The organism is Shewanella sp. ANA-3 (assembly GCF_000203935.1).
Taxonomy (GTDB): domain Bacteria; phylum Pseudomonadota; class Gammaproteobacteria; order Enterobacterales; family Shewanellaceae; genus Shewanella.
In genome coordinates this window covers 1,324,125-1,381,795 of record NC_008577.1, presented here as the reverse complement: position 1 = coordinate 1,381,795, position 57,671 = coordinate 1,324,125, and the positions used below count along the sequence as shown (strand labels likewise).

Below are 57,671 nucleotides of genomic sequence, written 5' to 3'. Positions count from 1 at the left end.
GCCAGACTGTCAGGCAATTTTGCCGTAATAACAGAAGATTGCGATGCAGTGTTTTCCATTTTATTTCTCCACTTGGGCTGGATGTGGCACAAAAGGTACGCGCTTAAAGAACAGCTTTAACGCCTGCCAATAAATCCCGCCGAAAATTTTCAGCGTCATAAATGGAAAGCGAAACAACAAGGCGCGAAGGGATTGAGCATTGATAGCTTGGCGAGTCATCGACAGGCTGGCATTGAACAAACGCTTACCCGACTGGTTCGGTAGATTCTCGATGCCAATGTTTAAACGTTCAGCGGGCGGTTCAACATGCCATTGGTAGCGCATATCGAGGTTCATAAAAGGCGAAACGTGAAACACTTTATCCGTAGTTTTAGGGACGGATAAATCCACTAAATAACAGTGACGTTGGTCCCACGGGGTGTTACTCACTTCGGCAAGCATATATAGAGGCTGTTGTGCTTGATAACAAAAGTAAAAATTCACAGGGCTGAAATACACGCCAAAGTGGCGAATCTGCCCAACAAACAACACTCTGTCGCATGGTTGGTGACCGCCTAACTCAGCAACTTGCTCAAGCACCCGCTGCTTAAGGGCATAGCTGCTTGGCTCGTTTATCTCAAGCTGTCGGCTCTGGTTATCCCTTGTCGTAAAAGTGCAAAGGTAATCCTTGGGATTAAATCTGAGCAGAGCGCGCCGCTGACTGGCGAAACTGCGCCCCATGGCACTGATGCTATCGACCTCGTCTAAATCAATCGCCAGCAACGCCATTTGGTAGCTAAAGTGATGTTTTACTGGCGTATAGCGACTATGGGTCACGCTGCCGTAGTAAATCCCGCTATTGAGCTCACTACTCATAGCGTAACCCCAAAGTGAACGCACACATCTAAGGCGCTGCGGACACCGTCTTCATGGAAACCATTGTGCCAATAGGCACCCGCAAAATGGGTATGGTTTTGTCCCGAGATTTCTTCCCGGCGCGCCTGCGCCTGCAAACTCTGCTCATTAAACACAGGGTGCGCATAGTTAAAACGGCGCAGAATTTTGGCTTCGTCAATCAGCTCAGTCTGGTTAAGCGTTACGCAAAAGGTTGGCGCATCGCTTGGTAGGCGCTGCAGAATATTCATATTGTAAGTCACAGAGGCGGGGCGATTTTGATTGCCATCCAAACGATAATTCCAGCTGGCCCACGCCGCCTTACGCTTAGGTAAAAGGTTGGTATCTGTATGTAAAACCACCTCATTATTTTGATACTGCAAGTCACCCAGAATCGCTTTTTCAGCCGAGCTGGCATCGGTTAACATCTTAAGCGCTTGGTCGCTATGACAAGCGAGGATCACCTCATCGAATTCCTGCCACTCACCATTCACATAGAGTTTAACGCCGTCAGCATGGCGTTCGATGGCACTCACTGGGCTGTTTAAATGCAGATTGTCTTTAAAAGGGGCAATTAAATCCGGAATATAACTGCGTGAGCCGCCCTTGAGCACATACCATTGCGGTCTGTTACTGACGTTTAATAAGCCATGGTGCTCAAAGAAACGGATAAAGAAGCGCAGCGAAAAGGCGCGCATATCCTCGATGCTTGATGACCAAATTGCCGCGCCCATCGGCAAAATATAATGTTCGGCAAAAAAAGGAGAAAACTGCTCGCGGTCGAGAAACTCACCCAAGTTGCCAGCGGGGTAATTATCCTGCTGATAAATCGCCTTGCAGCTTTTATTAAACCGCACAATTTCATTTAAAAAGGCCCAAAAGCGCGGATTCAGGAGGTTACGCTTTTGGGCAAACAAACTGGCAACGTTATGGCCATTGTACTCAAGCCCCGTCAGGGCGTTGTGCACACTAAAACTCATTTCGGTCGGTAAAATACTGACATTTAAACGGGCTAACAGCCGCTCAAAACGGGGATAGGTTCGGTCGTTAAACACGATAAAACCAGTGTCTATCGCATAGTGTTTACCAAGATGCTCCACATCCACGGTCGCGGTATGGCCGCCTATATAGTCATTGGCCTCAAACACAGTAACCTTGTGGGATTGGCTGAGTAGATAGCCACAGGTCAGCCCTGAAATTCCCGTCCCTACAATGGCAATATTTTTCATCGTCCTGCATCCTTAAGTGCCTTCGGCTGGTTATCCCGTTGGATCATTTTTTGCCAAACCAAGGCTGGTAGAAATGACATCAATTTCAATAAATAAGTAAATCGTTTAGGGAAATAGATCTCGGTTACGCCGCGCGAGAGCCCACGGCGAATTGCCGTTGACGCCGCCTTTACATCAACTTGCATCGGCATGGCAAAATCATTCTTGGCCGTTAGAGGCGTTGCCACAAATCCTGGACAAATCACACTCACAGATATCCCGTGTTGAGCAAGGTCAAGCCTTAGGCTAGCGGCCAAGTACTGCACGCCCGCCTTAGAAGCGCCATAGGCCTCCGCGCGGGGAAAGGCTAAATACGTCGCGCTCGAACTCATCAGTGCCAAGCGCGCGCCTCTTGGCATTAAGGGTAAAAACGCACCGAGGCAGAAGCCCATGGCTATCAGATTGGTGTGCACGACACGCTCAAACAATCTGTCGTCGAAGTGTTTAGCGTCATCGATATACTCGCAGCCACCCGCATTGAGGATTACTAAATCCAGCTGACAGGCGCACTGAGTCAGTAAATCTTTGATACGGAGAGCATTCTCTTGGACTTGGCTGCGCTCATTAATATCAAAGCTGATACAAGTCGCCCCAATCAGCACGGTTTCGGCAAGGGCATCGAGTTTGGCTTTGTCTCGCCCGCAGGCAATCACATGCCAGCCTGCGGCGAGATAATCCTTGGCTAATTGCAGCCCAATTCCCGAGCTTGCCCCTGTGATCAGCACAGTGTTGATTTTGTGGTTCTGCACAGAGGTCATCACTTTGCCGCCCTGTCTTTAAGCAGGCGAATCAGACCGCCCATGCAGGGCAAATGCTCATACAACATTTGCCCTAAGTCGAAATAATCCCGATGAAAGTAAATCCGCTGATGAAACTTAAGCTGACTCATACCATCGACCCGGATGAGTTCGCCCTTGTTTAACTTAGGATGGCGATATTGCATCTGCCAGAATAGCGAAGCTTGGGAGTCATCTTGCAATACTTCTTTGATTTCAAAGTGAATATAGCCAACGTTTTTGTAGAGTTTGGCAAAATACTCAGTCAAAGCAGTTAAACCATTCACTTGATGCATAGGATCGATAAAACAAATATTGTCATCATAGACCTGAGCCAACAGATGCAGATTGTCCTTGTTTAATGCTTGATAGAGCGCGATAAACTCATCAACCACACCGCTCTGTTCAATCTTCGCTTGGTTTATCATCCAGATAACTCCCTAAGGGATAAGTTGTAAGGTTGAGCCTATGGCCTAGGCCTTTTTCAGCACCCCAAGTACCGCCAGCGCCCTCGCCCTTGCCGCATTGTGCTCCACAATCGCACAGGGATAAGCTGAGTCAGACTCCAGCATTGGCGCCTCAAATAACGAAGGCGTTTTTTGCATATTGGGTTGGTGCAAACGCTTGATTCCCCAAGATGCCAGCTCTGGTAAGTACTTACGGATAAAGCTGCCATCTGGATCAAACTTTTCGCTCTGGCTGATGGGATTAAAAATGCGGAAATAAGGCTGAGCATCACAGCCACAGCCCGCCGACCATTGCCAGCCACCGTTATTGGCCGCCAGATCGCCGTCGATAAGGTGCTGGCGGAAATAGCGTTCACCCCAGCGCCAATCGATAAGCAAGTGTTTGGTTAAAAAGCTCGCCACCACCATGCGCAGCCGATTGTGCATCCAGCCGGTTTGATTGAGCTGGCGCATCGCCGCATCCACAATCGGATAACCGGTTTTGCCCTCGCACCACGCTAAAAACTCAGCTTGGTTGTTACGCCACTGCACATGATCGGCCTGACGATTAAAGTTGTGCCCCTTGGATAAATCAGGAAAAGCCACCAACAAATGACGATAAAACTCCCGCCAGATAAGCTCATTCAACCAGGTTCGCCCAGGGCTAGTATCATCGACAATCACATCGGGAAAACGCCCAAGCAGCGCCGCAATACATTGCCTTGGGCTGAGCACGCCTAGCGCCAAATAAGGGGAGATAACACTGGTGCCATCGAGAGCAGGAAAGTCCCTATCCTGCTTATAGTCTTGGACTTTCTGCTTAATAAATGCGGTAAGAATACGTTTTGCCTGCCCCTCTCCCGCCGCCCATTGCTCGCTCGAGGTTAGCTTGCTTGTCGATTGAAAACGCTCTTTAAAACTGATTGGCTTTGGTTCAGGTAACATAGGGCCAAGCGGCGCGGGCACAGCAAGCGGAAAAATGGCGCGTTTGGCGGCAATTTCTCGCCACTTGCGGCTAAAGGGCGTAAACACCTTATACATATCACCGCTTAAGTTAAGCACAGTACCTGGCGGCAATAGGCAATGCTCGTCGCTGAGCACTAAGGGGATACCCGTATCGAGACAGGCTTGGTCGCGCTTTTGCTCGTTGATTTCGGGTTCTCGCCCCGCAAATACCCGCTCAACCCCAAGTTTTTCGCAGTAACTTGCTAAAAAAGCGGGCACCTCTTTAAAGCTATCGAGCTGAATAAGCTCAAATTCAATCCCTAGGCTTGCCAGTCCTTGGGCAAGTAAATTCACATGCCGCTGGATAAAATCAATCTGGATCGGCGCCATATCGTGGCTGAGCCACTGGTTCGGAGTCGCAATATAAATCGCCCTGAGTTTTGCGCCAGGCGCTTGCCGCACCCAATCACAGGCGGCCGTCAGCGCTTGGTTATCCGTTAGACGCAGATCCTGACGAAACCACATCAACGCGTGCTTTGCCGCTGGGGTTTGATTATCGCTCATCGGCTTGCTCTCCTTGCTGCGCTTCAGCCGCGTTTTTCTGCTTGCGCAGCTGTTTCTTATGTTGCTCTTTTGCCGCCGAAACTTGGCTAACCCATTCAGCCAAGTCTGGCGCCATAAACGCCGATAAGGCCGTTAGGGTCGGTGCAAAGGGTCCGATGAGATAACTGGGCTGAGCCATTTGTTCGAGCAAGCTTTGCAGCTCAAAGATTTTCGATGGCGGATGATTCGCCTCAGGCAGTAGCAAGACAGCATCTACCTTGAGCCGATTGTTGATAAGCCCAAGGCTTGTGGTGTCGAGCACGCCAAGGTTAATGACTGACACTCTTAACTCGGCAAGTTCTAAGCGTAAAACCAGGCAATACAAGCGATTAGTGATACTCGAATTCATTATATTAGAATGAGTCATGTTCGACTGACCGCTAAGCTGCTCGGCCGTTTTTTGCCCTTGGACAGATGGCAAACACACTAGACCGATTTGCGCCAAACTGGCCTGCCCGGCAAAACTGGCGCGCCCTCCAATGCGGCTGGCTAACTCGCTCTCTAACCATGTAAGCAACAGCTCGGCATCTAAACGAGGCTCAAGCAACGCAGGTAACTGTGCCATCCAAGCCTGCAGCAATTTTTGCTTAACCAATTGAAAGGGATATAAACCTAGGGCTTCATCAAGGATTTGGTGCAGCTTTTGTTGATCCAGTTCAAACAGCGCACTATTTAAAGCTGTGATCTGCTCCTGCCACAAATCCCCTTCTTGCAGTGCAGTGCTGTCGGCATTGGTCGCAAGTGCCGAACTCATCAATAAAGGTTTGACCTTACTGATGGCGACCCCCTTGGCTAACCAGGCATTGATCTCATGGATTTGTTGAATATTTTCAGGTGTGTATAACCTATGGCCCTTAGGCGTGCGCGCAGGAATGACCAGCCCAAAGCGGCGCTGCCATGCTCTTAGCGTTACCGCATTTACCCCTGTGAGTAGCGACACTTCGCCGATTGGAAGTAGCTCGCGACTCTCGAGGTTTTCGGCCTCAACCTTTGAATCATCTCGTTTCATATCATCACTTAACTTGTTAATTTTGATGCATTATCTAATCGCTCAAGCGCAGGTCTAGGCTAGTACCTGTGATTAATAGGCATAGCGCAGCTTTAATTCCTCAGGGTGAGGATTTAAGTACACTTGATCCTCAATATAGGGGGTAGGAAATTGACGCAAATAGTGGTTAATCAAGGTGATTGGCACCAGCAAAGGGAGAAGCCCTTGGCGATATTTCATTATCATTTCAGACAGTTCCAACTTCTGTTCCTTATTCAAATGCTTTTTAAAATAGCCCTGAATATGCTGTAAGGTGCTGGTATGGTTTCGACGGGTGGCATTGATTTTTAAGGCGGTCATAAAGCCCGCAAAATAGCGCTCAGCGGTTTGAGCTAAGTCTTCAATATTGGCCACTATCGGCCCAAGCTCGCGGTACCATTTGGGGCTATGGGCCATCAACAGATACTTATAGCGGGAGTGAAACTTGACTAGCTTGTGCTTAGTTAAGCCTTCATGACACATTCTGTGCCAGTCATGATAGGCATAGACTCGGGTAAAAAAGTTCTCCCGCAGCACCATATCGTGCAGACGACCTTCTTCTTCAACCGGTAGATAGGGGTAACGCTCCATCAACTTACGGGCAAACACTCCAATCCCTGATTTAGTGCCATTATTGGTGCCAATTTTGTACTCGGTCACCCGCTCCATACCGCAGGTCGGCGATTTAGCGCAGAGTAAGTAACCGCCTAAAAAGCCTAATTCCTCAACCTTTTGCTCGCTAAAGCGATTGAGTTTGTCGGTGACATCTAAGCTGCCATCACCACTCTGCACGCGGATCAGCTCACCATCGCGCACTAATCGAATGCTTTTTCGCGGTGCACCTAGGCCAATCGCCATTTCTGGACACAAGGGAACATAATTAAAAAATGGGGCAATCTCTTGATTACAATAGGAAGAATTTTTATGCCCACCGTCAAAGCGCACCTTCTCCCCTAATAAGCAGGCACTGATCCCGATTTGAATTCGCTGCGGATTAAACTTGTACATAATGCTATTCCTTGTATCACTTTGAATAATATTACGGACCATTCTTGTACAAGGATCAAGTTTTTGTACAAATTTTTATAAAAATTTCCTGACGCTAAAAATCCAACGAAAGTCGCTAGGGCTTGGCCCTGATATTGCTTAGTTTATTCGCCCGATTGGCGCGGCATCAGGAAGTAAACATCGACGAGGGAGAATAGGGAAATGACGGCCATCAATCCCAATAGCTATGCAGCCATTGCACTAAGCCAGCTAAAATCGGCTCAGACTCAACAAACGCAGGGCGTACCAAGCACTTCGGAAAGTTCGAGACCTCAAATGACAGCTCCGCAAGATACTGTCACCCTATCGGGCGGCGTGACTCGAAGCTCTGAAACCAGTGATACCTATAGCCAGCTTGCGCCCAATGCCAAACAACATTACACCAGCAATGTGCAAAATATTGCCGATACAGAAGAGAGCGCAAAACCCGAAGACAGATTAGCGGAGGCCATGCAGGCAATCCTCGATAAACGCACCGGAGTCGACAGGGAAAAACTGAAGCAACTAGAAGAAGAAATGGCGAAAATTGCCGCCAATGACAGCTTATCCGAGGAAGAAAAGGCCAAGCAGATAGCGCTACTCGAAGCCCAAAAAACTGAGCTAATTAAAGAAGCGACTGAAAAAAATGAAGAGCGGCAACGTAATAACCAAGCTGAAGTCTATTTTAGTTAATGCTTAACATTTTTCGCTAAGAACCTGAAAAATAAGACCTTTACAAGCAAGTTACTAGACACACAATGAGCGAGATGCGACCCCAAATGCCATCGGCAGCGTGAGAGCCGTGAAAGATTAGTAAACTGCCACGCAAGAGAACCGCAGAATCGTCAACGGTTGAAAAACAAAAATCCGCCCCATCTCTGGGGCGGATAAGTATCTAAATCAGGACTTTTGATAACGCTTTAAACCCACAAGCTTAGCCATACGCGATAGCAAACTAGCGTTACCGTTTCTTGCCGCCTAGGGCGCGCTTCTTAGCTCGCTGTTTTTGAGCCGCTTTACTATTGCGTCTTGGCTCGGGCTCCATTTTATTAAAATCAGGTTCAAAGCCGGGATACCATTGCTGCGGCAGGCGTTTATCGAGCAATGCTTCTACCTCTTCAAGCAGCAGTGCATCCTCTTGGCTAAAGAGCGTAATCGCTAAACCAGCGCTACCCGCACGCCCAGTGCGACCGATACGGTGGATATAATCTTCGGCAATAAAGGGCAGTTCGAAATTAATTACATACTGCAAGTCAGCAATATCGAGGCCACGAGCGGCGACATCGGTCGCGACTAAAACCTGCACTAGTCCTTGTTTAAAATCCTTTAAAACCTTCTCCCTTGCGCCTTGGGATAAGTCACCGTGAAATGCCTGCGTTGCCACCCCGAGTTGATTGAGCTGAGTGGTCAGCTTATCGACACCCTGCTTAGTGCGGCTAAAGATCAGCACTTGCTGCCAATTTTTACTGCGCACTAAATGGCTGACAAACTCGGTTTTACGGTCACTGTCGATGGCATAGACCCGCTGCTCCACCTGTGCGGCCGTGGTATTGCGTTTCGCGACTTCGATAAGCTTAGGATCACGGAGCAGATTTTTACTAAAACCGAAAATCGAATCGTCTAAGGTGGCCGAGAACAGCAGTGTCTGTCGCTGCGCGGGCACTTGCTTGAGCACCGCTTTGATTTCATCCATAAATCCCATATCGAGCATACGGTCGGCTTCATCAAATACCAGCACACTCAAACGCTTAAGGTTAAGTGCACCTTGACGCAGGTGATCGAGCAGGCGCCCAGGCGTCGCGATAAGCACATCGATGCCAGCCTTAAATTCGGCTTGCTGAGCCTCGATACTCACGCCGCCGTAGGCAATCCCAACACGAATATCCGTGCCTTTGGCATATTTCACAAAACTCTGCTGCACTTGCACCGCCAACTCACGAGTCGGCACTAGCACTAGGGCTCGAACATCTTTAGGGGCATCTTGGCTTTCGTTATCGATGAGTAATTGTTGCAAAATTGGGAGAGCAAAGGCTGCGGTTTTTCCCGTTCCCGTTTGTGCGCCCGCCATCACATCCTGTTTTGCCAAAATAGCGGGAATGGCTTCAATTTGGATGGGCGTGGGCTGCTGATAGCCAAGTTCGGCTAAGGTATTCACTAACTGAGAATGTAAGGAAAGCGCGCTAAAAGACATGGAAGATCACCAAAAACAATAATGGCGCCATGTTAACAGACAGCCGCTAGAGCGACCAGTTGCATTGCATCTGTCAGTTGCTCACGGCGTTAATCGTGCCTAATCAGCCTTATGGTCGATAGGCACGCTTAGGCTTTCACTAGACGCGCTTAAGCTTTCGCTAAAAACGCCTCAACATCCGCGGGTAATAGCGGACGGCTGAAGAGATACCCCTGCGCCTGATCGCACAGGTTTTGGGTTAAAAACTCAGCCTGTGCTTGAGTCTCAACCCCTTCTGCCACTATCTCTAACTTGAGCGCATGCCCTAGGGCAATTACGGCTTTAGCGATAGCGGTATTGTTGGTGTCGAAGGGGATATCCCGCACAAAGGATTGGTCAATTTTAAGCTTATGAATCGGCAGTTTTTTCAGATAGTTAAGAGAGGAATAACCGGTTCCAAAATCGTCGACCGAAAGCTCAATGCCAAGATCCCCTAGCAGCTTTAAGTCGCGAATCGCCACATCGGGATTGTGCATCATCACGCTTTCAGTCACTTCAAGCTCAAGGCAAGTGGCGGGCAATCCTGTTTGCGTCAGGATGCGTTTCACATCCTCGACAAAGGAGCTACGTTGTAGCTGTTGTCCGGCAACGTTAACGGCAATTCGGCCAAAAGGTTTCCCCTCGGTAAGCCAACGCACGCCTTGAAGGCAAGCGGTTTCGAGCACCCACAAACCAATATCGTAAATCAGCCCGATTTTCTCGGCGACGGGAATAAACACCCCAGGGGAAATTTGCCCTAATATGGGGTCATTCCAACGCAGTAACGCCTCAACCCCTATGGTTTTACGACTGACTAAATCCAATTTAGGCTGATACATCAAATACAAAGCGTTCTGCTCAAGGGCGCCATAAAGCGCACTCTGCAGTTTTAGATGCTCAAATGATTGCTTAGTGAGCGACTCAGTGTAAAAGGCAAAGTTATTGCGGCCCTCACTCTTAGCGCGGTACATGGCGGCATCGGCGTTACGCAGTAAGGTATCGGCATTACTGCCATCATCGGGATAGATGGACACTCCCATACTGGCTGTCAGACGCAGATGATCCCCAGTGCTCACCACAAAGGGCTGTTCAAAAACTTGGCGTAATTGGTTAATGGCCGCGGCGGCATCCTCATGGCTTTGAATTCCCGAGATCAGTGCTACAAACTCATCGCCGCCAATTCGCGACAACACATCTTGCTCTTGCAGCTGACTGCGTAACCGCTTAGCCAGCTCCACCAGCATTTCGTCACCAATACTGTGGCCGAAACTGTCGTTAATGTGTTTAAACAAATCCACATCAATAAACACTGTGGCTAGTTGGGCATTGAGCCTTTTTGCATGTCTGAGTTCCTGTTTGAGCTGCATCATCAGCTTCATGCGGTTTGGCAGATGGGTCAAAGGATCGAAATAAGCTAAATGGGCTAGCTGGGCCTCGCTCTGCTTTTGAGCGGAAATATCGGAAAATACCGCCACAAAATAGCGCACATCACCTAACTCATCATAAATGGTGCTGATGGTGATATTTTGCGGGAAGATAGTGCCATCCTTGCGGCGATTCCAAATTTCGCCATTCCACTTACCCGTCTCGAGTAAGTGATTCCACATGGCATCGAAAAAGGCTTTCTCGTGGCGACCCGAGTTAAATAATCGTGGATTTTGACCGAGCAACTCTTCCCGAGAGTAGCCAGTGATTTCATAGAAGGCACCATTCACATCGGTGATATTGCCATGCCTGTCGGTGATCACCACACCTTCGAGGGTATGTTTAAACACATTGGTCGCCAGCGTGAGCTGCTCTTCAACCTCTTTATGCTTGGAGATATTGCGGGTCATGCCTATGACACCGGCAAGTGCGCCCTCAGAGGTCATTGCTGGAATTTTAAGGGTTTCTAACCATAAGTGTTTATTCTGTTTTTCACCGTCTAAACACTCGGCGACGATAATCGGTGTCCCCGCTTCAATGGCAAGCCTATCACCATTGAGAAAAATCTCGGCGATTTCTTTACCAAAAAGGTCTTCATCCGTCTTGCCAACAATTTCACTGCGGGGCAACTCCCAGGCTTTCTCCACACTGTGGTTGCAGATGGTGTAAACACCTTGGGAATTTTTGACCCAAATATGCTCTTCAAAACTATCGATAAAGGTTTGTAAGTCAATCACATCGGGCGCATAAACTTGCCCACGCTGCATATCCAACGCCTGTTTTTGCTGCTTTAACCACTCGCTCAAATTAAGTTGCAGGCTATTGACCGTTAGAGACGCAAGTTGCAACGCCCTATCCCCTAAATGTAGAGGATCGCTGTGATATACACATAAGACGCCAAAATGTGCCCCCGAGGTCCAGAGGATCGGCAGGTAAATTAAGCTCCCGAGCCCAGTGTCGCACCATTGCTGATTCGCGCTGATATCTTGGATAAGGGCGTGCTGATAGGCACTGCCGCTGCGGATATCCTCAGGCAGATTTACCTGATGGTGGCTAAAAGTACGTGATTCATTAAAGGGGTTATCAGCAGCGTCTACAGAGGAAGCGACTTTGACCTTAGGGGTGGCATTTTGATGTAAGGTTAAATGCGCTTGGAGATTAAAATGCCTAATAAGGGCTTCAATATCAGCCAATTTGCATTGTGCTGACTGTACAAGTACGCGATAGTCACCCGCCGCGCTGGCTTGTAAAATCACCGCATGCGACTGCGTTATATCGGCAATCAACTGCAAGTCGTTTGCCCAATCCGTCAACTGTTTTTGTGAAATTGCAACATCAATCATAAGCTTGCTTACTGTAGCCTCTACAATTCCATTTTATTGAGGACATCACTCGCCCTCACCTTCACACGCCGCAATCCAGCCTTGATAGCCACCAGCTTAGATTCATCGCTTTAAGCGTTTCTACGCGCTAACCCGCACAGCATCTGGGTAGATATTACCGCAGACACTCAATCATCGTCATTCACTAATACATAAATATTTGACTCAATCGCCGATTACTTTGTTTCAAATAACGCTCCGAGGAAACCAGCAAATCTAACACAATGAAAAGCAATGCTTTTTCATCTTGTCGTTCTGCAAAAAACCATGTATCAGCCACAACACTGATTTAAAGACAAATTACCGCCTTTTGATTGACAACAACATTATCCTATTGTCTACAATGGAAATAATCAGGATGAAAAACAAGGATCTCTATGCCTACCGTGCCCACAGCAACACCCGCCATCCCGTTAACGAGTCAACAGCTTTATCGTAAATCCGAACTTAAACAGCTTAACCCTGAGTGTCAGTCTACCGCTCAGCTCACGCCACTCGATGATATTGTCGGTCAAGAACGTGCCCAACAGGCGGTGGAATTCGCCATGGGGATCAAGGAAAAGGGCTATAACATTTATGCGATTGGCCAAAACGGCTTAGGTAAACGTACTATGATGCTGCGTTACCTAAATCGCCATGATCCCATTGAACCGTCACTGTTTGACTGGTGCTATGTGGTTAACTTTGACGATACCCGCAGTCCTAAAGTGCTCAAGCTGACCGCAGGAACGGGGCAAGAGTTTAAAAAGTCCATCGAAAAACTCATGCTAAAACTGGTCAAAGCGCTGCCCTTAGCCTTCGATAACGAAATGTATTATGCCCGAGCTGAAAAGCTCAAAAGCCAACTAGCACAAAAACAAGAAGCCGCGCTGACAGAGCTGAGTGAAGAAGCCAAACAGAAAAACATTAGCCTCAGTTTAACCCTGCAGGGCGATTATCAAATGGTTGCCCTCAATGGCGAAGAGCCCCATGACGAGGTCTCCTTTGGCGCCTTAACCGAAGCCGAGCGCGCCCAGTTTGAAAGCAATATCAATGGGCTCGAAGTTAAACTTCGCGGCATCATTCGACAAAATACCGAATGGGAAGAAGAGTTTAGCGATACCCAACAGGAACACGACGAACAAGTCGCTAAAGATGTGCTGGTGCACTTTTTCAAACCCTTGAAAGACAAATACAAACATCAGCCCGAAGTCAGAGCCTTCTTAACGGGGATGCAGTCGGATATCTTAAGTAATTTAGATATTTTCCTTGAGGAGAGTGAAGAGCAACTCGCCCTCGCCTACGCCTCCCTTGAAAAGAAAATGCCACGCCGCTATCAGGTCAACGTCATCGTATGCCAAGGGGAGCAAAAATTCCCGATTGTGGTCGAAGAAAGCCCAAGCTACCACAGCCTGTTTGGCTATGTTGAGAACGCTACCTTTAGGGGCACAGTGTTTACCGACTTCTCACTCATCCGCCCAGGAAGCTTACACAAGGCCAACGGTGGCGTGCTGTTGATGGATGCCATCAAAGTGCTGGAGCGCCCCTATGTGTGGGACGGCTTGAAACGCGCACTGCGCTCACGCAAGTTAGATTTAAGTTCCTTAGAGCGGGAAGTCTCACTGTCGGGCACTATCTCATTGGCGCCGGAACCTATTCCCTTAGATGTGAAGATCATTCTGTTTGGGGATCACGAAACCTATCAGCTTTTACAGCATTATGATCCTGATTTTAGTGAGTTATTTAGGATCACGGCCGATTTTGAAGATGTGATGGACAGAACCGATATCTCAGAGGCGCAATATGCACGATTTATTTCCAGCATAGTCCACGATAACAATATGTTGCACTGTGACCGCAGTGCCATCGCACGCATCATCGAATACAGTTCCCGTGAGGCGCAGGACCAACAAAAGCTGTCGCTGCATTCGGCAAACATCGCCAATCTGCTGAGGGAATCAAACTTCTGCGCTAAGGCCGCCGCAAGTCAATGTATTGAAAAACAGCACGTTGAGCAGGCACTGAAAAACCAAGAGCAACGGGTCTCACGCCTGCACGACAATATTATGGAGAGCTTTATCAACGGCACGACATTAATCAATACCCACGATAAAGTTGTCGGCCAAATCAATGCGTTATCAGTGATATCAACCTCAGATCATCAATTTGGTCTCCCGAATCGTATTACCGCAACCACCGCCTTCGGTAAGGGTGAAGTGCTGGATATTGAGCATAGGGTTAAGCTCGGTGGGCGCATTCACTCTAAAGGAGTGTTAATCCTGACGGCTTATTTGGCTTCGGTCCTTGGTAAAACCGCGCAAATCCCCCTCACCACCTATCTCACCTTCGAGCAATCCTACAGCGGTGTCGATGGTGATAGCGCCTCGATGGCCGAATGCTGCGCCATCATCTCCGCCATCAGTGAGTTGCCCTTAAGGCAGGATATTGCCATTACCGGATCGATGAATCAGTTTGGTGAGGCGCAACCCATCGGCGGCGTAAATGAAAAAATCGAAGGCTTTTTCGATGTGTGTAAGATTAAGGGCCGCTCATCGAGCCAAGGGGTAATTATTCCCGAGTCGAATATCGCCAACCTCATGTTACGCCAAGACATTGTGGAAGCGGTTGAGCGTGGAGAATTCCATATTTGGGCGATTAGCCATGTTACCCAAGCGATGGCACTACTCCTAGGTAAAACGGCGGCGACCTTAGGAGGCGATGATGGGAAACACGCAGGCCATTATGCCCCAGAGTGCGTATTTGGGATTGCCCAGCAGAAACTCAATGCCCTGAGGGCGCTCCCTAAAGCCAATTGATCGTTGAACCAAAAGCAAAAGGGTTAGCTAAGCTAACCCTTTCTTATCGGTAATTGCTGCTCTGAGTTACACCAAGCTTGCCAGCATTTCATCGCTATAGGTCACCAATTCATGACCTTGGCGCACTCTTGCCACATAATCAGGGTTGGCAATAAAGGGGCGACCAATCGCAATTAAATCAAACTTATCGGCGGCAATCGCTTCACTTGCCGATTGGGCGCTGTAGCCACCTACACCCACTAAGGTTTTGCCATAGTTAGCACGCACATAGCTTGAAACACGGCCATCTAAGTAATCAAACTCCATGCTGTCGTCGAAGATACCGATATGCACAAAGGCCAGTTCACGTTTTTCAAGCTCAGGTAATAGGTAGTCAAACACGGCGCGGTCACGGTTATCGACAGCCATATTGAAATAGGCGCCGGGAGAAATACGAAGACCGGTTCTGTCTTTACCAATACGCGCCGCAATCGCATCAACCACTTCTAAGGCAAAGCGTGACATATTGGCAGGTGTGCCGCCATATTCATCGGTACGACGGTTGCTGTCATGGTGTAAGAATGCATCGATTAGATATCCGTTTGCACCGTGGATCTCAACCCCATCGAATCCGGCTTCAATCGCGTTTTCAGCCGCTTTCGCATAATCGCGGACTAAGCCCTGAATATCTTCAAGAGTTGCCGCTTTTGGAGTGACATAGATCAGCTCACGCATTCTGGGCACACTGCCCTCTACTTTTTCTGCCGAAGGCGCCAGTACATCGCCGCCACCGAAGAAATGTGGGTGCGCGACACGGCCGGTATGCCATAACTGCACAAAAATCTTGCCGCCATTGGCATGCACACCATCCGTTACTTTACGCCAACCGGCGATCTGCGCTTGATTAAAAATGCCGGGCGTATTTGGGTAACCTTGACCATCAGGGCGAATGATCGTCGCTTCGGAGATAATCAATCCCGCTTCGGCGCGGCGAGCATAGTAAGCCACCATGTCATCGGTCGGCACTAAATCCGCATCGGCCATACAGCGCGTTAATGGCGCCATTAAGATACGGTTTTTTAAGGTAATAGTGTCATTAAGTTTGTAGGTATCGAATAAATTACCCACGGAATTCGCTGCATGTTCAATCGTCATTGGTGTTGCCCCATTCTTGAATGTGCATTCAAGATATTCTTATTTGAACGATCATTCAAGAACATTTTTGAATGTTTGTTCAAAATTAGTTAGAATCAGCACAAGTATCGGTGAGAGGTGACATTGCAATGCGAAACGCAGAGTTTGATAGGGCGCAGGTGCTCAGGGGAGCGATGGCCGCCTTTATGCACAAGGGATACACCAAAACCAGCATGCAGGATCTGACCCAAGCAACGGGATTACATCCCGGCTCCATTTATTGCGCTTTTAGTAATAAGCGTGGGTTGCTCATCGCCGCTATCGAGCAATATCAGCAGGATAGAGACGAGCAGTTCAAGCTTATCTTCTCCAATGGCCGTCCCGTGCTGGGTAATTTAAAGACCTACTTAGACAATATCGTGGTCGAATGTTTAAGCTGCGATAGCCAGCAAGCTTGTTTGCTCACTAAAGCCTTAAATGAAATTGCAGAGCAAGATGATGAAATCCAAAACATTATCAGTCAAAACCTCATGCTTTGGCAGTATGCGTTGACGGCACAATTTGAATTAGCGGACTCCCAAGGGATGTTGCATGGCGAGCTTAACAGTGAGCAGCGGGCGCAATACTTGATGATGGGCATTTATGGGTTAAGAACCTTTGCCCATACCCATCCGCAGGCGGAAATCCTACAGCAATTGGCCGATAAGTTGTTTGATGATGTCTGCAGATAAAAGCGGCGTGCTTAGTTAAGCCGCCCCAAAAACGCAAAAGGACGATAAATCCACTTATCGTCCTTTAAGTTTCAAGTGTTGCCAGTGCTATTTTTCGTTTTTATTAACCTATATTAGCCTGCGCAAATACCCGCTCACCGAGTGAGTTCAATATTTTACACTCACCTTCAAGCACGGCGATGATGGATTTTCCCTTACGAAAACTCGCAGGTATCATCACACGACCGGAATCGCTCACAGGTAAACCTTCTAACACCGCGTTGTGCATAATTAACCCGACTGGCGCGTCATAATACAAAACGGTAACTGTCGCTTGTGTTGCTTGCATAACTTTTAACTCACATTAAGCAGAATCTACTGCTATCGATCAAAGTGGCAAGAGTCTCCCTTCATCTCTTATAACAACAAAACTCCAAGATGCATTTTACCTTTTAAAATCAAAAAACTATAAAAACATCATGCGACAAGCCTAAATACAACCCTTAGGAAAATCTTAGCGCCATGAATATCCAGTTATTTAAGCACTTCGACAAATAGATGCCAAACTATTTCTATTCTGTTAAGCAAATACGCGCCAAAGATCACAACTAGTCAACATTTTATTCTGCGTCGTTATGCAACAAATTTAGAATAAACACACTAATTAAGATTTCGCCTTAAATCCAACCCTAAAACCGCCCCAATGTTTGCCATTGACATAAATCGGGACGGACAAATCATGCATCACTTCCCCGGTATCTCGCTTATAGGTTTGCAGCAGCACAGGCTCAGTATGGGCGCCGCAGCGTATTCCGGTCGGGTCGTTAAACAAACGCTTAGTGCGATTATGCACCATATCAATTTCCACCTTACCGGTTAAGGCTTGGCTAAAGCGCTTATTGTGGGTTGGGAAATAACCTTTTCTATCCACGGCGCCGGCATACACTATCTCACTGTGCTTGGCGAGGATTGGCTCTTGTATGGCAGGAAAATGTTGATCGGTATAGCGGTCAAAGGCCGTGCTGTATTTTTGTGGCTGAGTATTCGCAATTGGTTGATATTGTGGATTAAACAATTCAGTCTCGGTAAAACTACGATTAGCTAATCCCTGGGAGAGCTTTTCGCCACAGGCTTTAGCCGCTTCATTGGCGAGTAATAACACTTGCTGGTCAAAGGTGTGGGTATCCCAATTCGCTAGGGCTCTGAAAATACCCTCAGTGGTTAAAGACAGGGTAAACGCCTGCTCCGAGAGTTTGTGGCTTTGCTTGCCTGTGACGTTAAGGGAGTCGCGGATCTGGCTCACCGAACCGCTTATCTCATTGGTGGTGTGGTTATATTGTTTGAGTGAGTCTTCCATATCACCCAGAGCCCGCGCCGAATGGGTAACGGATGTAGAAATGTCGGTAAAGTGGCCATCGAGTGTACCCATTGCCATCACCACATCGGCGGTTTGCGAGACAACCCGCTCCATCAGTCCCGAGGTTTTATCGGTTTCGGCGCGGATCTCGAGCAACATCTTGCCAATATCTTTGGTTGCGCCCGCCGTTTTGCCCGCAAGGCTGCGGACCTCATCGGCGACCACGGCAAAGCCACGCCCCTGCTCTCCCGCCCGAGCGGCCTCAATGGCGGCATTGAGAGCCAGTAAATTCGTTTGCTCGGCAACAGAGTTAATCACCTCGGTAATTTTTTGAATTTGTTCGGCTTTAGATTTTAGTGCTTGCACCTGCTGTGCGGCGGTATTGATGTCGCCACTGAGGGATTCTATCGCCGATACGCCCTTTTGTGCTTGGGTACGCCCCTGCACACTTAAACGCTCCGCCTCTTGAGTTTGCCCTAAAATATGCGTGGCATTGTCGCCTAACAGCGCCGTGGTATGGCTTAACTGTGACGCCGCCACCGCAATGGCACTGGCATGTTCGCCATTGGACTCGATGGATTTATTCAATAGGTCAATAAAATGCGACACCTCGGCCGAGCCAATCGCAATCTTACTGGTTTGCACGCTGATCTCATGCTCTGGCGAGTTAACTGATTTGAATGCCTTCGTCACTTGCTCAGATTTTGGCGTGGAATGGCTTACTAAGCGCTGCACTATCCACAGCACCCAAGCACAGACAATTCCCCCCAAGATCAGCGCCTGCGTGAAACCAGACAGTGCTATCGCGTTGAGAAGGAGGCTACTGAGTACGACTAAAACAAAGCTGAGCGCAATGGCGACTTTATGTTGTAATTCCATAATGTTTCTCACTGAATACACGCACTAGGGGAGTGAGAGAAGCGGACATTCACTGGCTATCCTTTGCCATTCGATTCGCAAAGCTTTGCGAAATAGGCAAGATTGAGAACGATAAAGTGAGTCTATCCCTCTGACTAAATTGAACTATTCGCCCATAGGAAATATAAACTATCTTGCTATCATCAGCACTCTATCGCGCTTATGGCATTAGACCTTAGTATAGATATAACCGAATTGCCTATTTCCCCAAGCCAAAAGTGTCAGCAATAAATGCCATCTTAAAATGTGGTATCCATCGCTTTATCCGCAATAATTCCCGCGAGAGTGACTGCACAATCAGACTTAAAACTGCTAATATCGGCGCAATTTTTTTGAGCTAACGAGATCAAGATGGGCAGAGCATATCAAAACCGTAAAGAATCCATGGCGAAAACAGCTGGCCAGAAAACCCGCCTATATTCGCGCTACGGTAAAGAAATTTACGTAGTCGCCAAACAAGGTGGTGTTGAGCCAGACGGCAACTTATCACTTCGCCGTTTAATCGAACGCGCTAAGAAAGACCAAGTGCCAGCACACGTTATTGAACGTGCTATCGATAAAGCCAAAGGTGGTGGCGGTGAAGATTATGATACTGCGCGTTACGAAGGTTTCGGCCCAGGTAACTGCATGGTTATCGTGGACTGCTTAACCGACAACGTAAAACGTACCTTCACCGAAGTGCGTCAAGCCTTCGTGAAGAACGATGCCAAACTCGGCACCCCAGGCACTGTGGGCCATATGTTTGATCAATCTGCTGTTTTCGTATTCCCTGGTGAAGACGAAGATGCCATCCTCGAGATCCTGATGATGGCCGATGCCGATGTAAACGACGTCGAAGTGGAAAACGGCATGATCAGTGTTATCGCGCCGCACACTGAGTTCTTCAAAGTGAAAACTGCACTGACCGATGCGATGCCAGACATCAACTTCGAAGTGGAAAACATCACCTTCGTACCACAAAACATGACCCCAGTGTCAGGCGAAGATGTTGCAACATTCGATAAGTTTATTGCCGCATTAGAAGACTGTGACGACGTACAAAACGTGTATCACAACGCAGACATTCAAGAATAAGTTGATTCTGATATCAAAAAACGCAGCCTAAGGGCTGCGTTTTTGTTTGTTGGCATCAACGAAATACGATATCCGCACTCTTAGCTAAACGCACAAAGGCGCCTTGGAGCGTGGCATTGTGGTGAGCAATAATCGCCTCAGCCGAGAGCTGCGCCGTATCCATACAAGTGTGCGCATCGTCGGCTAACACCACCTGCCAGCCAAGTTCAGCCGCAATCCGGCAATTGGTATCGATACAATACTGGGTTTTCATCCCCACTATCACCAGCTCGCTGATCCCCTCATGGGTTAACGCCTCTGCAAATCCGGTTTGATAAAAACAACTTGGCTTAGTTTTATCAAAGATATTATCCAGCTGCGGATTAATCGCTAAGGATTCTATCAATTGCCAATTTGCCGTTCCGGCAGCAATGGGTGAACCTTCCGGCCCGGTATGGCGAACCGCCCAAATCGGTGCCCCTGCCTCGCGGGCGTTGGCAATTAACAGATTGATATTATTTAGCACCTGTTCCCGATTAAAGGGCGGCGCATCGGCGTAAAACAGTCCCTGCTGCATATCAATAATTAACAGCGCAGTTTTAGGCAAGCTCATGTTATCCATCACATTCTCCAGCGTTATTGCCCAAAAGACGGAAAAAACAACCCCGCCACTTTGGGCGGGGTTGAGTAATCGATTTTTTGAAGCACAAATCGCTACGCACGCACCGCCGAAGCAGTTGTGGTCGTAGTGTGGGTGAAGTAAACGGCAAATTTGTGCATAAAGCCAAATTATGCCAGCAGCTTAAGAAGATCAAGCCAAGTTTGATGACAATTTAATGAAATAAATCAAATTGCTTATGAAGCCACTGACACTGTGCCACCTTTGCCACAGTGACACTTAGTTAGTTTAGTGACTGAGTGACTTAGTGACTTAGTGACTTAGTGACTTATTGCATTCTTGCCTTAGAATGGGTGCAACATGAATAAAAGGAAACCAATCAGTGCAGGGAAATCGATTAATCAGAGCAGAAACTATGCTGATTGGCGCAGGCAGCCTCACCTGGGCGCTCGTTGCTTGGCTAGGGCTCAATCAGGATATGCAAGCAAAGCTCCCCACGCTCGCGACCTTTAGCCATATCACCCTGTATTCCTTGTTTATCTTGCTCTTCTTGTTATTAACGACACAGGACTTTCCCCGAAAAAACCTCAATCTGAGCAGGCTGTTAAGTACCGCACTCATCGGCAGCGTCTTCGGATTGATGCTGTTGAGTCAACATCCATTGCTCCCCATTCTGCTGGTAATTTGGGCCTCGCTCTTGCCAGAATTTTTTAATCGCCGCGTCGCAATAGCACAGATCTTATTGGCCAATCTTGGTTATTACCTGATCCTGCACACCCAAACCTCAAACAATGTGATGATTAATGTGCTTATTTATATGGGGTTTCAACTGTTTGCCTACAGCAGTAGCCAAGCGAGATTATCCGAGCGCGAGTCTCGCCGGATACAGGAACATCTTAATCAACAACTTATCGCCACCAGAGCCTTGCTGAGCCAAACGAGCGAGCAGCAAGAAAGGTTGAGGATCTCACGGGATCTGCACGATATTCTCGGCCACCAGCTCACGGCGTTATCGTTGCAACTTGAGCTCTTAAGTCATCAAGCGCCTTCGGAGCTCAAACCCACAGTCAATCAGAGTAAATCGCTTGCCAAGGAATTATTAGAGAGCATCCGCGCCGTAGTTCGGGCGCAGCGGGTGAATATTGGTCTCGATTTAACGCCGCCGCTCGATGCCATTGCAAGCCGTTTGCCCAATGTTAGCCTGCGGTACGAATCGTTAATGCCGCTCCAGTCGACTGAACTGGCACAAGCCTTATTGCTCGTGCTGCAGGAGGGGATCAGTAATGCAGTGCGCCATGGCCATGCCAATCAACTCACGCTGTCGATGCAAGAGGAGCAGGCGGAGCTTATCATTTGCCTTAAAGATAATGGCCAAGGAATTAGCCAAAGCCCCTCTCAGGGCGTTGGGCTAAGTAGCATGCAAGAAAGGTTATCCCCCTTTCACGGCAGTGCGCGTTTGCAAGCTAATCACGCAGGCGTAGATAGTTCGCGTACTCAAGGCTGCTCGCTAATGATTCGTCTGCCGCGCTGCAACGCATTGTAATGCGCCATGTAAACCGACACGCTTAATCAAGGAATGAATCCCCCATGGAATCTCAGCATAAAGTCACAACCTATGGTCAGCCCACGGCGCGCACTATCAGAGTAGGATTAGTGGAAGATCAACAGCTTGTACGTCAGGGTATCGCCAGCTTGATTGCCATCTCACAGCATATCGAGGTGAGCTGGCAGGCAGAGAATGGTCAAGAGGCGCTAAAACGACTGCAAACCGATGCCGTAGATGTGCTTTTAAGCGATATACGCATGCCTGTGCTCGATGGTATCAGTCTGCTAAAACAGCTTCGCGCTGCACAAAATTCCATACCAGTCATTATGTTAACCACCTTTGATGACAGCGAATTGTTTTTAAATAGCCTGCAGGCGGGCGCGAATGGCTTCTTATTGAAAGATGTCTCTCTGGATAAATTACTTGAGGCCATCGAAACCGTGGCTCAGGGCGGACACTTGATTGAACCATCAGTGTTAGAACAGATGCAGCAATCCTCTGCAACAGCGCAAAGCGGCCCGACTCACGACTTATTATCCGAACGCGAGCGGGAGATCTTAGGTTTTATGGCGGGGGGATTTTCCAATAAAGAAATTGCCAATGCAGTGTTTTTGGCCGAAGGCACGGTCAAAAACCATGTCTCCACCATACTGGCTAAACTCGATTGCCGTGACCGCACCCAAGCCGTGCTTAAGGGGTTGCAGCTCTCTTTGATTTAAGAAATCCGGCAAGTTTAAGGATTGGCTTATAAATGCCAGGCTCTAAATATTCTGCCTTTAACCATTTGATTTAAGACAAATCGCAACCAATAAAAAAGGGCCAGTTGGCCCTTTTTTATTGCATCCTAAGGCTTAATCCTAGCGCAAATCCATCTCTTGGATAATTTCGTGGGCGATAGGTGCTGTGGTGCAGGTTGGCTTTTCATGTAAGTCTGCCTTTAACTGACCTTTACGGTGTTTTAATGCTGCATCCAGTTTTTTGGCTGCGGCGGCAATCGCGGGATACATGATTTCATCCGTACCCGATGCTGAGATGCGACTACCTTCGTAATTTGTTCGAATTTCAACCTGAAACTCGCCATGCTCCTTAGCAATAATGATATCGAGGCCGATGAGTGTGGGGAAATGAGTGGCGATTTTAGAAAACTTTTCGTTAACGTGTTCTTTTACAGAATCAGTAACATCGACATGGTGACCAGAAAGATTAATTTTCATAGGGTGTCCCTTTTAGTGTCTTTACTTTTTTTCGCTTCACTATTAGAGCTTGGGGCATGGCAAATAAAACACAAGCCCCCTAGACAAATATTTCGAGCTAAACGGGTATTAGCAGTCGCTAAATGTGAGACTTATCAAAGAAATGACACGCGAAGGGAACTTAAAAAACAGCTAACTGGTTGATTTATAATCAGCAACAAAAAATATAAACCAACCAATCAAATAACAATGGTTAATACTTACGTTGTACGCTCTGCTGCCAAAATTGCTGCGACAGATGGTGGGTTTTAGTGGATAAGCGCGAAACCTGATCGCCCCTCGCCGCCGCATCCTGTGTCTGCTCTAAACTCTGCTGCGCCAAATCGCTGATCACATGGATGGCTCGACTGATTTCCGCCGCCACCGATGCCTGCTGCGTCATGGCTGCGGCATTGTCATCACTTAAGGAATTGATGCGAGCGATAGAAGATAACAACTCGCCAAAGGCAATGCTGGCATCCTGCGCCAAGGACACAGAGCGCTTAACCTGTTCCTGTCCGGCCGTCATGGTTGAGGTTGCTTTTTGTGTGCTGTCTTTAAAGCGGCTTACAATCAGCTCAATTTGTGAGGTCGACTGACTGGTTCGGCTAGATAACTGCCGGACTTCATCGGCAACGACCGCAAAACCGCGACCGCTTTCCCCTGCCCGCGCCGCTTCAATCGCGGCATTCAGCGCTAACAGATTGGTTTGATCGGCAATCGCGCGGATCACTTCTAGCACTTGATGAATCGCTTGGCTGTCCTGCTCAATCGTTTGCACCACATCGGAGAAATGGCTCACCTGCACACTCAGTTGATGTATCGCCTCGATAACGGTTTCAAGCCGTGAATGACCGCGCTGCGCCGCCTCATGGCTAGAAACCATCTCGGATGCGGTGCGATGGATATTATCCGTTACCTCGGCAAAGCTGGCGCTCATTTGCTCCATCGCCGTTGCCGCCTGCGTGGTTTGCGCGCTCTGGCTATCGGCATGCTCCCATGTATTGGTGATAGTTTGTTTAAGATTCACGCTCTGCTCTTGGATCTCACTGGCAGAGTCCGCCATTCGGCCCACTACGCCGCCAATTTCGGTGATCAAAAAACGCAGCGCCAGATCTAGCTTACCGATTTCATCCTGCCTGCCGGTGTAAACCCCCATAGCAACGGGATCATCGATAATATTGCTGGCCACCTGCACTAATGCCTGAAAGGGTTGCATGAGCATGTACCACAGACCCAAGGCAAGCAGTCCACCAGCAAGGGCGGCTAAAATGGGCGAATACGTTGCCAAGTAAGCGGTTAGAGCGATGGTAAACAACATCGCCATGAGTATTTTTCCGCGAAATCCTAAGCGGTCTTTTTTCAGCGCCTTGGGCTGTTGTCCTTGATTGATCCCTTGGTAGATTTCCTCGGCCGCCTTGATTTGTTCTGGCGTTGCTTGGCGGCGAACGGATTGATATTCATGAATTTTGCCATTTTCGTACACTGGGGCGACGTAGGCATTCACCCAGTAATAGCCACCGTTTTTTGTTCTATTTTTGACAATCCCCATCCAAGGTTTGCCGCTTCTTATCCGCTCCCAAAGCATTTTAAAGGCGGCTGATGGCATATCACCATGGCGCACTATGTTGTGCGGGCTCCCCTGCAACTCGGCAACGCTATATTCACTGATCTGCGAAAAGGTTTGATTAACATACTTAATGTTGCCTTTCAGATCGGTCGTCGAGAGGAGAATAGCGTTTTCGGATAGGTGTTTTTCACCATTTTTTGAATGTGTTTGCATAGGGCGCACTAACGGATTCCATGTGAAAGTTGCGCCGCATTTTGCCAAAAGCACAGAACGCCTGCTTTGATTAAGCTCACAGTGACAGCATAAAAATTAACCAAATTCTAAACAAGCAAGATCAATCACATCAATAAAACCAAACATTTGTGACAAATTGCACATTATGAAATGTTTGCCGCTTAAACGACTCCAGCGTGATGTTTACGCTGTCACAAATTCGTTAGGGATCTCACAGATAAACGCAAATGATATTGTTTATCATTTAAGTAAACTAGGTTATACTTCAAGCCGAGTAGCGACTCTCCTTTGCTCATGCACCCAAGTGGACTGGGTTAGGCATAAGAATAATCAATGGAGTGGTATGCATGATATGGCACATCGCCATAACGGTTTTAATATTGACTGAAATAAGCAGCACTTATGTCTCATATCCCAGTTTCCAATACACCAACATCGGCAGCCTCAGCTTCCGCTGTGACGAGTTATTTTCACGCCGTCATTCGCTGGATTAAGCAAGACCAGACCCAGTTTGGTTTGCAGGTGTTTGTGCGCGCCACTGCCGCTTTATTAGCGGGTTATATCGCTGCGGCAACACTAGCCTGTATGTTGACCCAAGTCCTGCCAATGTCTCGATTTGAAAGCACCTTAACCGCCAATATGCTGGCCTTTTTGTTTTATGCCATCGCCATCATTTACGCCTTCTGTGTGCGTAAAACCTGGCATGCGTGGCGTGACTTAAGCCTATTTAGCCTCCTATGTTTTGCTCTGCTTAAGGTGTGTGGACAGTAAGATGAAAGAAACTTTTTTTAGAACCCTCTCATGGCTGCACACTTGGGCGGGTTTGCTCGTGTGCTGGGTATTACTGCTGATTTTTTTTGCTGGTAGCCTGAGTTATTTTCGCCATGAAATGAGCCTTTGGGCCGAGCCAGAACTCCACCGCGGCGCCTTTCAAGACTATCAAACGAATCAAGTAGCGAGTCAGCTTGACCAAGGTCAAGACTATATTGAAGCGCATTCCGCTGCGACAACCCAACGCTGGTTAATCAATTTCCCAACCGATAGAAGCCCCATGCTGAGCTTTGCGTGGCAACTGCCGCCTGAAAAGGGTCAACGCCGTGGCAAAATCGAGCAGCATGTCACCAAGGCCGATGGCAGTGGCATGATCACCGATGTCCGCGATAGCCGCGGCGGTGACTTCTTCTACCGTTTACATTTCGACCTGCACTACATGCCAGCCATTACGGCGCGCTACATTGTGGGTGTCTGCACTATGTTTATGTTGATTGCCCTTATCAGCGGCATCGTTATCCATAAGCGTATCTTTAAAGACTTGTTTAGCTTTCGTCAGAACAAGGGCGCTCGCTCTTGGTTAGATGCCCATAATGTCAGCTCTGTGATTGCCCTGCCCTACCATTTAATGATCACCTATACTGGCTTAATCACCTTAATGCTGATCTATATCCCATGGACGGTAAGCACGGCTTATCCTGAGGATAATCAAGCCTTTTTAAAAGAACTCAATCCGGCAAGACAGACAGAAAAAGCCTCGGGCATTCAGGCAAAGCAAGTGCGCTTGAGCCAACTGTTGCCGCAAGTTCAGGCAGAATGGGGCGATGCACCTATCAAGCAGGTGATTGTTTCCTATCCGAAAGATCAAAATAGCCAAGTGACCTTCTACCAAAATACCGGTAAAGACGTCACCGACGAATCAACACTCTTAGTGTTTAACGGTGTCACGGGTGAACTCAAGTACGCCAGCCCCCATGAGATGTCGGCAACCGTCGTGACCTACGACACTATGATGTCACTGCACACTGCGCGTTTTGCCGCGCCACTGCTACGTATTTTGTTCTTCTTCTGTGGCTTACTCGGCTGCGCCATGGTCGCAACGGGCACCTTAATGTGGGCGATTCGTCTGCGCCAGAAACAGCAAAAAGCAATCGATAAAGGCGAGAAAGCAAGCCGTGGCCTGCGCTTAGTCGAAGGATTAAACTTCATGTTTATCTTAGGCTTGCCCTTGGGCGCGGCGGCATTTTTCTATGCAAACCGCCTATTACCAACGGATTTTGCCGCCCGATCAGCCTGGGAAGTACACAGTTTCTTTATCGCCTTAGGAGTGATGGGCGTATGGGCATTTTTCGGTCGAAGCCGACGCCATTGGCAATTCGCCTTGATGCTTATCGGAGCGCTTTATTGCGCACTGCCGCTGTTAAATGCGGCCACGTCTCCGAGCCACTTAATTGATAATATCCGCAGCCAACAATGGGCACTGGTGGGGTTTGATGTGCTCGCGCTGTTACTGGGCTGTGCCATGCTTTTTGCGAGCACTCGACTCTCGGCCGTGGTGAAAACACTGCAAAAGCCGAGTCGAAAAAATACCACAGCAGTTGAAAAAGTCAGGAGAAAACAACCTGATCCGAGTTATGCTAACGAACTTGCCTCGTCGTCTCCCTTGGAGGAAGCAAAATCATGATGCCAGAATTTATCCCAGTGCTCGGCATTCTCGGGCTCAGTTATCTCTCCCTTGCGCTGTTTGCGTTAGCCAAGTTTGGCCATTTTAAGGATGTGTTTAAGCGCCCACCATCGCAGTGGCAGAGCCGTCTGTTAACCCTGTTTGCTTGGCTGTTATTAATCATCAGCCTAAGCACCTGCGCTCAGGGACAAGGTTGGGCCTATGGCAGCATTTTATTTATGGGGATCATCTCGCTGGCCGCGATGTTAGTGATTTTGACCCTAAGCTACAGCCCGCGCCATCTTCCCATCGGTATAGTCACCGGCAGTGTACTGACTTGCAGCTTGTTGTTAACGGGTGGGATCTAAGTCGTTTCAAAGGCGGCGCACTAAACTGTGCGCCCCATGCTGGAGAAGTCTTTTTAGCTAAGCTATAGTGCCCTGATGTCCTGCTATGAGGAGAAAAACATGGGCTTTAACTTAACGGTGAATTGGCAAACCTCTCCAGCCGAAGAAGGCGAATTCTGCCGTGACCACAGCATTACGTTTGGCAGCGGTCAAACGATTCAGGCATCTTCCGCCCCCGAGTACAAGGGCAATGAACACTTGGTTAATCCAGAGGAAAGCCTGCTTGCAGCCTTATCCTCCTGTCATATGTTGACCTTCCTCGCCATTGCTCATCTTAAACGTCTCCCTGTCGCCTCCTATGTCGACGAGGCTTCGGCAGAGTTGGGTAAAAACGAGACTGGTAAGCTTGCCGTCACAAAAATGATCTTAAATCCTAAGGTAGTGTTTGCCGAAGGTGTCGAGGTTTCTGCTGAGACTCTTGAGAAAATTCACGAAAAAGCACACGCAAACTGCTTTATCGCCAATACGTTAGCGACAGACATTCAAATTAAGTTTTAACGATTTGGGGCAAGTTTATTGCGATGAACTTGCCCTCTCCGATGACCTATTTTCCCACCCGTTCAGCTTAGCTCAAGCTCGGTTACCGTATGATAACGCCATATCGCACGCCCACACTCGAGGTAAGCTATGCAAATCCAAGCCTATCGTAATACCGCAACCCCCTATCAACAGCCAGCAGCAACAGCCACGACGGGTACGGCAACAGCCGCACCCGCCAGCGCGAGCACTGTGACCCTATCTAATGAAGCGAAACAACTGTCGCAGGTGGACCCGATCCCACAACCTCATGCGCCAGACTTAAGCAAAGTGAAGGCGGGTGTTGAGCAATATGCTCATATTCAAGCAACCAAAATGAAGTATCAGGTCGCATCGGACATGGTCAATATCGCGATGGGAACGAACGATGGGATTTCGGCTCCCACGGCTTACTATTTGAGTCACAACGATCCGGCTAGAACCGCAACTGTGGAGCAAATGGCGAATCAACAACAAGTCAACACCCTGCAAGCCTATGTTGATGCCAGCGAAAACATTAATGAGTGGGCATAAAAAAAGGTGTTGTCTCGGGAACCACAAGACAACACCCTAACATTGAACCAAGCCAGCTTAACTCGGCTAACTTAAACCTTAGTTAAATTTCTATTTTTTAAGCTAATTACTTAGCTTTTATGTCTTCTGCCATTCCTTTCGCTGGCATGGGCTGCGCCTTCAATGCGGGGATAGGCTGCTTAATCAACTCATCCTTAAGATAGCTGATGGCCGTTTCGAGCTGCGCATCATGGCCGTTAAAGGTCGCAAAGGGTAAGTTATCCACCTCGATATCCGGTGTTACCCCATGTCCTTCGAGTACCCAGCGGCCATCCATCGCATATTGCGGATATTCGGCGACCCGCGCCATGCCTTTATCTGTGAGTGAGTTACGACCCGATAACCACACGCCTGCGCCCGCAGTTTGCTTACCAATGAGCGGAGCAATGCCCAGCGCCTTAATCCCCGCCGAGAAGGTTTCACCATCTGAGTACGTTAGCTCGTCGGTTAACACCACTAAATGGCCACGGAAGGTTTGCTGCATATTGGTATTAGGCGTGCCATGGGTTGGCTGCCAGAATGCCCAAGCGCGGCGTAAAAGTTTTTCGATGATCCAACTATCAATATTACCACCGCGGTTACGGCGCACGTCGATAATCAAACCGTCCTTGTCGTAATTGGTGTAAAACTCACGGGCAAAACTCTCAATATCGCCGCCGCCCATGGCGTATAAATGCAGGTAACCAATCTTGCCCTTACTCGCCTCGGTCACGACACCTGCGTTGTGGTTAACCCAATCTAAATAACGTAATTGGCTATCGACCTGAGTGCTAACCGGCATCACCACGGTTTTATGGTTTTGGCCGCCGCGTTTAAGCTCGAGTAATACCTGCTTATCCTGCTGATTACGCAATAAACGAGTCACATCGGCCACATTAGTCACAGGAGTGCCATTGATGGCGAGTAACATATCGCCTTCTTTCGCATCGACTTCGATACGGCTTAAGGGCGATGCCTGGCTTGGCAGTTCAGGATCATTACGATAGATATGGGCAATTTTTACCCCATCGTTAGTTTGTTGTAGCCGCGCGCCTAAACTCGCGCCTTTGGCCGCGTCTGGGTCTTTTGGCAGATCGCCACCCCGCACTTGCGAGTGCAACGAGTCTAGCTCACCCATCATCTGCATAAAGATATCGTTTAACTCGTTACGATCGGTTAAACGGTCAAGTAGCGGCTGGTACTTGGCCTTGGTCGCCTGCCAATCGAGGCCGCGCATCTTCTTATCGAAGAAGGAGTCCCTATGCATTAACCAAGCATCTTCAAACATTTGTTGCCATTCTAGGGTGGGTGAAATCGCTAATTGCCACTGATCCGTTTGCACCTTGGCATTTTCGGTATCGCCCAACTTGTCGCCCGCATCGACGATCAGCAGCGACTTTTCATTGCTTTTTTTGCGCAGCAACAACTTGCTACCATCGGCGGACACACTGTAGTTCGCCACGTCTTCGGCAAACACTTCGGCTTTAGGGCGCTGCTCGCTAAACTTAATCCTCATTAAGCTAGGCTCAGTGTCATCGCCAATGGCTTGGTCGAGCACATAGAGACGACCATCAATCGCAGTTAACTGGCTGTAATTGCCAGAATCGACAGGCACTTGCCATAAACGCTCGCCAATTCCCGCCCAATCAATTTTTACTGGCGTCGGCTTATCTTTAGAGTCTGTCTTTTCCGCCGTCTTAGCCGTCAGCTCAGTGGGTTTGCTGAAGGGGAACTTGGCATTCTTCACTAAAGCAATCGCAAAAATCTGGCTGCGTTTATCAAACACTGGCCCCATATTGCGGTCGCCCCAAGGTGAACTTGGTGTCGCAGTAAACTGGCGATTGGAGAGGAAATATAACCACTGGCCATCGCGACTAAAGGTCGGCGAATAGGACTCATACTTGTCACTGGTGAGCGTTTGTGCCTTATTTTCGTCCACAGAATACAGCACGATTTGTGGCCTTTGCTTACCGATTTCGGATTTAGTTAACGCGATAAAACGACTGTCGGCCGACCAGCGAATATCTGCATAGGGGCCTAGTCCCTCACCGTTGCTGATGATTTTTTGATTGGAATTTTTCTTCAGATCCAGCAACCACACATTGCCATCGTTATCGTCGTGGGCAAGGTAACGGCCATCGTTTGACAGACTCAGCGTCATTCTTAAGGTATGGCCATCTTTGGTGAGTTGCTTCGCGCCGCTGCTGCCATCGGCAGGGAATTGCCAAATTTCCTGCTGGCCACTCATGTCGCTGATGGCATAAACCGATTTACCATCCTGACTCATAATCGCATTGCGCACGCGATAGGTACCAGGCAGTGCCACTTGCACTAAACGTGAACCATCAATTCCCGCAATCGCCACATGGCTGCGGGCGGTGATAACCACTTTATCGCCCGCAAGCGCAAGGTTCGCTGAGGTCGCAAAATCCATAGGATCTTTTACCCAATGCTCGCGGCGCTGGGCAAAATCGGACGTTAATTCAATATCTAATAATGAGTCTTTGGCAGAGGCGATATCAAAAACATGAATATCGGCGCCCTGCTGGAACACGACTTTACCTTGGTCCATGCGCGCGCCGCGCACCTGCCAATCTTTATATTGGGTCAACTGTTTCGCGTCACTGCCATCCAGAGCCATGGACCAGAGATTGTCGTTACCATCGCTGTCGCTGATAAAGTAGAGTCTGTCTTGCCATAGCATAGGCTGACGCACCGAACCTTGATGCTGACCACTGAGCAACTGCGCCTCGTCTTTGCCGCCGAGTTTAAAGCGCCATAACTCACCCTTAGCGCCGCCGCGATAAACCTTAGCGTTATCGCCGGTGACCTGCAGGCCAAAACGGGTAAAGTACACATATTGATTATTGGCATCGACTACCCCTTCCACCGCATCAGCGAGTGGTAAGTCGGTCGTCGCCAAGGTCTCAGGGTTAACCAGTCGCAACATCCAATTGTTCGCAGGGCCAAAGCCACTGTCGGTGGAATAAAGCACTTCGCCCTTTGCGGTCCAGCCTTGCAAGCGCACTCGGCTGTTTTCGAAACTCACTCGTTTGGCCACACCACCCGCGACAGGAATGACATAAACCTCACTCGCGCCCTCATAATTGGCGACATAAGCCACCCATTTACCATCGGCGGAGATGGCCGCACCTAACTCTTCGGCGGGTAAAGTGGTCAGGCGCGTCGCCGCCTTTTGCCCGAGCGTTTGAGTCCAAAGATCGCCTTCGGCCGTAAAGACTAAGGTTTGGTCATGCAATGCTGGCGCACGGTAATAACCTTGATTGCTGGCAGGTTGAGCGATGGCGTGGGCTGCGGACAAAGTGCCAAGGGCGAGCATGCAGCAGGCAACAGAATGACGAAGTTTCATGTGTAATCTCTATCCTATTGTTATTGTTAGCAATGGACTTTCTAGTGGGCGTGATTGACGAATGATGACCCAAAGTCTGGCAAAGTAATCCCACAAGCTAGCAGAAATTGAGAGAGAGAGCAGTAACTGAAGGCAACAGAAGTTTTAGCAAATGTGTCATAGGCTTACCATTTGCTATACCGATAATCTTAACGGTATTTCCTAGGTCTAATCGAGGGTGAGTAAGTCGGCATATTGCACGGAGAGCGAATTAAACTGATGACTGGTTTTCGTTTGCTGCGCCAACGAAATTTGCTGCCATTTATATACAATTCGGGCTATTTCACCGTTAGTACTTAACGCCTTAATTGCAGCATTAAATTGCTTTAATTGCGCTGATGAAAGGGTTTGCTTGCTGAGCATTAAGTGAATTTGGTTGCGGTCCAACACTGGCTTTAGCGGTGATAACCTCACCCCTTGATGCTGACTGGCGATATAAGGCATGGCCATGGCATCACCAATAATCAGATCCGCACGGCCATAGGTGAGCATTTGCACCGACTTATCGGCATCGGGACTGAGTATCAACAGATGCTCTTGCTCCAAGCGCTGCCGTGTCCGCTCATAATCCACCCCATACCAACCACTGATAGGCACTAACAAACGCAGTTTTTGGCTAAAAATATCCTGCCACTGGGTTAAGCGGATCTTGTCTTTGTTTTCATCCAATACAAATAAACGCACGGTTTCATCACGGTAGGCGGCGGAAAATAAGGCATACTCTTCACGCTCAGCGGTTTTAGTGGCGCCCATCATCATGTCTAAGGAGCCACTTTTCAGCATTTGATGCGAGCGCTTCGCCGGCACATTGATAAAAGTGACCTCGCAGCCTAAGTGTTCGGCAAAGGCGCGAAGCAGCTCCACATCTAACCCCTGCGCCTCCCCCTGTGGATCTTCCCAGGCATAGGGCGGCCAATCGTTATAACCCACTTTGAGGGGATTTAAGCAAACGGGCGCTCCGGCCTCAGATGGAACACCTAAAGCGGGGAAAATAAAAATACATAACAGCAGGATATGGCTAAGCTGAAAAACGAACCTAGGCACAATAGTCGCCCCATAATCGGTTGTTCTCGTCCTCATCTAGAATGTCTAACGCAATGAGTTTACCGTTAGAGCCGCAGCGTTCCCATCGCCTTCCTAAGCTTAGTCTGCATCAACTGAGGATGCCATCGGCTTGAACTCCCGTAAGAAAGCCATCGCTTAAGGTATCCGATTTAAAGCAGGCACTTATACACTATCGCCACCACTTTGGTTGGTTCGCCCATATCCGTTTGCAACCACACTATATGAGTGCCTCCTAACTCCTCCCCTTGTAAGGCGGCGGATTGTTTTGCTTCGGCAAGGTTATTGGCATGGCGACTTACACCAGTGACTAGCGCAAAACTGTCACAGTGAGTCACTTCAAAATCATAGGCTTCGTTAATGCGCCGTGGTAATTGAGGGGGTTCTAGGGCGCAACTTGAGAGAAAAAAGATAAGGCAAATCCCTGATAAGGCACATTTAAACAAAACAGTTTATCCAATTGTTAAATCCTAAATAGGCGGGCGAACATAACGAATTCGATTCAACTTAATTGTGAAGCAACTCACATCCCTTTAACGACAACCAATACACTAAGTTACAAATATTAATTTGATTTCATATGGTTATATAAAGGTTTGATAATCACTGTGGATGATAAGCTTTGATTAATTCTCTCGAGCCTCATTTACACTTGTAAAAAAGGGAGTCAATCGACTCCCTTTTACCAATGGTTTAATGGCGATTCGCCACCTCAGCTTAACACCGCAAATAAATGTGACTTTAACTGAGCAAAATCGGCGGCTAATTCAGCCGAGAGTATGGGTTTATGCTCCACCGCTTTAAGTTCTGCAGGCAGAGGTAAATCGAGGTTAAGCTCTCTATCTACGACGTCCTTAAACTTGGCAGGATGTGCTGTACCTAAAAATATCCCCACTTCATCAGGCACTAAGTTAAGCGTTAAGGCTCTGGCAGCAATCGCTGCATGGGGTTCGGACACATAACCTTTTGCATGTAACTCCGCCAGCGCCTCCGAGGTTTGCGCCTCTGATAAACGAATCCCCACTAGGTCCGCCAATGGCCAACCGAGTTTCTCGCAAATTGCCTCGACGCGCGGCCAGTTACTTGGCTCGCTCACATCCATCGCATTGGACATAGTCGCTTGAGTAGGATTAGGCTGCCAATCACCACTCTCTAAATAACGTGGGACAGTGTCATTGGCGTTGGTCGCGGCAATAAAACGTTTAACAGGTAAGCCCATGGCTTTGGCAAACAAGCCCGCGGTGAGATTACCAAAATTACCACTGGGCACAGCAATCACAGGATCGGCCTCATGGCGCTGTTTCGATTGGGCGACCGCTTCGAAGTAATAACAAATCTGTGCCAGCAAACGACTGATATTGATTGAGTTGGCCGAGTTTAAATGCAAGCCATCACGCACATCGCTATCTTCAAAAGCCTGTTTGACTAAGTGCTGGCAAGCATCGAAATCGGACGCTACTGCCACAGTGTGAATGTTCTTACCTAAGGTGGTGAACATCTTTTCCTGTAGCTCACTGATTTTGCCCTTAGGATAGAGCACGACGACATTGACTTTATCTAGGCCGTAAAAGGCATCGGCCACCGCCGCCCCAGTGTCACCCGAGGTCGCGGTTAGAATGGTTAAGCGCGAGTCTTGAGCAAAGGCATTGATGCATTGCGCCATAAAGCGCGCACCAAAATCCTTGAATGCTAAAGTTGGCCCATGGAAAAGCTCGAGGCACGAGCGCTGCTCATCGACCGCCACCAAGGGCAAATCGAAATTAAAGGCACGCTCGACCAGTTTATCTACCGCGTCTTGCCCAAGCTCTGAGGCAAGCCAAGCGCCGAGTACTTTTTTACTGCGCTCGACAAAAGGCATCGCCAGCAGCGCCTCGATATCGTGCAACACAGGGATTTGAGTAGGAAAAAACAGCCCTCTGTCTTTACCGAGTCCTAATTGCACCGCTTCCTTAAAGCTCACTTTCTGCGAAGGGTGTTTTAAATTATATAGTTCCATGCTCACTCGACCTTATCAGTGCCAAGCCGTTAGGCTTGGGCTTAATGCTTTTAAAAGTAAGAAAATTAATCGACTCGGCGCGTACCTTGCTCATCGAGGCGGCACACATGGGCAAAGCCCCCCGCTTCAGTCAGATAATGAGCCTCTAACCACGCCTTGGCGGCGTTAGCGGTCACAAGATTGTCTGTCACCGAAAACAGCGTTGGCCCACTGCCCGAGATGCCAGTGGTTAACATGCCTAATTCGGCGAGCGCCGCCCTGGCATTGTCATAACCCGGTATCGCCGCTGCGCGGTAAGGTTCGGCCAGCACATCCTTCAAGACTTGAATCGCAAGCTTGGCGTTTTGCTGATAAGAGGCGTGTACAAAGGCACTCAAATAACGCCCAAAATCGATGGCCACCGACTTATCGTATTGTTCTGGCATGAGTTTACGCATCATTGCCGTTGAGAGTGAAATCCCAGGATACGCCACCACCCAATACCATTGTTTAAAACTGGGAATCGGCTCACAGATAGCGCCAGGCACATTTAGCATCAGCTGCATGCCGCCCAAATAACAGGGCGCGACGTTGTCGTAATGCACGCTACCGCTGATCTTGCCCTCAAACTCGCCCATGAGTTCGAGTAGCGCTTGCTTATCGTATGGACGCTCAAAATGCTCGTTAAGCGCGTAAAGCGCTGCAACCACAGAACTGGCGCTCGAACCTAAGCCACTGCCGACGGGCAAGTTTTTTTCTAGGGTTAATGCCACGCCTTGGTTTTCTTTTCCAAGGGCTTTCAAGAAAAACACCGCGCATTGATGGACGATATTCTCCTCAGGATTGCTGGGTAACTTATGCGCCCACGCTCCCACTTGAGTGAGGCTCACCCCCGCATCCGCAGCCGCAATTGTGACTCTATCGCCCAATAAACTGCCATCGATGGGCGCAAGTGCTGCGCCCAATAAATCAAAGCCCACACCCACATTACCCATAGAGGCGGGAGCGTAAACGGTCAAACTCATACACTCACCTCACGAGTCCAATTTAAGGTTCTTAATACATCGGCAAAGGCGCCGGCCGCTGTCACTTCTGTACCCGCACCGTATCCACGTAATACAAAAGGAATCGGCTGATAATAACGGCTGTAGAATGCCAGGGCATTTTCACCACCTTTTACGCTGTAGAGCGGATCGGTAGCATCGACTTCGGTGATACGCACATAACACGCGCCTTCTTCAATCTGCCCCACATAACGCAGCACTTTACCCTGCGCTTTCGCCTCTGCCACTCGCGCCGCAATCGCCGCATCTGCCTCGGTTAAACGCGCCATAAAACTTTCCACATCGCCTGAATCATCAAAATCGTCAGGTAAGACTGAGTCGACAACGATATCGCTTAGCTCAAGTTTCAAACCCACTTCACGGGCCAAAATCAGCACTTTACGCGCCACATCCATACCACTTAAATCATCACGGGGATCGGGCTCGGTAAAGCATTTTTCCCGCGCCAGTTTAGTCGCTTCTGACAGCGTCATACCCTCATCGAGTTTACCGAAGATAAAGGATAAGGAGCCTGACAAAATACCGTTAAACTTGTGTAACTTATCGCCAGCAAATAACAGTTTTTTCAAATTATCGATAACGGGCAATCCGGCGCCAACGTTGGTCTCATACAGGAACTGACGACGTTGTTTCAAGGCTGTTTGACGCAGTGCTTGGTAGTAAGCGTAGTCTCGAGTATTGGCCTTCTTATTGGGCGTCACCACGTGCATGCCCGCATTCATCACCTCTAAATACTGGTTCGACACTTGATCGCTTGAAGTACAATCCACCAGCACAGGGTTTAATAACTGTTGCTCTTTCACCCAAGCCAATAGCGCAGAAAGATCGCTTGGTTGCTGACTGTCGGCAAGCAGGTTTTGCCAATTGTTTAAATCGATACCCGCACTATCGAGTAACATCTTGCTTGAATTCACGATGCCGCAGACACGAATGCTAATGTGCTGCTCTTTTAACACGCTCGCCTGATGTTTGATTTGCTCGAGTAAGCCTGCGCCAACATTGCCGCAACCCACTAAAAACACATCCAAATATTGCTGCACATCGAAAAAGCCCTGATGACAAGCCGCTACCGCATGCTTGGTCTTTCGCTGCTCGATTACCGTTGAAATAGAACGTTCAGAAGAGCCTTGCGCAATCGCGATGATATTCACACTCGCCTGCGCTAACGCCTGGAAGAACCGCGCCGCCACACCTTTATGGGTACGCATGCCATCACCGATCAAGGAGACGATTGCTAAGTCATGGCGCATTTCAATCGGCTCGAGTAAATCACTTTTGATTTCTAGTTCAAACTCTTGCTCCAGCGCCGATTTCACCTTGGCCGCATCGCTAGTCGCCACACAAAAGCTGATGCTGTATTCGCAAGAACTCTGGGTGATGAGTGACACGGAAACGCCACTACGGGAAATTGCCGCCAGCGTGCGGCTCGCCATGCCGACCATGCCCTTCATGCCGGGGCCTGAAACATCAAACATGGTTTGATTATCCAGATTAGAAATGGCCTTCACCTGCAGACCGCTTTCATCGGCCTGATTCGATACCAGAGTGCCGGGCGCATCGGGATTAAAGCTGTTCTTGATATAACAGGGGATGTGGAACTGAGCGATAGGCGCAATGGTTTTAGGATGCAGCACCTTAGCCCCAAAGTAAGACAGCTCCATCGCCTCTTGATAACTGAGCTGTGACAACAATTTAGCATCGGTGACAACCCGAGGATCGGTGTTGTATACGCCGTCAACGTCGGTCCAAATCTCACAACTTGAAGCATCTAAACAAGCGGCCAGCACGGCAGCGGAATAGTCAGAGCCATTACGGCCTAAGGTCACGACCTTGCCGTCTTCATCGGCGGCGGTAAAGCCGGGCATCACCCAAACCCGTTTTTCATCGAGGGCAAGATTTTTGAATCGCGGTTTACTGACGGCAATATCCACCACGGATTCGAGCGGACGACCACGACCTAAAAACAGCTCACGCGGGTCTAGCTGCGCCGAAGTGATGCCTTTTGCCAGCATGACTTGCTCCATCAAAGCAGCAGACAAACGCTCGCCAGCAACAACGATTTCAGCGCGTACTCCGTCAGGGCATTCCTGCAGCAGCGTAATACCGCGTAATCTGTCCTGCCAACGCGCAAGCTGCACACTCAGTCCGGCGAACAACACTTCGCTTTGACTGCTCGAGAGTCCAGAACTGACCGCATCCTGATAGAGCGAGGTAAACACCCGTTCAACGTGTTGAATGACTGGCGAATAATCTTCCCCTTTCACCGCCACATCCACCATTTCTAGCAAGGCGTTTGTCACTGTCGCGGGCGCAGAAAGCACTGTAGCCACAGGTTCTGCTTTCGCCGCCTTGGCCACGATATCCGCCGCCATTGAAAATCGCTGCCAATTTGCAAGCGAGGTACCACCAAATTTCATTACTTTCATCTTGATCTCCTGTACCGCGCCCGACTAAGAAACATAAGCTAGAAACAAAAAAGCCCGCTTCTTTGTGGGAAGCGGGCTCGTCGTTAAAATTCTTTAGGGTGTATCAGCCCGCCCCCACTCTGGTTGTAGTGGTGGTTGTAATAATGGTAATTACTACAAAACCTAGGCTATGCATACGTTTGGGCTAATCCATGTCAATGTGATGTAAAACAGAATTGCCTTTTTCACCTAGCCTTGTCAACCCCCTAACTGGATTATTTATGAACAAATCTTTCACAGCCTCAAATTCGCTTCTTAACATTCATTAATATCAAGTTTTCCTAGGGTAAAAATGCGATTTCATCAATAGAAAACTGTTGACGTAAACGTAATACCGCGCAAATACATCTATTTTTAAACATTTAAATTCAATCAATTATATCAAGCATGTAGTAATGACTTTAGATTAGGCTATGTAAACCCACTTTCGAGGCCAACAAACCACAAGCCATATCCATCAACAATTTGGCGTAAATTCCTCTCCAAATGCCTGTTCATCACATCAACAAAAAGCTGTGCGATATCTAACATAAGCAACTTCAAATTATCGCCAGCGCCCTAAAAGCACGTTATTATGCGCGCACATTCCGAACCGGAGGCGATATGAAGATCACCCAACACAGCGCGGTAACCATTCATTACCGTTTATCAGATCAAGACGGCAGACTTTTAGAAGACTCTTTTGATGCCGAACCTATGCTCTATCTGCACGGTGCAGAAAACCTGATCCCAGGATTAGAAGCTGCATTAGAAGGTAAAACCAAGGGCGAAACACTGGATGTGACTATTAGTGCCGAAGAAGCCTACGGTCCTTACCACGATGGTCTGCGTCAAGCTGTGCCATTAGAAGCATTCGGTGATATCGAAGATATCGTTCCTGGTATGCGCTTTATTGCCGAGACAGAAATGGGTCAACGCCCAGTGCAAGTTGTCGAAGTCAAAGATGATGTGGTCATCGTTGATGGCAACCATCCTTTAGCGGGACAAGCACTGAGCTTCAACATTGAAATTATCGATGTTCGCGCTGCAACTGCAGAAGAAGTTGCCCATGGCCATATCCATGCCCACGGCGGATGTGGTAGCCATGGACACAGCCATGATCATGACCACGGCGGCGGATGCTGTGGTGGTTCAAGCCAAGATGCGGGTGGCTGTTGTGGCGGTTCTGATGATCATGGTCATCATCACCATGACCATGATCACGATCATGAAGCATGCGACACACCAAAAACAGGTTGTGATGGCAATGGCGGTTGCGGTTGCCGCGGCTAATCTAGGCCGTAACGCCTAAAGCTCACTAACCTGAGCAAGATAATGAAGCACTTCCTTACATAAGGAGGTGCTTTTTTTTATCCACAAATGTTTATAATCCAAAGGTAAACACGGAAGTTTTAGATAGATTTAGCATTTTTAACTGGAATATTAGGGTTTTAAACCTATTTCGATATCATGCGACGGAGTGCATATGTTAACAAAACCGGTATATGAAGCTTTACCTTATGGTTATATGGCATTAGGCATCACAAGCTTTATGCTGCTCGAACCCAATTATGCTTTGATTGCTGCAGCAGTCATCTTTGTGCTTGGCGCAAGAATTTACACTATGCGCTCCCAAAACCGTCGCACCGACCCTATCAAACGTAGGAAATCAGGCGGGATCCCTAAGATGATTTATGACCTATTACCCTTCCTATACTTGCTCGGTGCATTGTCAATCTTTAAGTTTTTACCCGAAAAGTTTTACCCATTATTAGCCATATTACTCTTAAGCTACAGCTTCTACATTCTAGTAAGACGTACGCTTTATCGTCGTCATAAGTTGCCTGTCACCCCAATGTTTTAGGCTATTAAGGATAAAGGCACCACAGCGACCTTATTTGATGAGCTGTTGAATTTTTTCTCTATGGCTAGGTGCCATATTCTTTAAATAGTTTGAACAGCGTGTGATCGTGGCGATGCTGACCTCGTATTCCGCCGCGATTTGCCGCTGGCTCATCTCACCATCGAGTAATAATTGAAATACCTTTAATCGTCCCGCGATCGCACTGCGCTCCTCTTCTGTCAGCAATAAATGGAACAACACTGAGAGTTCTTCATAGTTTCCATGGCTCAAGATTTTCTCTAAAACTAAGTCCCAATTGGCTCGCATAATCGCCCCAGTAGTATTGTTTAAGCATTACAACGGCAGTTTAGCAGATTTACTCAACCAACAAATAACTTGTTACGTTTATCCCTCCCGCCTAGACAAAAACTGACAAAAATGCTTCTAGTACATTGAGTTAATTTGTGTACAATAGGAGCGCAATGTCACACTTCGACGCTAATTTGTGAGAATACGATGAAAAAATTACTCCTGACTCTCGTTGCCGGTACCTTATTGGCTTCAACTGCACAAGCACACAATTTTGAAGATGCGAAGGACGCGATTGAATATCGCCAATCTGCATTTGGCCTGATTGCTTATAACTTTGGCGATATGGGCGCAATGATGAAAGGCAAGAAACCTTTCGAAGCTGAAACCTTCGCAATGCGCGCCAACAATGTTGCTGCTCTTTCGCACATTCCTTTCGAAGGCTTTATTGAAGGTTCAGATAAAGGCGATACCGAAGCGCTAGCCAAAGTATGGCAAGATAAGGCTGACTTCGACGCTAAGATGAAAACCTTCCAAGAAAATGCCGCTATTTTAGCGACTGTGGCTCAAAAAGGTGACCAAGCTGAAATCAAGCAAGCCTTTATGAACACCGGCAAGAGCTGTAAAGGCTGTCACGACGTGTACAAAAAAGACTAATTACGCGTTGTAATGTCTAATAAAAAAGCCTGCTACATGCAGGCTTTTTTAATGTTCAGCACTTGTTAGAGCACTTGTACTATGGGCCACATCAAATAGGTAAACACCACTCCAGCGATGATTAACAGCACAATTAAAGCCAACCAGTGTGATTTAAACACCAACTGAGTCTCAGATTTGGCGTGCTCAACTTTAGACACGCGTTTGTAACCGCTGAGCATGGCTCCCACTAACTTGTCACCTTTAAGCGCGTGTACAACGACAGCCAACACATGCACGGCACTCAAGGCTAAGATGAGGTTGAAATTCATTTTATGCAACCAAGTGAGAAACGAAGCAGTATCAGCACTCACATAGCTGTACAGTGGACCTTCGGTAAACACATCATCGGTAGCAAAGAGTCCAGTGATTAGCTGTAAGCTGATAATGGCAATCAACACAATCACCATATAACCGCCCATCGGGTTATGCCCTAAAACCACTGACACGCCCTTTGCACGAACATCTTTCAAATACTCAAACACCACCTTGGGATGATGCACGAAGTGACTAAACCTCGCAGTATCACTGCCAATCAAGCCCCATAAAAGCCGAAAGCCAATCAGGATCAACAAACTATAAGCAAAGATCTGGTGCCATTGCATTTCGCCCACTTCGGCACTCCACCAGAGTAAGGCCATGAGGGCCACCATGCCCCAGTGAAAAAAGCGTGTGGGTAAATCCCAGACTTTAACTTTGATATGTTCGGTTTCCATAATACCTGCCACTCGACTGAGCAATGAAATAAGTGAAGGTATTTTATCGGGATCTAATGAAAAACTTAAAGTAAAGATAGGTAAATGATGGGAAAGACTGCGTAGTTATCCCATCAAATATGGCCTGTTCCGATAACCAATTCAAGCCTTTTCGACCAAGAATCCTCGAGATTTGTCTAAGCGATCAAATAACCAACGAACAGAACTGAACGGGGTAAAAAATGTGATTTAGATCTCGTTTTTAAGGGTGTAGATTGGTAATCTGAAATCGAAGGAAACAAATAGAAGGTGCAACATATGCTAAAGATTACGAGCAAACAACTAGAAGTCACTGCCCCAATCCGTGAACGCATTGAAAGCCGTTTTGACAAACTTTCTAGGCACGATGTGCAGTTGATTAATCCCCATGTCATCATCACAGAGGAGAAACCTGGTTTCAAAATTGAAGCATCGGTTGGCATCCCAAATGGAGAACTTTTTGCTCAAGCAAAACACGACAATCTTTATGCAGCCATTACGGCCATGGGTCAAAAATTAGAGAAACAACTCAATCGATTAACCCATAAACCTGAAGCACAACGTTTCGCATCCATTACTCATCCCGAAGACGCTGTTAATGTCGAGGATGATTACGAGGAGGAAGATGCAGCTTAAGTTACTCGATGTTAGTGCGAGACCACATCACTTCGAGAGCATAAAGTAGATAAGGTTTAATAGGTCACATTTTTTAGCAAAAGTTTGATAGACCATCCTAATGGTCCGTAAAAAGAGTGTGAACCTGTAAATAACTACTACACTTTACTAAGTGACAGCAGAATCGAAGTGATGTGAATTTCAACTTAAAAGCGTTAAATATCACCATAAGAAGGAGTACGCCGCCACACAAAACTCACACTCAAAAACAGTGACACAGGCAGTTACATTAAGACAGTCACATTACGGCAGTCATATTAAGACGGCCACATAAATTGAGTAACACCAAGCTCAAGCTGTAGTGTTTATGCGTTTTCCCTCTGATGATCAAATGAGATGCGAGGTTACTAAAAAATAGAGACCGATGACCAACAACCAACAACTAACAACTAACGACAAACGCACTAAAAGTGTGTTAACACACGAGTCGATCATAAAGGAGTAACCTACTACATCATATTGCCAATTTTAGTCTTACACACTCTTTGAGCACAAATGTAACAATCAAGAGGAGGACGTCAGCAATAGAGCCACATAGCTACCATGAAAGACCACTTTAGGTGAATTAGCTTCTTAACAGTCAAACAATATGAGGAGGTTAATAGCGTTATCGGTAATATGAGCAAGTGGGCATATTACAAATAGTGAGTAAAAAGAATTTAGATAACACGGAACAAGGCGAGCTGCTTAACAGCAAAATACCCAGTACCTTTTTGAGTACTAATATCAGCCAGATTCCTTTATTTATATTCTGAAATGTAATCGTAAGCGAAAATGTAAGTTGAAAGTGAGTTAACCTGCTGAATAAACAAAATCTAATGCGATATGTGTTGTTTATTCACAAAGCGTCAATAAATCCTTTAATAACAATGCTCAATAACCTAGGAGGAATAGTTTGTTTGACCAGTCTTTCAACCAGCGCACCTTCGGGTGCGCTTTGCTTTTATATCCCCAGATCCCATAGTCGTTTAACCATTACTCTTAGCCTTGAGCGAGTACTTAAGCTGTGCACATTTGGCACTGTAACTGTTTAAGCCCCCCAGTCCCCGCCGCTCAAGCTCCCGTGAAAAACCCCGATGCTAAGCGTTAACCCCGCTTGAGTTTTAGTGTAAACTTACCCGTTCGTCTATAACTTAAAGCAAGGCATTGAAATCATGACTCAAGCGCTGTTTTATTTACTGCCGCCGATGGGCGTGAACACGGCCCTTAATGACATGTATCAATTAGCTTGCCGTCTAGCCCAACAGGGATTTATAAACCAGCAGCAGGTCTATATTCACTGTCAGGACAAGAACATCGCCTTCGAAATCGACGAGTTACTATGGCAGTTTGAACCCAGTGCATTTGTCCCCCATAACCTCAAAGGTGAAGGCCCCACTACTGGCTCACCCGTTGAAATCGGTTTTGACAGACTCGGCCCAAACAAAAGTCGCCAACTTCTGATTAATCTTGCAGACCAAGTGCCTCCGTTTGCGGTAAACTTTGGTCAAATCTTCGATTTTGTGGCTAATGACGACCAACATAAAGCGATAGCACGTGAACGCTATCGCCAATATCGTGGCTTAGGGATTGAATTAACAACCCAAAATTTAGCAACACATCCACTTAATTTAGCTTGAGACAGATACGTTCCCATGGAAAAAACATACGATCCTCAGTCCATTGAGCAGACTCTTTACCAAAACTGGGAAGAGCAAGGTTACTTTAAGCCCCACGGCGATGCCTCACAGGGCAACTATTGCATCATGATCCCGCCACCTAACGTGACGGGCAGTCTGCACATGGGCCACGCTTTCCAAGATACCATCATGGATACACTGATCCGCTACCAACGTATGAAGGGTAAAAACACCCTGTGGCAAGTCGGTACTGACCATGCGGGTATTGCGACTCAAATGCTGGTTGAGCGTAAGCTTGAAGCCGAAGAAGGCAAGAGCCGCCATGACCTTGGCCGCGATGCTTTTATGGAAAAAGTATGGGAATGGAAAGCGCAATCTGGCGGCACCATCACTAAGCAGCTGCGTCGTATGGGCGCCTCTGTGGATTGGGACCGTGAGCGCTTCACTATGGACGAAGGCTTGTCTAAAGCCGTTCAAGAAGTGTTTGTCCGTCTCTATGAAGATGATTTGATTTACCGTGGTAAACGTTTAGTGAATTGGGATCCTAAACTACACACCGCGATTTCAGATCTCGAAGTGGAAAACAAAGAAAAGCAAGGCCACATGTGGCACCTGCGTTATCCATTAGCCGATGGCGAGCTGACTGCCGACGGTAAAGATTACCTCGAAGTCGCCACCACACGTCCAGAAACTATGCTGGGCGATAGCGCGGTTGCAGTTCATCCAGACGATGAGCGTTATCAAGCGCTGATCGGCAAATTTATTCTGCTGCCTATTGTTAATCGTCGCATCCCTATCGTTGCCGATGACTATGTAGACATGGAGTTTGGCACAGGCTGTGTGAAGATCACTCCTGCCCACGACTTTAACGACTATGAAGTCGGTAAACGTCACAAGCTTCCTATGTTCAACGTGTTGACCTTAGATGCAGCCATTCGTGCATCCGCTGAAGTCGTCAATACCGATGGCACCATCAACACTAGCTTAGATGGCAGCCTGCCAGAGCGTTTCGCTGGCCTTGATCGTTTCAAAGCCCGTGATGCCATCGTGGCCGAGTTTGAAACCTTGGGTCTGCTCGAAAAAATCGCGCCACATGGCCTAAAAGTGCCCTACGGTGACCGCTCTGGCGTGGTAATCGAACCAATGCTGACCGACCAATGGTACGTCGCCGTTGCACCTATGGCGAAAACCGCTATCGAAGCCGTTGAAAATGGCGACATTAAATTTGTGCCGCAGCAGTACGAAAACATGTACTTCTCTTGGATGCGCGACATTCAAGATTGGTGTATCTCTCGCCAATTATGGTGGGGTCACCGCATCCCCGCTTGGTACGATGCGAACGGTAAGGTGTATGTTGGCCGTAACGAAGCTGAAGTGCGTGCTAAGCACAATATCGATGATGCAATCGCCCTGCGCCAAGATGAAGACGTACTAGATACCTGGTTCAGCTCTGCCCTGTGGACATTCTCAACCTTAGGCTGGCCTGACAATGTTGAAGATTTAAAAACCTTCCACCCGACCGACGTGTTGGTGACGGGTTTTGACATCATCTTCTTCTGGGTTGCCCGTATGATCATGATGACCATGCACCTCATCAAAGATGAAGACGGTAAGCCACAGGTGCCATTTAAAACCGTTTATGTGACAGGCCTTATCCGCGATGAAGCGGGTAACAAGATGTCAAAATCTAAGGGCAACGTACTTGACCCATTAGATATGATTGACGGTATCGATCTAGAAGCCCTAGTTGAAAAACGCACTGGCAACATGATGCAACCTCAACTCGCCGCCAAGATCGAAAAGAGCACCCGTAAAGAATTTGAAAATGGCATCGAAGCCCACGGTACCGATGCCCTGCGCTTTACCCTAGCGGCAATGGCCTCAACTGGCCGTGATATCAACTGGGATATGAAGCGTTTAGACGGTTACCGCAGCTTCTGTAACAAGCTTTGGAACGCGTCACGCTACGTGCTGATGAATACAGAAGGCCAAGATTGCGGCCCGAACTCACCGGATTACCAAGGCGGTGAGATGGAACTGTCACTGGCGGATCGCTGGATTATCGGTTTATTCAACCAAACCGTGAAAACCTACGACGACCACATGACAAACTACCGTTTCGACCTTGCAGCGAACACGCTGTACGAGTTCACCTGGAACCAGTTCTGCGATTGGTATTTAGAGTTAACTAAACCAGTACTGCAAAACGGCAATGAAGCGCAAATGCGTGGCACCCGCCATACGCTGGTTAATGTGTTAGAAGCGATGCAACGTTTGATGCACCCAATGATGCCATACATCACTGAAACCATCTGGCAACGCGTTAAACCGCTGACTGGCGCTCAAGGCGACACCATCATGCTAGCACCATTCCCAAGCTATGATGCCGCCAAAGTAGATGCGACCGCGATGGCCGATCTCGAGTGGGTTAAGCAAGTCATTGTTGCAGTACGTAATATCCGTGCCGAACTCAATATTGCGCCTTCTAAGCCATTAAATGCCCTACTGCGTGGCGTGAGCGCCCAAGATCAAGCCCGTGTTGAAGCTAACCAAGCCTTCTTCACAACGCTTGCGCGCTTAGAGAGCATGACGATTCTTGGCGAAGGTGAAACAGCGCCAATGTCGACCACAGGTCTGATTGGCGAAATGGAATTATTGATTCCGATGGCAGGTCTGGTGGATGTCGCGGCTGAAATGGCTCGCATCGACAAGCAGCTTGAAAAACTGACTCAAGAGATTGCTCGTATCGAAGGTAAATTATCGAATGAAGGCTTCGTGGCGAAAGCACCGCCAGCCGTCATTGATAAAGAGCGCGCAAAAATGGCCGATCTGAGCCGCGATATGGACAAACTAAAAGAGCAAAAAGCCGAGTTTGCTAAGCTAGAAGCCTAATCACGACATCTACGCTAAAAAGGGCTGCATTTTACAGCCCTTTTTATTTCCCCAAATTGCTGCGCTAACACTCTTCAAACCTCTCTCAGGACTCGTCCCTAAGACGCGAAGTCACTCATCAATCCCTTGTTCCATGCTTATCTCTTCGTCTCTTTTACAGCTCAACTTGCGAGTCAAGATAACCCTTACAGCTATCTCTTTATCAGGCGCTAAACAGCAAGCCAGCGCGATAACATCATCGCTTAAGGCATAGGTACTAGATTAAACATAGCGTGGCGCAAGAAGCGAATTATCAAGGTTTTAAAGCATGGGAACAGATAAGGATTGATTCGAGATGAAGCAGAAAAATTTCATTAAAAAAGCCCTGCAATTGCTTGCAGGGCTTATCTAAATCTAACTAAGTAGATGGTGCGCGTGGAAGGATTCGAACCTCCGACCGCCTGGTTCGTAGCCAGGTACTCTATCCAGCTGAGCTACACGCGCTTAAATACTGGGTAAGTTGCCACCTTACCGATAGACTTGAGTCTAGAAGAAGCACTTAAGTCTCGCAAATTAAATCTATTCACTAGGAATAGAATGGCGGAGAAGGAGGGATTCGAACCCTCGATGGGAGATAAAGCCCATACTCCCTTAGCAGGGGAGCGCCTTCGGCCACTCGGCCACCTCTCCGCAAAATCTGCATTTGTAAGCTAATGCTTACTAAAATGGTGCGCGTGGAAGGATTCGAACCTCCGACCGCCTGGTTCGTAGCCAGGTACTCTATCCAGCTGAGCTACACGCGCGATTTTTGCGTTTTGCTAACAAAGCTAAAGCTCTGTCGGCGAATTGGTGCGCATGGAAGGAGTCGAACCTCCGACCGCCTGGTTCGTAGCCAGGTACTCTATCCAGCTGAGCTACATGCGCATTTTTAACTGTTATCTCAACACATTCGCATTAAGATTGAATATGGTGCGCGTGGAAGGATTCGAACCTCCGACCGCCTGGTTCGTAGCCAGGTACTCTATCCAGCTGAGCTACACGCGCTTAAAACACTTACTTGAAGCACTAATTACAAAATTTCGTCTGAAATTCAAACCTGATGAGTTAAACATAACTAATGCAGAGATGGTGCGCATGGAAGGAGTCGAACCTCCGACCGCCTGGTTCGTAGCCAGGTACTCTATCCAGCTGAGCTACATGCGCGACTTGTATCTATCTTGCTTCAATAAAATGGTGCGCGTGGAAGGATTCGAACCTCCGACCGCCTGGTTCGTAGCCAGGTACTCTATCCAGCTGAGCTACACGCGCACTTTTATCGGTAAGAAATGGCGGAGAAGGAGGGATTCGAACCCTCGATGGGAGATAAAGCCCATACTCCCTTAGCAGGGGAGCGCCTTCGGCCACTCGGCCACCTCTCCGTTTTCTTGGCGCACATATTACTGTTTGACGAAAATAAGTCAAACCCTTTTTCTGAAACAACTTCTGTTTGAAGCGTTTTTAATCACATTGCTGTTATATCCATCCAATGTGTTGATTTGCGCCAATCTTTCGGTTCAAAAAATAAAAAAGCCAGTTAAAAAACTGACTCTTCTATGTCGCTAATACTCGCCTAAGCGCCGTATTAAAAGTTACCACCTTCTGAAGGTGTACCTGATTTTTCAGATTGAATGCGTTGATAGATTTCTTCACGGTGGACAGAAACCTCTTTCGGTGCATTAACACCAATACGCACTTGATTGCCTTTTACCCCTAGCACTGTAACTGTGACTTCATCACCAATCATCAGTGTTTCGCCAACACGACGAGTCAAAATCAGCATTCGATAGCTCCTTTATGTCTTAATTCAGCTTACACACGGCACTCATCCGGTAGATGGGCTTATTATAGGGTCAGCTGAGTACAAATTAATAGTATTCAATACTCAAACGGTTATTTAATTACACCTTATTTAGCTCGAAAGCGTGATGTAGCGCCCGAACCGCCTTGTGTAAGTCCCTTTCATCGATCACAGTTGACAATTTACTCTCCGATGTCGAAAGTAACTTAGCATGGATTGTTTCATTACCCAATACATCTAACATCTTAGTCAATAATCCAACTTTTGCCTGTAAACCTTTGCCAACTAAAGACACTTTTGCACGTTGGCGCTCAACAATCAATTGGCCTAGATCAAGACTTTCACTTAAAAGCTCTAGCTCATGCAATAAAATATCGACCTTGGCTTCGGCCAGCATAAAACTGACACATTCGGCTGCTGAGGTTTCATTGAGTTTGAGCGGGGTAATAAACTCAACATCAATCTCAAGCCGTGCCAAGCAAGCTAACAGTGCTTGATAATGCTCACTACTGGTAAACAAACCTTTTATGGTTAAGGTCGCGAGCGCCTTATTAATCGCAATGCCTTGCACAGATGCCGCCATCGCCAGCTCTGATTCGTCACCAAATTGGATCAATGTCCCATGGCCTGCCTCAAAGCTCGATAATACACGCAGTGGCACTTTAAAACGCTGTGCGTATTCAACTGAATCGGGATGCAACACCTTAGCGCCGAGTTTTGCCATTTCTAGCATCACATCAAAACCAATCACATCGAGGCGTCTGGCGCTACTATCGATATTAGGATCGGTAGTAAAAACACCAGGCACATCGGTAAAGATTTGGCATTCATCGGCTTTTAACGCCGCAGCAAGTGCCACAGCCGTAGTATCAGAACCGCCGCGCCCTAAGGTTGTTACGTCACCATTGGGATCTATACCTTGAAAGCCGGCCACAATCGGCACAATGCCGTCGTTCAGCAAAGACGTTAAGTATGCCGTATCGACACGCTCAATACTCGCCCGACCAAACTGACTGTTTGTATGAATTTGGACTTGATCGCCAGTCAGGGATCTCGCGTTTATGCCGCGACGTTGCAACGCCATAGCCATTAACGCAATACTGATTTGCTCTCCCGTCGAGACCAGCATATCGAGTTCCCGCGCACTCGCGCGGGGATCGATTTGCGCCGCAAGCGCAAATAGTCTGTTGGTCTCCCCTGCCATCGCAGAAAGCACCAAGACTTGCAGCTCACCATTGTGAGCGGACTTTGCAATTTGCTCGGCAACCACTTCGATGCGTTCAATCGAACCCACCGAAGTGCCACCAAACTTCTTCACAAAAAGCTTGCTACCACTAAGCTTTCGTTTTTCGAGCACAGCAACCTCTTAAGCTAAACGCTCAGTAATCCAAGGTAATACTTGAGACAGTGCCGCATCCAGATTTTCTGGCTGGCTACCACCCGCTTGGGCCATATCAGGGCGACCACCGCCTTTACCACCCACCTGGGCAGCAACCATAGCAACCAGTTCACCGGCCTTCACTTTACCGACTAAGTCATTGCTCACGCCCGCGATAAGGTTCACTTTGCCTTCTTGAGCCACACCGAGCAGGATAACGGCGGATTTCAGTTTTTGCTTTAACTCATCTTGCAGGCCACGTAGTGCACCTGCTTCAACGCCTTCAAGTTTCTTAATCAGCACATTTACGCCATTAACTACAACCGCATCACCGGCTAAATCCGCACTCGCTGCCGCAGCTAACTTATCTTTCAGTTGCTGCATGTCTTTTTCAAGTTGCTTCATTTTATCCAGTTGTGCTTTCAGCTTAGCCACAACAGATTGAGTATCGCCTTTAAGCAGTGCTGCTGCTTCTTCAAGTTGCGCTTGTTGCTGTGCCACATAGGCCATCGCCGCTGCGCCGGTTACCGCTTCGATACGGCGAACGCCCGCAGCAATACCGCCTTCAGAGGTAATTTTGAACAGACCAATGTCACCGGTACGGCCAACGTGAGTACCACCACACAGCTCGATAGAGAAATCGCCCATAGTGACAACACGCACTTGTGCATCGTACTTCTCACCAAAGAGCGCCATTGCGCCTTTTTCTTTGGCTTCATCAATCGCCATTTCAGCGACTTTCAGCTCATGGTTACGACGAATTTGGGTGTTGACTAACTCTTCAACCTGTTTCAATTCAGCAGGTTTCACCGCTTCGAAATGAGAGAAGTCGAAACGTAAACGCTCTGGGTCAACTAACGAACCTTTTTGAGTAACGTGAGTACCTAACACTTGACGCAGCGCAGCATGTAATAAGTGAGTCACTGAGTGGTTTAACTGGGTGCGGTGACGCAGTTTCTTATCCACTTTTGCTTCGAGTACTTGGCCAACGCTTAAGCTGCCAGCCGTTAACGTACCTTTGTGACCTGAAGCTTGACCAAACTTTTGCGTATCGCTAACAGCAAACTCAATACCTTGAGCCACTAATACGCCCTTGTCACCGACTTGGCCGCCCGATTCTGCATAGAATGGCGTCACATCGAGCACGACTACGGCATCGTCACCCGCACTGATTGCAGAAACTGACTCGCCGTTTAGGTAAAGTGCAGTGACTTTGGCATTGCCTGTGAGTTCTGAGTAACCACAGAATGCAGTTTCAGCATCAATTTTCAGAGCAGCGTTGTAATCGGCGCCGAAGTTACCCGCGGCTTGAGCACGGCTACGTTGTTCTGCCATCGCCACTTCGAAACCGGCTTCATCGACGATAATGTTGCGCTCACGGCATACGTCAGCGGTTAAATCCACTGGGAAGCCATAGGTATCGTACAGTTTGAAGACAGTTTCACCGTCTAAGGTGTCGCCCTGCAATTCGTTTAATGCGCTATCCAGAATACCTAAACCACGCTCAAGCGTACGAGCAAACTGCTCTTCTTCCGCTTTAAGGGCTTTTTCAACAATCACTTGAGTATCTGCAAGACCTTTAGCGGCATCGCCCATCACTTCGATTAGCGTCGGAACTAACTTGTAGAAGAAGGCTTCGGTTGCCCCTAACTTGTTACCGTGACGCACGGCGCGGCGAATAATACGGCGCAGCACATAGCCACGACCTTCGTTCGATGGCATTACACCATCGGCAACTAAGAAGGCGCATGAACGGATATGGTCGGCAATAACGCGCAGTGACTTGTTAGATAAGTCAGTCACGCCGATGATTTCAGCCGCTTTAGCAATCAAGGCGCGGAAAATATCGATTTCGTAGTTTGAATGAACGCCCTGCATAATCGCAGCGATACGCTCAATCCCCATACCGGTATCGACGGAAGGTTTTGGCAGCGGCAACATTTCACCAGAGGCTTGGCGATTGTATTGCATGAATACGATGTTCCAGATTTCGATGAAACGGTCGCCATCTTCTTCTGGGCTACCGGGACGTCCGCCCCAGATATGATCGCCGTGATCGTAGAAAATTTCGGTACATGGACCACAAGGACCTGTGTCACCCATTTGCCAGAAGTTATCTGAAGCGTATGGCGCGCCCTTGTTATCGCCGATGCGAATGATGTTTTCAGCGGCAACACCAATCTTTTTATTCCAAATTTCAAAGGCTTCATCGTCTGTTTGATAAACAGTCACACACAGACGTTCCTTTGGTAGCTTCAAGACTTCAGTCAGGAATGTCCAACCAAAACGAATCGCATCTTCTTTGAAATAATCACCAAAGCTGAAGTTACCTAGCATTTCGAAGAAAGTATGGTGACGCGCGGTGTAACCAACGTTATCTAAATCGTTGTGTTTACCACCCGCACGGACGCAGCGTTGAGCAGTGGTCGCACGTGTATAGCTACGTTTGTCCATGCCAAGAAACACGTCCTTGAACTGGTTCATACCGGCGTTGGTGAATAAAAGCGTGGGATCGTTGCCTGGTACAAGAGAACTACTGTCCACAACTTGGTGACCATTGCTGCGGAAAAATTCGAGGAAAGCACTTCTAAGCGCTGCTGTCGTTTGATACATGAAATCGTCCTGAATTGGGTAAGCATGACCAGCTACACCATAAGGTAGCCGTATTTCTATTTGCCCAGCATTATAAGCAGACTGAGGAAAGACGACCAGCCTTGAATAGCGATATAGGCTTAGGAATCTCATATTTTCGGTGAGTTTGCAGCTAAGACATGGCTTATCACAAAAGCCAAGCGGTAAAGAAGAGTCGATGAGGCGAACCCGCACTGCTGCCGAACGCAAAAGACAATGGCCAGACAAGCCTAGGGCTGCGAGTTTATGCCATGACGTTAGTCATCATTATCTTCCATAGGGTCGTAATCTAAGGCGTAGGAGACTTGTTCGTAATTAAAGCCTTGGCTCAGTAAAAACCGCACCCGTTTGGCTTTTTCTTTCGCCACCAGCTCGCGGGATTGTGAGCCTTTGACCTCGGTGACTTTTGGGATAGCATATTTTTTGATGGCTTTAGCTTTTGCTAGCTCAAACCAATCATGATCATTTGCAGATAACGCGGCTTCGATACAATCCTTTAAAAGCCCCTTTTGGGCAATGGCTTGACGAATACGGATAGGCCCATGACCACGGGCAATATGGCTGCGAACGAGAAGCTCGGCATAGCGCTTATCATTGATAAAACCCGATGCTTCACAATCATCGAGCACGGGATCGATATCTACGACCTCAAAGCCTTTTTCGAGCAGTTTGGAGCGGATTTCTTGGCGGGAATAGTCGCGGCGCGCTAACAGCGCGACCGCGATTTGACGGGCAGACTGGCTCAGAATACTTCGCCTGTTTCGAAATCAACATTGCCTTCGCTGTTTTCATCATCAGATGAAGATGAAGACATAGCGCTTGGGTTACTCAGCAGTAACTCACGCAGTGTTTTATCGATTTCAGCGGCAATTGCTGGGTTTTCAGTCAGATATTTACCGGCATTTGCACGACCTTGACCAATCTTGTCACCCTTGTAGCTGTACCATGCACCGGCTTTTTCAATCAGTTTATGGGCAACACCTAAATCGACTAACTCACCAGTACGGTTGATACCTTGACCGTAAAGAATTTGGAACTCAGCTTGTTTAAACGGCGCGGCAACCTTGTTTTTAACCACTTTAACGCGCGTCTCGTTACCCACCACTTCATCGCCTTCTTTGATAGCACCAGTACGGCGAATATCGAGACGAACAGAAGCGTAGAACTTCAGCGCGTTACCGCCCGTTGTGGTTTCTGGGTTACCAAACATCACACCAATCTTCATACGAATTTGGTTAATGAAGATTAATAGTGTATTCGATTGCTTGAGGTTACCCGCGAGCTTACGCATCGCTTGGCTCATCATACGCGCCGCTAGGCCCATGTGTGAGTCACCAATTTCACCTTCAATTTCTGCTTTGGGTGTTAATGCCGCAACCGAGTCAACGATGATCACATCTACCGCGCCAGAACGGGTTAACGCATCACAGATCTCAAGGGCTTGTTCGCCGGTATCGGGTTGTGAACACAGTAAGTTATCGATATCTACGCCTAACTTTTTAGCATAGATAGGGTCTAGCGCGTGCTCGGCATCGATAAAGGCACAGGTTTTACCTTCGCGCTGAGCAGCGGCAATCACTTCTAATGTCAGCGTCGTTTTACCTGATGATTCGGGACCATAGATCTCAACGATACGTCCCATTGGTAAACCGCCAGCCCCTAAGGCGACGTCAAGGGAAAGTGAACCAGTAGAAATAGTCTCAACATCCATAGAGCGGTCTTCGCCCAGCTTCATGATGGAGCCTTTACCAAATTGCTTTTCAATTTGGCTCAATACCGCAGCAAGTGCTTTCTCTTTGTTTGGATCGACTTTCATTCCTGTTCCCTCATCTAGACAGTATCAGTACTGTCAAAAGTGATATTCAATTTAATAAAGCGGGTAATACAAAAAGCGAGGCTCTTTGTCATAATCTGCTGACTAGTATACTGTACAATCATACAGTATCAAGACCTGTGAATGATTTATTTTTAAGTCAGAAAATTTTCCCGTTGAGACAAGCTTTTACCGACTCGTGCTGCAGATTTGTCAGGATATCAGTGAATATCCATGGTTTAAGGGTCAATTTTCAGAAAATTATTGCTAAGATTGGCGTCAATTTATTTTAGACAGTAATAGTGCACATCCACTGATTTTTTATCCCATTACTGTACGACTTATTTCCCCGCTTTGGGCCGGCATAACGGACGAAAACGATTTAATGAATCCTATAGATACCGATGATTTAGAAAAACATACCCCTATGATGCGTCAATATTTGACCATGAAAGCAGAGCATCACGACATGCTGCTGTTTTATCGTATGGGTGACTTCTATGAACTCTTCTATGATGACGCTAAACGAGCCTCAGAATTATTGGGCATTTCCCTTACGGCCCGCGGCAAAAGTGGTGGCGATCCGATCCCGATGGCGGGTATCCCTTACCATGCGGTTGAAGGCTATCTAGCAAAACTAGTTCAAATTGGTCAATCGGTCGCGATCTGTGAGCAGATTGGCGACCCCGCCACCTCAAAGGGTCCAGTTGAGCGAAAAGTGGTGCGCATCGTCACCCCAGGTACTTTGACCGATGAAGCCCTGTTGCAGGAGAGACAAGACAATCTGTTAGCCGCGGTTTACCAAGGTAAAGTTGGGTTTGGCTACGCGACCCTCGATGTGTCTTCCGGCCGTTTCGTGATTGCCGAATTAGAGACAAAAGAGTCCCTCGAAGCCGAGCTGCAACGTACCAATCCGGTCGAAATTCTCTATAGCGAAGATTTTGGCGCGATGGAGTTATTGCATCATTTTAAAGGCAAGCGTCGCCGCCCTGAGTGGGAGTTTGATTACGATACCAGCATTAAACTGCTACTGGCACAATTTGGCACTAAGGATTTGCACGGCTTTGGGATTACCGATGCGAGGCTTTCGCTGCAAGCGGCGGGCTGCTTAATGCAATATGTGAAAGACACTCAGCGCACTGCTCTGCCCCATATCAATGCCATTACCCGTTTCAATCAAACCGATACGATTGTCTTGGATGCAGCAACGCGCCGTAACCTCGAGCTGACACAAAATTTGAGTGGTGGTCGAGATAACACCCTAGCAGCCGTGCTCGACAATACAGCCACAGCGATGGGCAGCCGGATGTTGCAACGCTGGATCCATCAGCCGCTGAGAGACCATGCGCAGATTTTTGCTCGCCAAACGGCGGTCAATGAATTACTCGAGACCACGGCCCATGAGTCATTGCATGATCAGCTTAAAGCCCTAGGCGATATTGAACGTATCATGGCAAGACTGGCACTGCGTACAGCTCGTCCAAGGGATTTTGCCCGCCTACGCCAAGCATTAAACCTATTGCCTCAATTGCAGCAGTCACTCGCGCAGTTAAGTGCGCCCCATACGGTGAAACTAGGCCAACTCTTAGGTGAGTTTCCCGAAGAGCAACAACTGCTTGAGCGCGCGATTGTCGATAACCCTCCCATGCTTATCCGTGATGGCGGCGTGATCCGCGAAGGCTACAATGCCGAGTTAGATGAATGGCGAGGCTTAAGTGAAGGAGCCACAGATTATCTGGTTCAGCTCGAAGCGCGGGAAAAAGAGCGTACCGGCATTGCCACGCTGAAGGTTGGCTACAACCGAGTGCATGGCTACTACATCGAAGTCAGTCGCCTGCAATCACAGCAAGTGCCATTAAATTACCAGCGCCGTCAAACCCTTAAGAATATGGAGCGTTACATCACGCCCGAGCTTAAGGAATACGAAGAAAAAGTGCTGTCGAGCCAAGGTAAGGCGCTTGCCCTTGAAAAACAACTTTGGGACGAATTATTTGATTTAATCCTCCCCAAGTTGCATGAGCTACAAGCCTTCGCCAGAGCCGCAGCCGAACTCGATGTGCTGAGTAACTTTGCCGAACGTGCCGAAACCTTAGGCTATACCTGCCCAGAACTGAGCAGCGAAATCGGGGTAAAAATCGAAGCAGGTCGCCACCCAGTGGTCGAGCGTGTGAGTCAAACGCCTTTTATCGCCAACCCTGTCACCCTGCACAATCAACGCCGGATGTTGATTGTTACCGGTCCAAACATGGGCGGTAAATCAACCTACATGCGCCAA

General features: G+C 48.0%; 47 protein-coding genes and 8 tRNA genes (2 of these 55 cut by a window edge). 18 read left to right on the top strand and 37 right to left on the bottom strand.

Annotated features, from left to right (window positions below; genetic code table 11):
• The 8 genes from SHEWANA3_RS06170 to SHEWANA3_RS06135 all read right to left on the bottom strand — a co-directional run.
• A protein-coding gene (locus tag SHEWANA3_RS06170) for a cyclopropane-fatty-acyl-phospholipid synthase family protein (RefSeq protein WP_011716264.1) crosses the window boundary here: on the bottom strand, window positions 1-59 show its beginning. It extends 1,198 nt beyond the left edge of the window; the window shows 59 of its 1,257 coding nt (coding positions 1-59); its start codon is at window positions 57-59; the stop codon falls past the left edge of the window.
• A 1-nt stretch (window position 60) separates the two neighbouring features.
• Entirely contained in the window at window positions 61-855 is a 795-nt protein-coding gene (locus SHEWANA3_RS06165) for a DUF1365 domain-containing protein (protein ID WP_011716263.1), read from the bottom strand.
• Entirely contained in the window at window positions 852-2,102 is a 1,251-nt protein-coding gene (locus SHEWANA3_RS06160; RefSeq protein ID WP_011716262.1) for an FAD-dependent oxidoreductase, read from the bottom strand. The genes SHEWANA3_RS06165 and SHEWANA3_RS06160 overlap by 4 nt, the downstream gene beginning before the upstream one ends.
• Window positions 2,099-2,899, bottom strand: coding sequence for an SDR family NAD(P)-dependent oxidoreductase (locus SHEWANA3_RS06155; RefSeq protein WP_011716261.1), 801 nt, complete (start codon window positions 2,897-2,899; stop codon window positions 2,099-2,101). The genes SHEWANA3_RS06160 and SHEWANA3_RS06155 overlap by 4 nt, the downstream gene beginning before the upstream one ends.
• Window positions 2,899-3,345, bottom strand: a complete 447-nt coding sequence (locus SHEWANA3_RS06150; RefSeq protein ID WP_011625607.1) for a nuclear transport factor 2 family protein — start codon at window positions 3,343-3,345, stop codon at window positions 2,899-2,901. The genes SHEWANA3_RS06155 and SHEWANA3_RS06150 overlap by 1 nt, the downstream gene beginning before the upstream one ends.
• A gap of 45 nt (window positions 3,346-3,390) precedes the next feature.
• On the bottom strand, window positions 3,391-4,872 hold the full coding sequence (gene phrB, locus SHEWANA3_RS06145; RefSeq protein WP_011716260.1) for a deoxyribodipyrimidine photo-lyase: 1,482 nt from the start codon (window positions 4,870-4,872) through the stop codon (window positions 3,391-3,393).
• Window positions 4,862-5,920, bottom strand: a complete 1,059-nt coding sequence (locus SHEWANA3_RS06140; RefSeq protein WP_011716259.1) for a MerR family transcriptional regulator — start codon at window positions 5,918-5,920, stop codon at window positions 4,862-4,864. Before SHEWANA3_RS06140 ends, phrB begins: the two co-directional genes overlap by 11 nt.
• Window positions 5,921-5,992: 72 nt before the next feature.
• Window positions 5,993-6,946: a DUF523 and DUF1722 domain-containing protein gene (locus tag SHEWANA3_RS06135; protein ID WP_011716258.1), complete on the bottom strand. Its 954-nt coding sequence runs from the start codon at window positions 6,944-6,946 to the stop codon at window positions 5,993-5,995.
• Between the two features lie 201 nt (window positions 6,947-7,147).
• Between SHEWANA3_RS06135 and SHEWANA3_RS06130 the strand changes: the two genes are divergently transcribed.
• The gene (locus SHEWANA3_RS06130; protein ID WP_011716257.1) at window positions 7,148-7,657 is read left to right on the top strand and encodes a hypothetical protein; all 510 of its coding nucleotides are present in this window, start codon (window positions 7,148-7,150) and stop codon (window positions 7,655-7,657) included.
• Window positions 7,658-7,925: 268 nt separating this feature from the next.
• Here the strand turns inward: SHEWANA3_RS06130 and SHEWANA3_RS06125 are convergent, their stop codons facing one another.
• Complete coding sequence (locus SHEWANA3_RS06125) at window positions 7,926-9,155, bottom strand: DEAD/DEAH box helicase (protein ID WP_011716256.1); 1,230 nt, start codon at window positions 9,153-9,155, stop codon at window positions 7,926-7,928.
• Window positions 9,156-9,304: 149 nt separating this feature from the next.
• Window positions 9,305-11,941: a bifunctional diguanylate cyclase/phosphodiesterase gene (locus SHEWANA3_RS06120; RefSeq protein WP_011716255.1), complete on the bottom strand. Its 2,637-nt coding sequence runs from the start codon at window positions 11,939-11,941 to the stop codon at window positions 9,305-9,307.
• A 416-nt stretch (window positions 11,942-12,357) separates the two neighbouring features.
• Here SHEWANA3_RS06120 and SHEWANA3_RS06115 point away from each other — a divergent pair, with 416 nt between their 5' ends.
• The gene (locus tag SHEWANA3_RS06115; RefSeq protein WP_011716254.1) at window positions 12,358-14,775 is read left to right on the top strand and encodes an ATP-binding protein; all 2,418 of its coding nucleotides are present in this window, start codon (window positions 12,358-12,360) and stop codon (window positions 14,773-14,775) included.
• 66 nt (window positions 14,776-14,841) lie between these two features.
• On the opposite strand, the gene SHEWANA3_RS06110 is transcribed toward SHEWANA3_RS06115, so the two are convergent.
• Window positions 14,842-15,909, bottom strand: a complete 1,068-nt coding sequence (locus tag SHEWANA3_RS06110; protein WP_011716253.1) for an alkene reductase — start codon at window positions 15,907-15,909, stop codon at window positions 14,842-14,844.
• 128 nt (window positions 15,910-16,037) lie between these two features.
• On the opposite strand from SHEWANA3_RS06110, the gene SHEWANA3_RS06105 reads away from it, so the two are divergent.
• Window positions 16,038-16,619: a TetR/AcrR family transcriptional regulator gene (locus SHEWANA3_RS06105; RefSeq protein ID WP_011716252.1), complete on the top strand. Its 582-nt coding sequence runs from the start codon at window positions 16,038-16,040 to the stop codon at window positions 16,617-16,619.
• A gap of 103 nt (window positions 16,620-16,722) precedes the next feature.
• Here SHEWANA3_RS06105 and SHEWANA3_RS06100 read toward each other — a convergent pair whose 3' ends face one another.
• Window positions 16,723-16,947 (bottom strand): TIGR02922 family protein, encoded by a 225-nt coding sequence (locus SHEWANA3_RS06100; RefSeq protein ID WP_011621944.1) that lies wholly within the window; start codon window positions 16,945-16,947, stop codon window positions 16,723-16,725.
• Window positions 16,948-17,262: 315 nt separating this feature from the next.
• Complete coding sequence (locus SHEWANA3_RS06095; RefSeq protein ID WP_011716251.1) at window positions 17,263-18,834, bottom strand: methyl-accepting chemotaxis protein; 1,572 nt, start codon at window positions 18,832-18,834, stop codon at window positions 17,263-17,265.
• A 390-nt stretch (window positions 18,835-19,224) separates the two neighbouring features.
• Between SHEWANA3_RS06095 and SHEWANA3_RS06090 the strand changes: the two genes are divergently transcribed.
• Window positions 19,225-19,947 (top strand): YebC/PmpR family DNA-binding transcriptional regulator, encoded by a 723-nt coding sequence (locus SHEWANA3_RS06090; RefSeq protein WP_011716250.1) that lies wholly within the window; start codon window positions 19,225-19,227, stop codon window positions 19,945-19,947.
• A 55-nt stretch (window positions 19,948-20,002) separates the two neighbouring features.
• On the opposite strand, the gene SHEWANA3_RS06085 is transcribed toward SHEWANA3_RS06090, so the two are convergent.
• Window positions 20,003-20,548, bottom strand: a complete 546-nt coding sequence (locus tag SHEWANA3_RS06085; protein WP_011716249.1) for a cysteine hydrolase family protein — start codon at window positions 20,546-20,548, stop codon at window positions 20,003-20,005.
• A 379-nt stretch (window positions 20,549-20,927) separates the two neighbouring features.
• Here SHEWANA3_RS06085 and SHEWANA3_RS06080 point away from each other — a divergent pair, with 379 nt between their 5' ends.
• A complete protein-coding gene (locus SHEWANA3_RS06080; protein ID WP_011716248.1) occupies window positions 20,928-22,088 on the top strand; it encodes a histidine kinase in 1,161 nt (386 codons plus the stop codon).
• A gap of 44 nt (window positions 22,089-22,132) precedes the next feature.
• A complete protein-coding gene (locus SHEWANA3_RS06075; RefSeq protein WP_011716247.1) occupies window positions 22,133-22,810 on the top strand; it encodes a response regulator transcription factor in 678 nt (225 codons plus the stop codon).
• 138 nt (window positions 22,811-22,948) lie between these two features.
• Here the strand turns inward: SHEWANA3_RS06075 and raiA (SHEWANA3_RS06070) are convergent, their stop codons facing one another.
• Window positions 22,949-23,305 carry a ribosome-associated translation inhibitor RaiA gene (raiA, locus tag SHEWANA3_RS06070; RefSeq protein WP_011716246.1) on the bottom strand — a complete coding sequence of 119 codons (357 nt, stop codon included), beginning with the start codon at window positions 23,303-23,305 and terminating at the stop codon, window positions 22,949-22,951.
• 232 nt (window positions 23,306-23,537) lie between these two features.
• Window positions 23,538-25,106 (bottom strand): PAS domain-containing methyl-accepting chemotaxis protein, encoded by a 1,569-nt coding sequence (locus SHEWANA3_RS06065; RefSeq protein WP_011716245.1) that lies wholly within the window; start codon window positions 25,104-25,106, stop codon window positions 23,538-23,540.
• Between the two features lie 423 nt (window positions 25,107-25,529).
• Here SHEWANA3_RS06065 and SHEWANA3_RS06060 point away from each other — a divergent pair, with 423 nt between their 5' ends.
• From SHEWANA3_RS06060 to SHEWANA3_RS06040, 5 genes are all read left to right on the top strand, one after another.
• Window positions 25,530-25,898 carry a DUF3649 domain-containing protein gene (locus tag SHEWANA3_RS06060; protein WP_011716244.1) on the top strand — a complete coding sequence of 123 codons (369 nt, stop codon included), beginning with the start codon at window positions 25,530-25,532 and terminating at the stop codon, window positions 25,896-25,898.
• A 1-nt stretch (window position 25,899) separates the two neighbouring features.
• Window positions 25,900-27,582 carry a PepSY-associated TM helix domain-containing protein gene (locus SHEWANA3_RS06055; RefSeq protein ID WP_011716243.1) on the top strand — a complete coding sequence of 561 codons (1,683 nt, stop codon included), beginning with the start codon at window positions 25,900-25,902 and terminating at the stop codon, window positions 27,580-27,582.
• Window positions 27,579-27,929 (top strand): DUF3325 domain-containing protein, encoded by a 351-nt coding sequence (locus SHEWANA3_RS06050; RefSeq protein ID WP_011621934.1) that lies wholly within the window; start codon window positions 27,579-27,581, stop codon window positions 27,927-27,929. The genes SHEWANA3_RS06055 and SHEWANA3_RS06050 overlap by 4 nt, the downstream gene beginning before the upstream one ends.
• Before the next feature lie 99 nt (window positions 27,930-28,028).
• On the top strand, window positions 28,029-28,466 hold the full coding sequence (locus tag SHEWANA3_RS06045; RefSeq protein WP_011716242.1) for an OsmC family protein: 438 nt from the start codon (window positions 28,029-28,031) through the stop codon (window positions 28,464-28,466).
• Window positions 28,467-28,595: 129 nt separating this feature from the next.
• A complete protein-coding gene (locus tag SHEWANA3_RS06040) occupies window positions 28,596-29,018 on the top strand; it encodes a hypothetical protein (protein ID WP_011716241.1) in 423 nt (140 codons plus the stop codon).
• Window positions 29,019-29,124: 106 nt separating this feature from the next.
• On the opposite strand, the gene SHEWANA3_RS06035 is transcribed toward SHEWANA3_RS06040, so the two are convergent.
• The 6 genes from SHEWANA3_RS06035 to thrA all read right to left on the bottom strand — a co-directional run bounded on the left by SHEWANA3_RS06035 (window position 29,125) and on the right by thrA (window position 38,972).
• Window positions 29,125-32,406 carry a S41 family peptidase gene (locus SHEWANA3_RS06035; protein ID WP_011716240.1) on the bottom strand — a complete coding sequence of 1,094 codons (3,282 nt, stop codon included), beginning with the start codon at window positions 32,404-32,406 and terminating at the stop codon, window positions 29,125-29,127.
• A 207-nt stretch (window positions 32,407-32,613) separates the two neighbouring features.
• Entirely contained in the window at window positions 32,614-33,492 is an 879-nt protein-coding gene (locus tag SHEWANA3_RS06030; RefSeq protein WP_041412958.1) for a transporter substrate-binding domain-containing protein, read from the bottom strand.
• A gap of 167 nt (window positions 33,493-33,659) precedes the next feature.
• The gene (locus SHEWANA3_RS06025; protein ID WP_011716238.1) at window positions 33,660-33,953 is read right to left on the bottom strand and encodes a hypothetical protein; all 294 of its coding nucleotides are present in this window, start codon (window positions 33,951-33,953) and stop codon (window positions 33,660-33,662) included.
• A 266-nt stretch (window positions 33,954-34,219) separates the two neighbouring features.
• Window positions 34,220-35,503 carry a threonine synthase gene (gene thrC, locus SHEWANA3_RS06020; RefSeq protein ID WP_011716237.1) on the bottom strand — a complete coding sequence of 428 codons (1,284 nt, stop codon included), beginning with the start codon at window positions 35,501-35,503 and terminating at the stop codon, window positions 34,220-34,222.
• A gap of 65 nt (window positions 35,504-35,568) precedes the next feature.
• Window positions 35,569-36,507: a homoserine kinase gene (thrB, locus tag SHEWANA3_RS06015; protein ID WP_011716236.1), complete on the bottom strand. Its 939-nt coding sequence runs from the start codon at window positions 36,505-36,507 to the stop codon at window positions 35,569-35,571.
• A complete protein-coding gene (gene thrA, locus SHEWANA3_RS06010) occupies window positions 36,504-38,972 on the bottom strand; it encodes a bifunctional aspartate kinase/homoserine dehydrogenase I (protein ID WP_011716235.1) in 2,469 nt (822 codons plus the stop codon). Before thrA ends, thrB begins: the two co-directional genes overlap by 4 nt.
• A 642-nt stretch (window positions 38,973-39,614) precedes the next feature.
• Here thrA and slyD point away from each other — a divergent pair.
• Entirely contained in the window at window positions 39,615-40,283 is a 669-nt protein-coding gene (gene slyD / locus SHEWANA3_RS06000) for a peptidylprolyl isomerase (protein ID WP_011716234.1), read from the top strand.
• A gap of 193 nt (window positions 40,284-40,476) precedes the next feature.
• Window positions 40,477-40,854: a hypothetical protein gene (locus SHEWANA3_RS05995; protein WP_011716233.1), complete on the top strand. Its 378-nt coding sequence runs from the start codon at window positions 40,477-40,479 to the stop codon at window positions 40,852-40,854.
• A gap of 30 nt (window positions 40,855-40,884) precedes the next feature.
• Here SHEWANA3_RS05995 and trpR read toward each other — a convergent pair whose 3' ends face one another.
• Window positions 40,885-41,160, bottom strand: coding sequence for a trp operon repressor (gene trpR, locus SHEWANA3_RS05990; protein ID WP_011621923.1), 276 nt, complete (start codon window positions 41,158-41,160; stop codon window positions 40,885-40,887).
• A 189-nt stretch (window positions 41,161-41,349) separates the two neighbouring features.
• Here trpR and SHEWANA3_RS05985 point away from each other — a divergent pair, with 189 nt between their 5' ends.
• Window positions 41,350-41,799 carry a cytochrome c gene (locus tag SHEWANA3_RS05985; protein WP_011625579.1) on the top strand — a complete coding sequence of 150 codons (450 nt, stop codon included), beginning with the start codon at window positions 41,350-41,352 and terminating at the stop codon, window positions 41,797-41,799.
• 65 nt (window positions 41,800-41,864) lie between these two features.
• Here the strand turns inward: SHEWANA3_RS05985 and SHEWANA3_RS05980 are convergent, their stop codons facing one another.
• Complete coding sequence (locus SHEWANA3_RS05980; protein ID WP_011716232.1) at window positions 41,865-42,554, bottom strand: cytochrome b/b6 domain-containing protein; 690 nt, start codon at window positions 42,552-42,554, stop codon at window positions 41,865-41,867.
• 297 nt (window positions 42,555-42,851) lie between these two features.
• On the opposite strand from SHEWANA3_RS05980, the gene raiA (SHEWANA3_RS05975) reads away from it, so the two are divergent.
• From raiA (SHEWANA3_RS05975) to SHEWANA3_RS05965, 3 genes are all read left to right on the top strand, one after another.
• The gene (gene raiA, locus SHEWANA3_RS05975; protein WP_011716231.1) at window positions 42,852-43,208 is read left to right on the top strand and encodes a ribosome-associated translation inhibitor RaiA; all 357 of its coding nucleotides are present in this window, start codon (window positions 42,852-42,854) and stop codon (window positions 43,206-43,208) included.
• A gap of 1,193 nt (window positions 43,209-44,401) precedes the next feature.
• Window positions 44,402-44,866, top strand: a complete 465-nt coding sequence (locus SHEWANA3_RS05970) for a DNA polymerase III subunit chi (protein ID WP_011716230.1) — start codon at window positions 44,402-44,404, stop codon at window positions 44,864-44,866.
• A 15-nt stretch (window positions 44,867-44,881) separates the two neighbouring features.
• Window positions 44,882-47,758: a valine--tRNA ligase gene (locus SHEWANA3_RS05965; RefSeq protein WP_011716229.1), complete on the top strand. Its 2,877-nt coding sequence runs from the start codon at window positions 44,882-44,884 to the stop codon at window positions 47,756-47,758.
• A 406-nt stretch (window positions 47,759-48,164) separates the two neighbouring features.
• Here SHEWANA3_RS05965 and SHEWANA3_RS05960 read toward each other — a convergent pair.
• The 13 genes from SHEWANA3_RS05960 to recA form a co-directional block, all read right to left on the bottom strand.
• Window positions 48,165-48,241 (bottom strand) — tRNA-Arg (locus SHEWANA3_RS05960).
• 94 nt (window positions 48,242-48,335) lie between these two features.
• Window positions 48,336-48,427: transfer RNA gene (locus SHEWANA3_RS05955), tRNA-Ser, on the bottom strand.
• A gap of 36 nt (window positions 48,428-48,463) precedes the next feature.
• Window positions 48,464-48,540: transfer RNA gene (locus SHEWANA3_RS05950), tRNA-Arg, on the bottom strand.
• A 44-nt stretch (window positions 48,541-48,584) separates the two neighbouring features.
• A tRNA-Arg gene (locus tag SHEWANA3_RS05945) sits at window positions 48,585-48,661 on the bottom strand.
• Between the two features lie 43 nt (window positions 48,662-48,704).
• Window positions 48,705-48,781 (bottom strand) — tRNA-Arg (locus SHEWANA3_RS05940).
• A gap of 82 nt (window positions 48,782-48,863) precedes the next feature.
• Window positions 48,864-48,940 (bottom strand) — tRNA-Arg (locus SHEWANA3_RS05935).
• A 28-nt stretch (window positions 48,941-48,968) separates the two neighbouring features.
• Window positions 48,969-49,045, bottom strand: a tRNA-Arg gene (locus tag SHEWANA3_RS05930).
• 18 nt (window positions 49,046-49,063) lie between these two features.
• A tRNA-Ser gene (locus SHEWANA3_RS05925) sits at window positions 49,064-49,155 on the bottom strand.
• 203 nt (window positions 49,156-49,358) lie between these two features.
• A complete protein-coding gene (csrA, locus tag SHEWANA3_RS05920) occupies window positions 49,359-49,556 on the bottom strand; it encodes a carbon storage regulator CsrA (protein WP_006082602.1) in 198 nt (65 codons plus the stop codon).
• 118 nt (window positions 49,557-49,674) lie between these two features.
• Complete coding sequence (locus SHEWANA3_RS05915) at window positions 49,675-50,931, bottom strand: aspartate kinase (RefSeq protein WP_011716228.1); 1,257 nt, start codon at window positions 50,929-50,931, stop codon at window positions 49,675-49,677.
• A gap of 9 nt (window positions 50,932-50,940) precedes the next feature.
• Window positions 50,941-53,565, bottom strand: coding sequence for an alanine--tRNA ligase (alaS, locus tag SHEWANA3_RS05910; RefSeq protein WP_011716227.1), 2,625 nt, complete (start codon window positions 53,563-53,565; stop codon window positions 50,941-50,943).
• Between the two features lie 275 nt (window positions 53,566-53,840).
• Complete coding sequence (locus tag SHEWANA3_RS05905; RefSeq protein ID WP_041412576.1) at window positions 53,841-54,251, bottom strand: regulatory protein RecX; 411 nt, start codon at window positions 54,249-54,251, stop codon at window positions 53,841-53,843.
• Window positions 54,252-54,325: 74 nt separating this feature from the next.
• Window positions 54,326-55,399, bottom strand: a complete 1,074-nt coding sequence (gene recA / locus SHEWANA3_RS05900) for a recombinase RecA (RefSeq protein WP_011716225.1) — start codon at window positions 55,397-55,399, stop codon at window positions 54,326-54,328.
• Between the two features lie 382 nt (window positions 55,400-55,781).
• Between recA and mutS the strand changes: the two genes are divergently transcribed.
• Window positions 55,782-57,671, top strand: the 5' portion of a protein-coding gene (gene mutS, locus SHEWANA3_RS05895) for a DNA mismatch repair protein MutS (protein WP_011716224.1). It continues 696 nt past the right edge of the window; only the first 1,890 of its 2,586 coding nucleotides appear in the window; it begins with the start codon at window positions 55,782-55,784; its stop codon lies off the right edge, out of view.

Coding starts and splice junctions, on each gene's coding strand:
- SHEWANA3_RS06165 (WP_011716263.1), bottom strand. CDS start 855: ATGAGTAGTGAGCTCAATAGCGGGATTTACTACGGCAGCGTGACCCAT.
- SHEWANA3_RS06160 (WP_011716262.1), bottom strand. CDS start 2,102: ATGAAAAATATTGCCATTGTAGGGACGGGAATTTCAGGGCTGACCTGT.
- SHEWANA3_RS06155 (WP_011716261.1), bottom strand. CDS start 2,899: ATGACCTCTGTGCAGAACCACAAAATCAACACTGTGCTGATCACAGGG.
- SHEWANA3_RS06150 (WP_011625607.1), bottom strand. CDS start 3,345: ATGATAAACCAAGCGAAGATTGAACAGAGCGGTGTGGTTGATGAGTTT.
- phrB (WP_011716260.1), bottom strand. CDS start 4,872: ATGAGCGATAATCAAACCCCAGCGGCAAAGCACGCGTTGATGTGGTTT.
- SHEWANA3_RS06140 (WP_011716259.1), bottom strand. CDS start 5,920: ATGAAACGAGATGATTCAAAGGTTGAGGCCGAAAACCTCGAGAGTCGC.
- SHEWANA3_RS06135 (WP_011716258.1), bottom strand. CDS start 6,946: ATGTACAAGTTTAATCCGCAGCGAATTCAAATCGGGATCAGTGCCTGC.
- SHEWANA3_RS06130 (WP_011716257.1), top strand. CDS start 7,148: ATGACGGCCATCAATCCCAATAGCTATGCAGCCATTGCACTAAGCCAG.
- SHEWANA3_RS06125 (WP_011716256.1), bottom strand. CDS start 9,155: ATGTCTTTTAGCGCGCTTTCCTTACATTCTCAGTTAGTGAATACCTTA.
- SHEWANA3_RS06120 (WP_011716255.1), bottom strand. CDS start 11,941: ATGATTGATGTTGCAATTTCACAAAAACAGTTGACGGATTGGGCAAAC.
- SHEWANA3_RS06115 (WP_011716254.1), top strand. CDS start 12,358: ATGCCTACCGTGCCCACAGCAACACCCGCCATCCCGTTAACGAGTCAA.
- SHEWANA3_RS06110 (WP_011716253.1), bottom strand. CDS start 15,909: ATGACGATTGAACATGCAGCGAATTCCGTGGGTAATTTATTCGATACC.
- SHEWANA3_RS06105 (WP_011716252.1), top strand. CDS start 16,038: ATGCGAAACGCAGAGTTTGATAGGGCGCAGGTGCTCAGGGGAGCGATG.
- SHEWANA3_RS06100 (WP_011621944.1), bottom strand. CDS start 16,947: ATGCAAGCAACACAAGCGACAGTTACCGTTTTGTATTATGACGCGCCA.
- SHEWANA3_RS06095 (WP_011716251.1), bottom strand. CDS start 18,834: ATGGAATTACAACATAAAGTCGCCATTGCGCTCAGCTTTGTTTTAGTC.
- SHEWANA3_RS06090 (WP_011716250.1), top strand. CDS start 19,225: ATGGGCAGAGCATATCAAAACCGTAAAGAATCCATGGCGAAAACAGCT.
- SHEWANA3_RS06085 (WP_011716249.1), bottom strand. CDS start 20,548: ATGGATAACATGAGCTTGCCTAAAACTGCGCTGTTAATTATTGATATG.
- SHEWANA3_RS06075 (WP_011716247.1), top strand. CDS start 22,133: ATGGAATCTCAGCATAAAGTCACAACCTATGGTCAGCCCACGGCGCGC.
- raiA (WP_011716246.1), bottom strand. CDS start 23,305: ATGAAAATTAATCTTTCTGGTCACCATGTCGATGTTACTGATTCTGTA.
- SHEWANA3_RS06065 (WP_011716245.1), bottom strand. CDS start 25,106: ATGCAAACACATTCAAAAAATGGTGAAAAACACCTATCCGAAAACGCT.
- SHEWANA3_RS06060 (WP_011716244.1), top strand. CDS start 25,530: ATGTCTCATATCCCAGTTTCCAATACACCAACATCGGCAGCCTCAGCT.
- SHEWANA3_RS06055 (WP_011716243.1), top strand. CDS start 25,900: ATGAAAGAAACTTTTTTTAGAACCCTCTCATGGCTGCACACTTGGGCG.
- SHEWANA3_RS06050 (WP_011621934.1), top strand. CDS start 27,579: ATGATGCCAGAATTTATCCCAGTGCTCGGCATTCTCGGGCTCAGTTAT.
- SHEWANA3_RS06045 (WP_011716242.1), top strand. CDS start 28,029: ATGGGCTTTAACTTAACGGTGAATTGGCAAACCTCTCCAGCCGAAGAA.
- SHEWANA3_RS06040 (WP_011716241.1), top strand. CDS start 28,596: ATGCAAATCCAAGCCTATCGTAATACCGCAACCCCCTATCAACAGCCA.
- SHEWANA3_RS06035 (WP_011716240.1), bottom strand. CDS start 32,406: ATGAAACTTCGTCATTCTGTTGCCTGCTGCATGCTCGCCCTTGGCACT.
- thrC (WP_011716237.1), bottom strand. CDS start 35,503: ATGGAACTATATAATTTAAAACACCCTTCGCAGAAAGTGAGCTTTAAG.
- thrB (WP_011716236.1), bottom strand. CDS start 36,507: ATGAGTTTGACCGTTTACGCTCCCGCCTCTATGGGTAATGTGGGTGTG.
- thrA (WP_011716235.1), bottom strand. CDS start 38,972: ATGAAAGTAATGAAATTTGGTGGTACCTCGCTTGCAAATTGGCAGCGA.
- slyD (WP_011716234.1), top strand. CDS start 39,615: ATGAAGATCACCCAACACAGCGCGGTAACCATTCATTACCGTTTATCA.
- SHEWANA3_RS05995 (WP_011716233.1), top strand. CDS start 40,477: ATGTTAACAAAACCGGTATATGAAGCTTTACCTTATGGTTATATGGCA.
- trpR (WP_011621923.1), bottom strand. CDS start 41,160: ATGCGAGCCAATTGGGACTTAGTTTTAGAGAAAATCTTGAGCCATGGA.
- SHEWANA3_RS05985 (WP_011625579.1), top strand. CDS start 41,350: ATGAAAAAATTACTCCTGACTCTCGTTGCCGGTACCTTATTGGCTTCA.
- SHEWANA3_RS05980 (WP_011716232.1), bottom strand. CDS start 42,554: ATGGAAACCGAACATATCAAAGTTAAAGTCTGGGATTTACCCACACGC.
- raiA (WP_011716231.1), top strand. CDS start 42,852: ATGCTAAAGATTACGAGCAAACAACTAGAAGTCACTGCCCCAATCCGT.
- SHEWANA3_RS05970 (WP_011716230.1), top strand. CDS start 44,402: ATGACTCAAGCGCTGTTTTATTTACTGCCGCCGATGGGCGTGAACACG.
- SHEWANA3_RS05965 (WP_011716229.1), top strand. CDS start 44,882: ATGGAAAAAACATACGATCCTCAGTCCATTGAGCAGACTCTTTACCAA.
- csrA (WP_006082602.1), bottom strand. CDS start 49,556: ATGCTGATTTTGACTCGTCGTGTTGGCGAAACACTGATGATTGGTGAT.
- alaS (WP_011716227.1), bottom strand. CDS start 53,565: ATGTATCAAACGACAGCAGCGCTTAGAAGTGCTTTCCTCGAATTTTTC.
- recA (WP_011716225.1), bottom strand. CDS start 55,399: ATGAAAGTCGATCCAAACAAAGAGAAAGCACTTGCTGCGGTATTGAGC.